This window comes from Ruminococcus sp. B05 (genome assembly GCF_003628495.1).
In the GTDB taxonomy this organism is placed as follows: Bacteria; Bacillota; Clostridia; order Lachnospirales; family Lachnospiraceae; genus Schaedlerella; species Schaedlerella hominis.
This window is the reverse complement of record NZ_RBZR01000015.1, coordinates 1-55,584: the sequence shown is the minus strand read 5'-3', so window position 1 is coordinate 55,584 and position 55,584 is coordinate 1. Positions and strand designations below refer to the sequence as shown.

The 55,584-nt window shown below is 43.6% G+C and carries 68 protein-coding genes, 1 tRNA gene, 1 rRNA gene and 1 other annotated feature (1 of these 71 only partly in view); of the genes, 14 read left to right on the top strand and 56 right to left on the bottom strand.

Going from position 1 to position 55,584, the window contains the following annotated elements; all coding sequences use genetic code 11:
* From D8Q48_RS11495 to D8Q48_RS17905, 8 genes are all read right to left on the bottom strand, one after another.
* Nucleotides 1-1,201, bottom strand: the 5' portion of a protein-coding gene (locus D8Q48_RS11495; RefSeq protein ID WP_118688771.1) for a YidC/Oxa1 family membrane protein insertase. It extends 83 nt beyond the left edge of the window; 1,201 of the gene's 1,284 nt are visible here — the first part of the coding sequence; it begins with the start codon at nt 1,199-1,201; its stop codon lies off the left edge, out of view.
* Between the two features lie 12 nt (nt 1,202-1,213).
* A complete protein-coding gene (gene yidD / locus D8Q48_RS11490; protein ID WP_022074913.1) occupies nt 1,214-1,426 on the bottom strand; it encodes a membrane protein insertion efficiency factor YidD in 213 nt (70 codons plus the stop codon).
* A gap of 54 nt (nt 1,427-1,480) precedes the next feature.
* A complete protein-coding gene (rnpA, locus tag D8Q48_RS11485; RefSeq protein ID WP_022074914.1) occupies nt 1,481-1,822 on the bottom strand; it encodes a ribonuclease P protein component in 342 nt (113 codons plus the stop codon).
* Between the two features lie 149 nt (nt 1,823-1,971).
* Nucleotides 1,972-2,106 carry a 50S ribosomal protein L34 gene (gene rpmH, locus D8Q48_RS11480; RefSeq protein ID WP_004613283.1) on the bottom strand — a complete coding sequence of 45 codons (135 nt, stop codon included), beginning with the start codon at nt 2,104-2,106 and terminating at the stop codon, nt 1,972-1,974.
* 386 nt (nt 2,107-2,492) lie between these two features.
* On the bottom strand, nt 2,493-3,545 hold the full coding sequence (locus tag D8Q48_RS11475; protein WP_121056553.1) for an IS30 family transposase: 1,053 nt from the start codon (nt 3,543-3,545) through the stop codon (nt 2,493-2,495).
* A 66-nt stretch (nt 3,546-3,611) separates the two neighbouring features.
* Nucleotides 3,612-3,776 carry a helix-turn-helix transcriptional regulator gene (locus D8Q48_RS11470; RefSeq protein WP_117684727.1) on the bottom strand — a complete coding sequence of 55 codons (165 nt, stop codon included), beginning with the start codon at nt 3,774-3,776 and terminating at the stop codon, nt 3,612-3,614.
* Between the two features lie 115 nt (nt 3,777-3,891).
* Nucleotides 3,892-4,020, bottom strand: a complete 129-nt coding sequence (locus tag D8Q48_RS17805) for a hypothetical protein (RefSeq protein WP_256299960.1) — start codon at nt 4,018-4,020, stop codon at nt 3,892-3,894.
* 123 nt (nt 4,021-4,143) lie between these two features.
* On the bottom strand, nt 4,144-4,293 hold the full coding sequence (locus D8Q48_RS17905; RefSeq protein ID WP_330514668.1) for a helix-turn-helix transcriptional regulator: 150 nt from the start codon (nt 4,291-4,293) through the stop codon (nt 4,144-4,146).
* A gap of 226 nt (nt 4,294-4,519) precedes the next feature.
* Here D8Q48_RS17905 and D8Q48_RS11455 point away from each other — a divergent pair, with 226 nt between their 5' ends.
* The gene (locus D8Q48_RS11455) at nt 4,520-5,023 is read left to right on the top strand and encodes an SHOCT domain-containing protein (protein ID WP_121056549.1); all 504 of its coding nucleotides are present in this window, start codon (nt 4,520-4,522) and stop codon (nt 5,021-5,023) included.
* Nucleotides 5,024-5,084: 61 nt separating this feature from the next.
* Here D8Q48_RS11455 and D8Q48_RS11450 read toward each other — a convergent pair whose 3' ends face one another.
* The 48 genes from D8Q48_RS11450 to D8Q48_RS11225 all read right to left on the bottom strand — a co-directional run bounded on the left by D8Q48_RS11450 (nt 5,085) and on the right by D8Q48_RS11225 (nt 40,624).
* Nucleotides 5,085-6,848, bottom strand: a complete 1,764-nt coding sequence (locus D8Q48_RS11450) for a hypothetical protein (protein ID WP_121056547.1) — start codon at nt 6,846-6,848, stop codon at nt 5,085-5,087.
* Nucleotides 6,849-6,899: 51 nt separating this feature from the next.
* Nucleotides 6,900-7,115, bottom strand: coding sequence for a hypothetical protein (locus D8Q48_RS11445; RefSeq protein ID WP_118064067.1), 216 nt, complete (start codon nt 7,113-7,115; stop codon nt 6,900-6,902).
* Complete coding sequence (locus tag D8Q48_RS11440; RefSeq protein ID WP_317248094.1) at nt 7,102-7,539, bottom strand: phage holin family protein; 438 nt, start codon at nt 7,537-7,539, stop codon at nt 7,102-7,104. Before D8Q48_RS11440 ends, D8Q48_RS11445 begins: the two co-directional genes overlap by 14 nt.
* A 190-nt stretch (nt 7,540-7,729) precedes the next feature.
* Complete coding sequence (locus D8Q48_RS11435) at nt 7,730-7,936, bottom strand: hypothetical protein (protein ID WP_117684529.1); 207 nt, start codon at nt 7,934-7,936, stop codon at nt 7,730-7,732.
* Entirely contained in the window at nt 7,929-8,285 is a 357-nt protein-coding gene (locus tag D8Q48_RS11430) for a hypothetical protein (protein WP_117684531.1), read from the bottom strand. Before D8Q48_RS11430 ends, D8Q48_RS11435 begins: the two co-directional genes overlap by 8 nt.
* Complete coding sequence (locus D8Q48_RS11425; protein WP_121056545.1) at nt 8,233-9,459, bottom strand: reverse transcriptase domain-containing protein; 1,227 nt, start codon at nt 9,457-9,459, stop codon at nt 8,233-8,235. Before D8Q48_RS11425 ends, D8Q48_RS11430 begins: the two co-directional genes overlap by 53 nt.
* Nucleotides 9,460-9,847: 388 nt before the next feature.
* A complete protein-coding gene (locus D8Q48_RS11420) occupies nt 9,848-12,157 on the bottom strand; it encodes a hypothetical protein (RefSeq protein ID WP_121056543.1) in 2,310 nt (769 codons plus the stop codon).
* Nucleotides 12,158-12,159: 2 nt separating this feature from the next.
* Nucleotides 12,160-12,318, bottom strand: coding sequence for a hypothetical protein (locus tag D8Q48_RS17215; RefSeq protein ID WP_158553871.1), 159 nt, complete (start codon nt 12,316-12,318; stop codon nt 12,160-12,162).
* Entirely contained in the window at nt 12,302-12,658 is a 357-nt protein-coding gene (locus D8Q48_RS11415) for a hypothetical protein (RefSeq protein ID WP_117684535.1), read from the bottom strand. The genes D8Q48_RS17215 and D8Q48_RS11415 overlap by 17 nt, the downstream gene beginning before the upstream one ends.
* Before the next feature lie 10 nt (nt 12,659-12,668).
* Nucleotides 12,669-15,779: a phage tail protein gene (locus D8Q48_RS11410; RefSeq protein WP_121056541.1), complete on the bottom strand. Its 3,111-nt coding sequence runs from the start codon at nt 15,777-15,779 to the stop codon at nt 12,669-12,671.
* Complete coding sequence (locus D8Q48_RS11405) at nt 15,780-16,529, bottom strand: phage tail family protein (protein WP_121056539.1); 750 nt, start codon at nt 16,527-16,529, stop codon at nt 15,780-15,782.
* Nucleotides 16,529-19,975, bottom strand: coding sequence for a phage tail tape measure protein (locus D8Q48_RS11400; protein ID WP_121056537.1), 3,447 nt, complete (start codon nt 19,973-19,975; stop codon nt 16,529-16,531). The genes D8Q48_RS11405 and D8Q48_RS11400 overlap by 1 nt, the downstream gene beginning before the upstream one ends.
* Nucleotides 19,976-20,150: 175 nt before the next feature.
* Nucleotides 20,151-20,540, bottom strand: a complete 390-nt coding sequence (locus D8Q48_RS11395; RefSeq protein WP_121056535.1) for a hypothetical protein — start codon at nt 20,538-20,540, stop codon at nt 20,151-20,153.
* Nucleotides 20,541-20,552: 12 nt separating this feature from the next.
* Nucleotides 20,553-21,167: a major tail protein gene (locus tag D8Q48_RS11390; protein WP_121056533.1), complete on the bottom strand. Its 615-nt coding sequence runs from the start codon at nt 21,165-21,167 to the stop codon at nt 20,553-20,555.
* Between the two features lie 3 nt (nt 21,168-21,170).
* Nucleotides 21,171-21,497 carry a hypothetical protein gene (locus D8Q48_RS11385; protein ID WP_117684548.1) on the bottom strand — a complete coding sequence of 109 codons (327 nt, stop codon included), beginning with the start codon at nt 21,495-21,497 and terminating at the stop codon, nt 21,171-21,173.
* Complete coding sequence (locus D8Q48_RS11380) at nt 21,494-21,865, bottom strand: HK97 gp10 family phage protein (protein ID WP_117684549.1); 372 nt, start codon at nt 21,863-21,865, stop codon at nt 21,494-21,496. Before D8Q48_RS11380 ends, D8Q48_RS11385 begins: the two co-directional genes overlap by 4 nt.
* Nucleotides 21,855-22,283: a hypothetical protein gene (locus tag D8Q48_RS11375; protein WP_117684551.1), complete on the bottom strand. Its 429-nt coding sequence runs from the start codon at nt 22,281-22,283 to the stop codon at nt 21,855-21,857. The genes D8Q48_RS11380 and D8Q48_RS11375 overlap by 11 nt, the downstream gene beginning before the upstream one ends.
* A complete protein-coding gene (locus D8Q48_RS11370; RefSeq protein WP_117684553.1) occupies nt 22,264-22,566 on the bottom strand; it encodes a hypothetical protein in 303 nt (100 codons plus the stop codon). Before D8Q48_RS11370 ends, D8Q48_RS11375 begins: the two co-directional genes overlap by 20 nt.
* Before the next feature lie 7 nt (nt 22,567-22,573).
* Nucleotides 22,574-24,034: a phage major capsid protein gene (locus D8Q48_RS11365; RefSeq protein ID WP_121056531.1), complete on the bottom strand. Its 1,461-nt coding sequence runs from the start codon at nt 24,032-24,034 to the stop codon at nt 22,574-22,576.
* A gap of 12 nt (nt 24,035-24,046) precedes the next feature.
* Nucleotides 24,047-24,835 carry a head maturation protease, ClpP-related gene (locus tag D8Q48_RS11360; protein WP_059085966.1) on the bottom strand — a complete coding sequence of 263 codons (789 nt, stop codon included), beginning with the start codon at nt 24,833-24,835 and terminating at the stop codon, nt 24,047-24,049.
* Nucleotides 24,819-26,018: a phage portal protein gene (locus D8Q48_RS11355; RefSeq protein ID WP_117684558.1), complete on the bottom strand. Its 1,200-nt coding sequence runs from the start codon at nt 26,016-26,018 to the stop codon at nt 24,819-24,821. Before D8Q48_RS11355 ends, D8Q48_RS11360 begins: the two co-directional genes overlap by 17 nt.
* Nucleotides 26,019-26,039: 21 nt before the next feature.
* Complete coding sequence (locus D8Q48_RS11350; protein WP_243116286.1) at nt 26,040-27,737, bottom strand: terminase TerL endonuclease subunit; 1,698 nt, start codon at nt 27,735-27,737, stop codon at nt 26,040-26,042.
* A complete protein-coding gene (locus D8Q48_RS11345) occupies nt 27,715-28,032 on the bottom strand; it encodes a P27 family phage terminase small subunit (protein ID WP_059085968.1) in 318 nt (105 codons plus the stop codon). Before D8Q48_RS11345 ends, D8Q48_RS11350 begins: the two co-directional genes overlap by 23 nt.
* Before the next feature lie 94 nt (nt 28,033-28,126).
* Nucleotides 28,127-28,339, bottom strand: a complete 213-nt coding sequence (locus tag D8Q48_RS11340; RefSeq protein WP_121056529.1) for a hypothetical protein — start codon at nt 28,337-28,339, stop codon at nt 28,127-28,129.
* 1 nt (nt 28,340) lies between these two features.
* Nucleotides 28,341-28,631 carry a hypothetical protein gene (locus D8Q48_RS11335; protein WP_121056527.1) on the bottom strand — a complete coding sequence of 97 codons (291 nt, stop codon included), beginning with the start codon at nt 28,629-28,631 and terminating at the stop codon, nt 28,341-28,343.
* 1 nt (nt 28,632) lies between these two features.
* Nucleotides 28,633-28,974, bottom strand: a complete 342-nt coding sequence (locus D8Q48_RS11330) for an HNH endonuclease (protein WP_117684566.1) — start codon at nt 28,972-28,974, stop codon at nt 28,633-28,635.
* A gap of 128 nt (nt 28,975-29,102) precedes the next feature.
* Nucleotides 29,103-29,516, bottom strand: a complete 414-nt coding sequence (locus tag D8Q48_RS11325; protein ID WP_121056525.1) for a hypothetical protein — start codon at nt 29,514-29,516, stop codon at nt 29,103-29,105.
* A gap of 12 nt (nt 29,517-29,528) precedes the next feature.
* The gene (locus tag D8Q48_RS11320) at nt 29,529-29,873 is read right to left on the bottom strand and encodes a hypothetical protein (protein WP_121056523.1); all 345 of its coding nucleotides are present in this window, start codon (nt 29,871-29,873) and stop codon (nt 29,529-29,531) included.
* Entirely contained in the window at nt 29,831-30,229 is a 399-nt protein-coding gene (locus D8Q48_RS11315; protein ID WP_121056521.1) for a hypothetical protein, read from the bottom strand. The genes D8Q48_RS11320 and D8Q48_RS11315 overlap by 43 nt, the downstream gene beginning before the upstream one ends.
* Nucleotides 30,226-30,570: a DUF551 domain-containing protein gene (locus D8Q48_RS11310; protein WP_118064095.1), complete on the bottom strand. Its 345-nt coding sequence runs from the start codon at nt 30,568-30,570 to the stop codon at nt 30,226-30,228. Before D8Q48_RS11310 ends, D8Q48_RS11315 begins: the two co-directional genes overlap by 4 nt.
* Nucleotides 30,539-31,036 (bottom strand): hypothetical protein, encoded by a 498-nt coding sequence (locus D8Q48_RS11305; protein ID WP_173692384.1) that lies wholly within the window; start codon nt 31,034-31,036, stop codon nt 30,539-30,541. The genes D8Q48_RS11310 and D8Q48_RS11305 overlap by 32 nt, the downstream gene beginning before the upstream one ends.
* Nucleotides 31,033-31,632: a hypothetical protein gene (locus D8Q48_RS11300; protein WP_121056519.1), complete on the bottom strand. Its 600-nt coding sequence runs from the start codon at nt 31,630-31,632 to the stop codon at nt 31,033-31,035. Before D8Q48_RS11300 ends, D8Q48_RS11305 begins: the two co-directional genes overlap by 4 nt.
* Nucleotides 31,633-31,634: 2 nt before the next feature.
* The gene (locus D8Q48_RS11295) at nt 31,635-32,003 is read right to left on the bottom strand and encodes a hypothetical protein (RefSeq protein ID WP_117684571.1); all 369 of its coding nucleotides are present in this window, start codon (nt 32,001-32,003) and stop codon (nt 31,635-31,637) included.
* On the bottom strand, nt 32,000-32,338 hold the full coding sequence (locus D8Q48_RS11290; protein ID WP_117684572.1) for an ASCH domain-containing protein: 339 nt from the start codon (nt 32,336-32,338) through the stop codon (nt 32,000-32,002). The genes D8Q48_RS11295 and D8Q48_RS11290 overlap by 4 nt, the downstream gene beginning before the upstream one ends.
* A gap of 9 nt (nt 32,339-32,347) precedes the next feature.
* Nucleotides 32,348-32,761, bottom strand: coding sequence for a single-stranded DNA-binding protein (locus tag D8Q48_RS11285; RefSeq protein ID WP_117941928.1), 414 nt, complete (start codon nt 32,759-32,761; stop codon nt 32,348-32,350).
* Nucleotides 32,754-33,011, bottom strand: a complete 258-nt coding sequence (locus D8Q48_RS11280; protein WP_117684575.1) for a winged helix-turn-helix transcriptional regulator — start codon at nt 33,009-33,011, stop codon at nt 32,754-32,756. Before D8Q48_RS11280 ends, D8Q48_RS11285 begins: the two co-directional genes overlap by 8 nt.
* A gap of 12 nt (nt 33,012-33,023) precedes the next feature.
* The gene (locus tag D8Q48_RS11275) at nt 33,024-33,269 is read right to left on the bottom strand and encodes a hypothetical protein (RefSeq protein ID WP_118064101.1); all 246 of its coding nucleotides are present in this window, start codon (nt 33,267-33,269) and stop codon (nt 33,024-33,026) included.
* A complete protein-coding gene (locus tag D8Q48_RS11270; RefSeq protein ID WP_121056517.1) occupies nt 33,248-33,595 on the bottom strand; it encodes a hypothetical protein in 348 nt (115 codons plus the stop codon). The genes D8Q48_RS11275 and D8Q48_RS11270 overlap by 22 nt, the downstream gene beginning before the upstream one ends.
* Nucleotides 33,564-33,947 carry a hypothetical protein gene (locus D8Q48_RS11265; RefSeq protein WP_121056515.1) on the bottom strand — a complete coding sequence of 128 codons (384 nt, stop codon included), beginning with the start codon at nt 33,945-33,947 and terminating at the stop codon, nt 33,564-33,566. Before D8Q48_RS11265 ends, D8Q48_RS11270 begins: the two co-directional genes overlap by 32 nt.
* A complete protein-coding gene (locus tag D8Q48_RS11260) occupies nt 33,944-35,296 on the bottom strand; it encodes a hypothetical protein (protein WP_121056513.1) in 1,353 nt (450 codons plus the stop codon). Before D8Q48_RS11260 ends, D8Q48_RS11265 begins: the two co-directional genes overlap by 4 nt.
* A gap of 10 nt (nt 35,297-35,306) precedes the next feature.
* Nucleotides 35,307-37,436 carry a PcfJ domain-containing protein gene (locus tag D8Q48_RS11255; protein ID WP_121056511.1) on the bottom strand — a complete coding sequence of 710 codons (2,130 nt, stop codon included), beginning with the start codon at nt 37,434-37,436 and terminating at the stop codon, nt 35,307-35,309.
* A 9-nt stretch (nt 37,437-37,445) separates the two neighbouring features.
* A complete protein-coding gene (locus D8Q48_RS11250) occupies nt 37,446-37,931 on the bottom strand; it encodes a hypothetical protein (protein WP_117941922.1) in 486 nt (161 codons plus the stop codon).
* Nucleotides 37,932-37,933: 2 nt separating this feature from the next.
* On the bottom strand, nt 37,934-38,224 hold the full coding sequence (locus D8Q48_RS11245) for a hypothetical protein (RefSeq protein WP_130647835.1): 291 nt from the start codon (nt 38,222-38,224) through the stop codon (nt 37,934-37,936).
* A complete protein-coding gene (locus D8Q48_RS11240; protein ID WP_117941920.1) occupies nt 38,169-38,654 on the bottom strand; it encodes an RNase H family protein in 486 nt (161 codons plus the stop codon). Before D8Q48_RS11240 ends, D8Q48_RS11245 begins: the two co-directional genes overlap by 56 nt.
* Nucleotide 38,655: 1 nt before the next feature.
* Nucleotides 38,656-39,417, bottom strand: a complete 762-nt coding sequence (locus D8Q48_RS11235) for a hypothetical protein (RefSeq protein ID WP_121056507.1) — start codon at nt 39,415-39,417, stop codon at nt 38,656-38,658.
* A 162-nt stretch (nt 39,418-39,579) separates the two neighbouring features.
* Nucleotides 39,580-39,759, bottom strand: coding sequence for a hypothetical protein (locus D8Q48_RS17040; protein ID WP_130647834.1), 180 nt, complete (start codon nt 39,757-39,759; stop codon nt 39,580-39,582).
* A gap of 368 nt (nt 39,760-40,127) precedes the next feature.
* Nucleotides 40,128-40,403 carry a hypothetical protein gene (locus tag D8Q48_RS11230; RefSeq protein WP_121056505.1) on the bottom strand — a complete coding sequence of 92 codons (276 nt, stop codon included), beginning with the start codon at nt 40,401-40,403 and terminating at the stop codon, nt 40,128-40,130.
* Nucleotides 40,404-40,429: 26 nt separating this feature from the next.
* A complete protein-coding gene (locus D8Q48_RS11225; RefSeq protein WP_117684733.1) occupies nt 40,430-40,624 on the bottom strand; it encodes a helix-turn-helix domain-containing protein in 195 nt (64 codons plus the stop codon).
* A 551-nt stretch (nt 40,625-41,175) separates the two neighbouring features.
* On the opposite strand from D8Q48_RS11225, the gene dnaA reads away from it, so the two are divergent.
* The 13 genes from dnaA to D8Q48_RS11155 all read left to right on the top strand — a co-directional run.
* Nucleotides 41,176-42,546: a chromosomal replication initiator protein DnaA gene (gene dnaA / locus D8Q48_RS11220; protein ID WP_117990341.1), complete on the top strand. Its 1,371-nt coding sequence runs from the start codon at nt 41,176-41,178 to the stop codon at nt 42,544-42,546.
* A gap of 275 nt (nt 42,547-42,821) precedes the next feature.
* The gene (dnaN, locus tag D8Q48_RS11215; RefSeq protein ID WP_117990342.1) at nt 42,822-43,931 is read left to right on the top strand and encodes a DNA polymerase III subunit beta; all 1,110 of its coding nucleotides are present in this window, start codon (nt 42,822-42,824) and stop codon (nt 43,929-43,931) included.
* A gap of 117 nt (nt 43,932-44,048) precedes the next feature.
* Nucleotides 44,049-44,264 carry an RNA-binding S4 domain-containing protein gene (locus D8Q48_RS11210; protein WP_022074917.1) on the top strand — a complete coding sequence of 72 codons (216 nt, stop codon included), beginning with the start codon at nt 44,049-44,051 and terminating at the stop codon, nt 44,262-44,264.
* 57 nt (nt 44,265-44,321) lie between these two features.
* A complete protein-coding gene (recF, locus tag D8Q48_RS11205; protein ID WP_022074918.1) occupies nt 44,322-45,407 on the top strand; it encodes a DNA replication/repair protein RecF in 1,086 nt (361 codons plus the stop codon).
* Nucleotides 45,408-45,418: 11 nt separating this feature from the next.
* Nucleotides 45,419-47,356 carry a DNA topoisomerase (ATP-hydrolyzing) subunit B gene (gene gyrB, locus D8Q48_RS11200; RefSeq protein WP_117990343.1) on the top strand — a complete coding sequence of 646 codons (1,938 nt, stop codon included), beginning with the start codon at nt 45,419-45,421 and terminating at the stop codon, nt 47,354-47,356.
* A gap of 16 nt (nt 47,357-47,372) precedes the next feature.
* Nucleotides 47,373-49,880: a DNA gyrase subunit A gene (gyrA, locus tag D8Q48_RS11195; protein ID WP_121056503.1), complete on the top strand. Its 2,508-nt coding sequence runs from the start codon at nt 47,373-47,375 to the stop codon at nt 49,878-49,880.
* A 48-nt stretch (nt 49,881-49,928) separates the two neighbouring features.
* Nucleotides 49,929-50,180: a binding site (T-box leader), on the top strand.
* Between the two features lie 100 nt (nt 50,181-50,280).
* Complete coding sequence (locus D8Q48_RS11185) at nt 50,281-51,306, top strand: ABC transporter substrate-binding protein (protein WP_121056502.1); 1,026 nt, start codon at nt 50,281-50,283, stop codon at nt 51,304-51,306.
* Between the two features lie 76 nt (nt 51,307-51,382).
* The gene (locus tag D8Q48_RS11180; protein ID WP_117990346.1) at nt 51,383-52,264 is read left to right on the top strand and encodes an ABC transporter permease; all 882 of its coding nucleotides are present in this window, start codon (nt 51,383-51,385) and stop codon (nt 52,262-52,264) included.
* Complete coding sequence (locus tag D8Q48_RS11175) at nt 52,257-53,030, top strand: ATP-binding cassette domain-containing protein (RefSeq protein WP_022074923.1); 774 nt, start codon at nt 52,257-52,259, stop codon at nt 53,028-53,030. The genes D8Q48_RS11180 and D8Q48_RS11175 overlap by 8 nt, the downstream gene beginning before the upstream one ends.
* Before the next feature lie 117 nt (nt 53,031-53,147).
* Nucleotides 53,148-53,990 (top strand): fumarate hydratase, encoded by an 843-nt coding sequence (locus tag D8Q48_RS11170; protein WP_347562302.1) that lies wholly within the window; start codon nt 53,148-53,150, stop codon nt 53,988-53,990.
* Nucleotides 53,991-54,022: 32 nt separating this feature from the next.
* On the top strand, nt 54,023-54,577 hold the full coding sequence (locus D8Q48_RS11165) for a Fe-S-containing hydro-lyase (protein ID WP_022074925.1): 555 nt from the start codon (nt 54,023-54,025) through the stop codon (nt 54,575-54,577).
* A gap of 142 nt (nt 54,578-54,719) precedes the next feature.
* A tRNA-Ser gene (locus D8Q48_RS11160) sits at nt 54,720-54,807 on the top strand.
* A 356-nt stretch (nt 54,808-55,163) separates the two neighbouring features.
* A 16S ribosomal RNA gene (locus D8Q48_RS11155) occupies nt 55,164-55,584 on the top strand; the annotation flags it as partial.

Here is a 55,584-nt window from a genome sequence, read left to right as displayed (position 1 = left end):
TCGCATTTTTATTATAGCTGGCAGCCTTCTCCAATTTTTCCTGTCTTTCTTTTTCTGACATAGTAGAAGTTTTCTTATGCTCTACATTCTTTGTACTTGTAGTTGCCATCTTATTTAATTCTTTAGCAGATGTACCCTTTTTCTCACGTTTTTTTGCAGCTTTTTCCTGATTTTCTTTGATCATATCATCCAAAGATTTTGTCTGTAAATATTTGTTGATTGCTACCTGCTGTACACATCTTACAACTGCACTGACTGCCCAGTACAAACCAAGACCTGCAGGAAGTGTAAATCCAAGAACTACTGAGATCAATGGCATTGTATAAGTCATTGTCTTCATAGATGCTGCCATCTGATTATTCTCATCCATTGCTGGCTGTGGCTGGAGTTTAACACTGATAAACTGTGCAAGACCTGCCATGATTGGAATGATTACAGCAAGAATAATTCCAACAATTGAAAATGGATGTAATGAATTTGTAAGCATTGTCATTGGTGTCTCACCAATATTAATTCCAAGGAAATTGTTCAAATGTCCCATTGTCTTTGTAGTAGCATCTACTACAGTTTCAATAGAAGGCATCTTATCTACCAATAAATTCCATGTAGAATCCTGGAATTTATACAATACCTGAACCAATGTGTCGGCTTTTGAATAATCATATGCAGTTGCACTCATTAATACCGGTTTTGCAGCTCCGATTGTCTCCATAATTTTCTGGAATCCATCTACCTGCATAATCTGGTCTACAACCGGCATATATGCTGCTTTTACACCATCAACATACTTTGGAATATTCTGAATGACAGGATACAACGCAAATAAAATTGGCATCTGGATCAACATCGGAAGACATCCACCTGTTGGGGATACGCCATATTTTTCATAAACAATCTGTAATTCTTCCTGTTGTTTCAACATGGAAGCCTGATCTTTTTTATTTGCATACTTTTTCTGAATTTTCTGGATTTCAGGGTTCATTACCGCCGACATCTTTGACCACTTCTGCTGTTTTACAGTAAGTGGAATCATCAGCGTATAGATAATAATTGTAAATATAATAATACAAACACCGATATTCTGTACTCCGAATACGCCATCCATAATATTATAGATTCCATTCATCAATTTTCCAAGCAACCATGCTATCTGATGAATGATTGGCCAGTCACCATAACCGGCAGCCAATACTCCGTACATATTTTTTCCTCCTTAAGGTACTGGATCATATCCACCTTTTGCAAATGGATTGCAACGCAAAATTCTCCATGCAGTTAGCAGTCCACCTTTTAATACACCATACTTCTCAATGGCCTCAATTCCATATTGAGAACACGTAGGAGTATAAATGCAATGATATCTCATCTTCATAGGTGAAAGATATTTTTGATAGAATCGAATCATACTGATACAAATCTTCTTCATCTGCGTCACATTCCTCTTATTTTTTCTACTGTTTAACTACAATTTTTTAGTATTCTAAACAGTCTTATATATTTTATGAAGCTTTCCCAAATGGATGAGTGCACTTTCCATTTCTTTATACGTGACATCTTTTGCACTCTGTCTTGCTATTACCACTAAATCATATCCTCTTTGGAAACATTCTTCTTGAAGTCGATAGCTCTCTCTTATCAATCTTGTAAGGTGATGTCTTACAACACTGTTCCCTACTTTTTTACTTACAGAAATTCCAATTCTGTTTTTCTCTGTCTGATTTTCCATAATATATAGAACCAGATACTTATTTGCATAAGATTTTCCCTGTCGATAAACAGTCTGAAAATCTTTATTCTTTTTCAAAGATTCGGAAAATTTCATAATTATTTCCTTTTCGAATTAAAATCCTCATACGTTTCCACGTATCTCTTCTAAAAATTCAAGTCGAACTATTACTCACCACCTGAAGAGGTGGAAGTCTTCTCGACTGAGATAAATCTGTATAGAAGAAAAGGCCACAAAATTGCGGCCTAAGCTGATAACTGTTTTCTTCCTTTTGCTCTTCTGGCAGCTAATACTTTTCTTCCGCCTGCTGTGCTCATTCTTGCTCTGAATCCATGAACCTTAGATCTAGATCTTTTCTTTGGCTGAAATGTCATTTTCATTCTGAATACACCTCCCTTTGTGTGATATAGTTCTTCAGGAATTTCTTAAGTATTCCTGACAATATCAAGTTCATCACTATAATATAGTATATAGTTTCTACAGTTTCAGTTCTTTCTTATATATAAATCCAGAAAGACACTGCTCTTAATTATATTCAAAAAACAGCTCTAAGTCAAGCAAATCCTGCCATATTTCTCGCTTTTAAAAATTTCAACCTTTTTTTCGACAAAAATTCAATATCGTTATTTTGCACAAAACAGGTGCGTGTTCTTTGTAGAATTTGTTTCTTTTCTATTTCCTATCATATCCTCTTTCTTTTGTGATAGCATTCTAATAAGGCCGCCAGGTTCATGCCGGCCGTCTGAGATTCTGTAGCTGAAATATATTAGCTAATTATCTGCAATTCCTCCTCAAACATTTCCGCTGCAGATTTATACCCATGGATACGCCGTGGGTATTGATTTATCCAGTTTTCAACCTCCTGGATGTCCTCAGCCGTTCGATCATCAAAATTCGTTCCTTTAGGGACTTTTCTCCGCACCATTTTGTTTGTGACTTCGTTTGTCCCTCTTTCCCAGCTGCTATATGGATGACAGTAATACATCTTTGTTCTCTTTCCTGCTCCTATTGCGGATCTCTCCAGTTCTTCACAATAGGCAAATTCTGTCCCATTGTCTACAGTTATGCTTTTGAATACCGTTTTGAATAATTCTCCCCAGCGTTTTTCCAACCGGTCCACTGCTGCCACCACTTCCTCAGCACTATGGTTATTCAATTTGAATATGATTTCCGCTCTTGTTTTTCTTTCTGTAAGTGTTAATAATGTATTTTTAGATTTTCCTCGGCGCCCCAGAACGCTATCCATTTCCCAGTGGCCAAACTCCTCTCTGCTGTTTATGATCTCCGGTCTATTTTCTATGCTTTCGCCCGTCTCTGCTCTCTTCTGCTTCTTTACCTTATTATATTTTCTTTTCCTATTCTTTTTTACAGGCAGATTTTTATTGGTTACTCTCAGAAAAATTCCTTTATCTATATAACTGTATACAGTGGTTGTACATATTTGGGTCTGGAACTCGCTCCATCGGCCTGATGCTGTCAATTCTCCTATGATTGCATCCGGACTGTAATCCTCATTTATTATTTTATCCTCAATATAATTTGCCAGCTTGATATCATTTCCTATTTTCAGCTGTGTTCCCCTTACTTTCAGGTTTTCATCACATTTTCGTTGTGCCAGATCTGAACTATATCGCATTTCGGTGGTATAGTCGCTGTTTAAGTGTTCATATTGGCCTCGTTTAAGTTCATTGTAGATTGTACTGCGGTGTACGTGCAAAATCTCAGCAATTTCCACAACTTTATGGCCAGCATTATATAAAGCCTCCAGTCTGATTCTATCGCTGTGTTTTAATTGTCTACTTCCTTTTTGATTTGCCATACTCCCGCCTCTTTCGTAAAACAACCCGCAGGCATCGGTGTCCTGCGGGTTGTTATGTGCTTCTTATCATTTGCCTTGTATTATTTTATCTACTATCAGCTTTTCAATGTAATGCGGACAGCTCCGCACTCCAGTCTCCCAGTTCGACAGTGTTCTATATGGTATTTCTAACCACTCTGACACCTCACGCCTACTCATTCCCTTTTGTTTGCGTGCTTCTTCAATCGTCATTTTATCACGCCCCTTGATTTTCTGCTTTGTTCCTGCTATATTTACATTATAGCACTTGGGGCGGTTAGCAGGATTGTTTAGGTATCCGCCCCTCGTGTGTTCCCTTTATTCTATTTTACTTTCTTACCTCTTCAAGGATTTTTTCAATATGTTCTACTGTATGTGTTTCTCCGTTTGTTCTCGCTACTTCTCTTATTGATACTAACATTGCTATCAGATCTGCTTTACTCATTTCGTTCTCCATTTTTAACTCCTTTCCTGCTGTTCCCTTGCTACAATTATATAATACACCCATTGAGTGCATTTGTCAATCTTTTTCTACTCATTGGGTGTATTTTTTTACAAGAAAAAACACCGCAACATACTGTTACAGTGTCCCACTTTCATCAGTCAGCCATTCCATGCTCACGCCCAGTGCTTTAGAAAATATTTTCAATTCATAATCTGTTACGATTCTTGTGCCTCTTTCTATGCGACTTATTGAATCTCGTTCTATCGCAACTCCGGCCACCTGCATACGCGCCGCTAAATCACTTTGTGTAATTCTGTTTTTTTGCTCTCGCCAACCTTATGCGTTCCCCGCACAAGTTATCTTTTCCCTTGTATGCGTATATCTTCATCCGGTACGCCCCTATCATGTGTTAATAATCAGAATTTTTCTTGACTTTACCACATTTCAAAAGCATAATTGTGTTAAAGGTCAGCATGACTATAATTTTTACATTTATCTAGGAGGATGCACTATGGATTTATTCACAAAAGCTGATAAGCAAAAAGAGTTCCCTGATAGTAATACCGTTCTTATACATTTGAAAAGCAACGGAAAATTCAATGTAACTATTCACGATAACTTTCTTACGGTAGAGCCGCGTGGTTTCACTAATGCTGTTAATAAGGGACTGATCGGGCAAAAGACCTATGATCTCAATAATGTTTCCGGTGTACAATACAAAAAACCCGGATTTACCACTGGATATTTGCAGATTGTTCTCATCGGCGGCAGAGACGCACGAAACGGTGTCTCCGGAGCTGTAAAAGATGAAAATTCCATCACTTTTTCTAAAAAAGAGGATCATCTGATCCTTGAAATAAAAGAATATATTGAAAATTATATCCATGAGCGCTCCTCTGGTTCCGCTACAGCCTCTAATCTTGATGAAATACGAAAACTTAAAGAGTTGCTTGATATTGGAGCAATCACAGATGAGGAATTTGAAGCCAAAAAGGCCCAGTTGCTTAACATTTAAAGAAATCACAGAAAGGCCCCGGCATTTTGCCGGGGCCTTTCTGTTTGTCACATGTCTGATATTATTTCACATATACATTTCCATCATAGTATGCTGCAATCCATCCAGACGGTACCAGAATCCAGATATCACTGCCTACGTTCTTGATGGCCTGACACGTAACCTGAGTACCTGCATCCAGACAACCATCATGGTCCTTGTCATGTCTCTGTCCGTCCAGTGTCAGCTGGCTGTAGCTCTTGGTTGGGCATCCTGTTCCTGCTCCTGTTCTCACTTTCAGTTCAACCTGCAGAGTGTACACCGTTCCCACTTTATAGGTCAGTACCTCGCTGGAGCTGTTTCCGGAATTTGATCCAGCCTGTCTGATATACGATGAATCTACAAAACCATAAACCTTTTTAGCAATCAGGATATAATACCAATCATGGCCGCTGTTGTCCTTGATCGTATCGCAAATATCCACCAGGTTTCCTGTTCCCAGTACCGGCCAGGACTTGATGCTTGTGGAGCTGCCTGCCCAGGTCTTAACCGGAACGTTGTCTTGTGTGATTTCTCCCACCCACTTCGGAGTCTTATTGATTCCTCCGGATGCTGATCCGCTGGAAGTCGTTCCGGAGTTCGTTCCAGAATTAGAACTGTTTCCTTTACCGGTTGCTTTGGATGCATAGTCAGGTATTCCGTATCCACGGATATATCTGCCGTTAATTTTGATCTTTCTTGTTCCGACCAATCCGCCGCCCATGTTGCACTCTCCTATTAGAATCTCTCTGGTGTTCTTATTGACCTCCAGAACAATTCCAACATGATCCGGCCAGCTTGTGCAATCCGTTGTTGCATAATTCGTTCCATCTTTCCAATAATAGAACACGAAATCTCCAGTATCTGGGATATATGCATCATTTTCAACCCACCGGCCCATTTTCTGGAACAGCTGAATCATATATCCACAGCTGCACTCTCTTGGAATAATGTCCGTGAGTCCGGCCTTGATTCCCGCTGCGGATGCTCCTGTTGCACAGTAGTCATCTGTTGCCGTTACCCTGTACCCTCTGGCCAATGGCAGGCAGCTATTGTATAAGTTGATAATGACCATGTGTGATCTATCTGACCGTTTCAGTCCGATCCATCCTCTCATGTTGTTTGCTACCATCTGTCTCAATTCATTCTCTGTCATTCCTGCACTCTCCTTTTCTTCTCCTACATACTGCTTGATCCATTTCACACAGCACTGATGTCTTGGCTGATACATCTCGTCTCCAACCTGATTGTTGTTTGATGTATCCTGCTGATCCAGGATCAGTGATGCATAGATGCTGTCCGGAGTGTATGGTTTTGCCGCACGTCCGAAAATTCTTTTTGTCGGTTTCAAGCCTCCCAGGTGTTCAATCTCGCACCACATCATCTGAGCTGGTACAGTATTGACTCCGTATGCCACGGCCTGTTTGATGTATGTCTCCATCAGCTGTTCAAACAGCTCATCCTGGCATTTCTTTCCGCTCGGTGTCGTTATGATTGCGATCAGCGCCGCTTTCTCTGTTGCAGATGGATTCCAGCCGATCGCCTCCCAGTCCTGGCTCAGTCTGGACTCAATTCCTGCAGTGTCAGCTCCGCGAAATGCTCCCGGATCCTCTTTCAGAATCATCTGGCAGAGTTTTCTGGCCTCATTGCCGTAATTCTGTGCCCAGCCCAACGTGCATGTTTTTTCATTCTCTGAGTTTGCTCTCTTTCCGGCGTATGCTTCGTATCTACGTTGTCCATATACCTGACCGCCAGACTCCACTCCTCCGATAATGTTCGTCAATATTTCAAGTTGCTTTTTGTCCATGATCTTCCTCCAATCAAAGAAAAAGGGACGGTTTCCCGTCCCCTATTCCTGTTATTTCTCTGTCTCATCTTCGATGCACGCTGCATCTGTCAGACCCTCTCCGATGATGTACGCCACCACGGATGCTCCGGCCATAATCAGTGCTGTGACCTGTGTTGCTGTGTTCTCAGCTCCACCAGTGGCCACAATCATCATGCTCACGAATGATGCAACTGCAGTCCATAACTTTCTACTTGTCAGTTTTCTTACCCAGTTAATTTTCTTCATTTCTATGTTCCTCCTCTGATTTCTTTGTTAAAATCTCTATTGCCTTTGTTATCTGTGGCGGCATCGGAATCCCCATCAGACCCGCATTCTCCACAATGCTGATAGCCTCATTGGATATAAATCCGATAATCACGGCGTCACGTATGTAGTTCACATGAATCAGCATATCGAACCGGTACGCCATCAGCACGATCAGCAAAATCACGGCTTTTCTGCAGAGTCCTTTGAATCCCGCCTTGCTTTCCAGTGCTCCGTTTTTCGTCTTTGTAGACTTGTGGAACACTCCGGCCACAATCAAGCCAGTCAGGTAGTCTATGCCGATCAGAATCATCAGCGTCTGCAATCCTGTATCCCAACCACCCAAAAGCGCTGCTATGAATCCGCCGACCATTCCAACCGTGGTGCATAACTGCTCTTTCATCATCTTTCTACACCTCCCCTCTGCCCTCATACATCATCCACATCGTCCACATCAGCGTATGGCCTGCAGTAGTATTCCGTTATATCCAGCTCGTCCTCAATCTGTTCCAGCCTCTTGCTGCTCTGTCCTCTGATATACAACCGCAAGTCCGTGATGTGCGACCATAGCCTTGATATAATTCTCAGCTTAGTCATCATTCCTCTGTGATCTCTCCCATTCCGGATCTAACCAGAATATCTTTCACTTTTGTCTTTAAGAGACGTGGAACCCTTTCATACATTTTCTTTGCGTCCTCTACTGTCTCCTGGTTCATAATTTCCTGTGCCCATAACATTGCCATCATTGCAATACCATCCTTTCCTGTACATAATAAAAATAAATTGATTAGCAACTTACGCATAAACCGCCTCCGACATTTCCAGCAGGCATGATTTCAGCATCCTGATTGTTTCCTCCTGCTCCTGAACCTTTTGTTCCAGTGTCTTTTCTTTCTGTGGCTCATATTCCAGATATTTCTCCGGATTCTTCTCCACAGCTTCACGGTTTACGTTTTCCGCTTTTTCCCGGAACTGGTGGAAATCATATTCCCAGAATGTATCTGTCACAGTGATATACTGTTCTTTTTCTACCATCTGCTGATTTTCTTCTGTAACTTCCTGCCCATTGAGGCAGATTGTCACGTCCACCATTCCGTTATCAAGCGGCTGCCAGCTGACCGCCGGCTGTTCTGTTGTGAATCTTGCTTTCAATGCTTACCCTCCTTTTCGCGTATTTCATCAGTTGCTCTATTCCATACTTCTTTTTGAAGTGATTGGAATCTGAATTTTTGAACCACCCATAATATGAAATGCAGCGGTACGCCAGATCTAGTGCTATCTCCATACGCCGCTGCACCTGTTTCCTCAATCTCAGATATGCCCGTCTTGCCCGGAGGAATATGCTCCGGCGGACTTCTGTGCGGTCCCTATAAATTTTGTAGCCCATCATATCAATGCAATCTCCGTGATGCTTTCCATCTTTTCCGATATAGTCAACCTGGAATAGTTTCCAGTTCGGTTTTATCTCCAGGCCCAGCTCCTCTCTGAAAAATCGGATCAGCATGAGCATGGCCTTTTTGACGTCTACCTTTCGTGGTCCCAGGATCAGGATATCGTCCATATAAAAGATTATTTTATAGAACAGTCTTGTCCGTTTCTCCTGGCCACGTCTTTTCTGCACCTTAAAGAGCTTTTGCTGTGCATAGTGGTAGGCAAAACTGAGGTAGTAATTGCATAGCCACTGGCTCAAATATGAACCGATGGATAGCCCCTGCTTGTACGATGCAATCAATGTCTCCACTAAATAAAGCAGGTCATCATTTTTGACCTGCTTTCTCAGAAATCTCATGAGCTTTCTTGTGTTAATAGATGGATAACAGTGCCGCACATCTGCCTTGGCTCCTGCCCTCGTTTTGTCCGGATTCTTCCGAATCCATCTCTCTATTGCATTCTTTCCGTATACCTGGCCACGGCCCGGCACACTGGCGCATTGATATTTTCCTATCTTTCTTTCAAATAATTCTTTCAGAGCATTGACAGCTACATAATTGTATATCTGCTGTTTTATGCTCTCCACTCCTATCTCCCTGAGCTTTCCGGAGTTTCCGTCATACCTCATGGAGTAGTGTATTTCCGGGAAATGAACATCACGCTCCTTGATTTCCCTTGCCAGATCTTCCGCTGCTCTTTCCAGCAACGGGTCCACATTGCTCCTTTTCTCCTGGATCAGTCTGCTCACAGCCCTGACGGACAGTGGTTGACCGGTTTGGTATCCGGCCAGGAACCCTGCCACATCACGCCGTTTCCATTTATCTGAAAAACATTCCAGCATACAGGCCATAATCCAGTCTTTATCCAGTTGTATATTTTTACAGTATCGTTTCAACTGTGAGTCCTCGTTTCTTGATACAGGAGTTTCCGGTTTTTCTACTCACTCCGCATCATGGCCTACTGCGCCATGTGCCCGTCCAGTCAGGCTCCTCGGCTCCCAGCTGGGCGGTGTGGCTTCAATCATATTTTGGGGATATGCCCCACGCACCTGCTTTCCGGTGGCTCCGTTCCTACAGAGCGAAATGTAACGCTGAAATTCAAATAAATTTCAAGAAAATCCAGAGACGATATTCCAGTTCGTGTTCGACCAGCCATTGTTCGCATTCAGGATCCAGAGGCCAGCATTCGCGCCATTGTTCAAATTGCCCAGCGCAAGCCACAGAGGAAACCGCCCGTTTAGCGTTACAAGTCCGTTATTTATTTATAAGGGGAAAGCCCCTCTGTCAGGCTGTTGCCTGCCATTCACCCCTGGTGCCGTTTGGAGAAACGCCAGAGACGATATACCAGCCCGCGGTCGACCAGCCACCGCCCGCAGTCAGGAACCAGAGGCCAGCATTCGCGCCATCGTCCAAACTGCCCAGCGCAAGCCACTCTCTCTGTCCAGATGCTCCTGTATCTGTATACAGTCCATCAGCAAATCCAGTGGTTGAGCCTCCGCCTACTTTCGTAGGAATCATGATTCCCAGGTTTGGATCTGTTGTTTCTTCCGTGATATATTTCCAGGATGCTGCCGTATAGGCCACCTGTGCGATAGCCTTTTTATAATTTGCCCGTACCGTTGCAATGTTACTGGACAGTGTGCTGGCATCCTCGCATACATAAACATCTCTGGCCGGATTCCCGTCCGGACCGGTAACAATATCCATGACCACATTCCCCAAAACCTCATAGGCTCCGATACAGGTCTCAATGCCCTGGATCTTGTACGGATCTTTCCCATTGGTGTTGCTGTTCGGAGATCCGTCTGAGCCAGCCACCTCATCAGTTGCTCCACTGCGCCATGGCATTGTTGTGATCCATGTGGTCAATGTCGTATCGAATGCCTCCGGAGCATCCACATATACTGCTGCATTGCTGTCATCCACGTCCTCAATCTTTGTAACTTTAACGCTGTATGCTTTGTTGTGCATATAGGAATAATACCGGTCTTTGTTTGTGTTTGAACCAACGTCTCCGATGGAAACATATGAGCCGATCACATAACCAGCCGCCTGTGCCTTTGTTAGTACCACTCTCATCACTCCGGTTTCTTCTACCAGGTTCTGGTTCTGATTACTGTATGAGGTACATCCGGCCATGATGCTCTGGCTGTGTGTGGTTGCATATTTAATAATCATCATGAGCTGTCTATAGAACAGATCCCAGCTTGTCGTGCCGCAATAGTGACCGCCCAGCTTGTGCATATAGGTTATCATTCCGGTGTAGCTGACTGGATTTCTCGCCTGTGTTGCCTGGCAGCCATTGGCCGGTGCCAGGCCTTTTGATGAATATGGCACTCCATCAATGTCTCCCGCCGCATACTTGGCATGGATCATGAATGGGCTGATTGTTCCGTCCGGATTGATAGATTCTTTCATCGGATATGGTGTCAGCTCTGTCTGGCTGTCAGAATAATGATATAGGACTGCCTCGGTAGTGTCCTCAATACCGAACCAGGCGCTCATTGTAACCTCTCCGACCTGCACCTTGCCGTACTTGGTAAATCCAATCTGGCCCTCCAGGGCATCTACATGGTTGAAACCATTCTCGTCTACAGAAAAATTGCAGGTAAAATGATGAAATAGGCCATACTGAGCATAATCATCTCTGCCCTCTGTTCTTCCCACAGATGGCTCCGCAACCATATTCTCATTGGCATTCATTTTCACGCCCACAGGGCTTGTGGAGGTCTCCCATTTATAAATCTTTGTTGTGAATACCTTTCCGTTTCTCCTGAGTGCAAAATAATTGGAGAGTGCATTTTCAACGCCCCCTCCGTTCTGCTTAATCAGATCAATCTGTGTCTGGCCAGCTGTTTCAATTTTCGTGACGCTGGCTGCTGTATTCTGCTTCAGATCTTTTGACGCCTGCTGTGCATTGTTCAGGTCAGTCTCCAGTCCTGTTTTGATCTGGTCAGCATTCTGGACCAGATTCTGCATGGTTGTGATGTTTTCTCCAGATGTTTTGATACTTGCGTCCAGTTTTGTTTTGGCTTCTCCGGCCGCTGTCACATCTGCCTCCAGACTTCTTTCTGCCTGTCCTGCTGCCGTGATATCTTCCTCAAGGCTCTGCTTTGCTTTTCCTGCAGCTGTGGTATCCGCCTCTAAAGTCTGAGCTGCCTTGTTGGCCGCTGTCACATCTGCCTCCAGACTTCTTTCTGCCTGTCCTGCTGCCGTGATGTCTGCCTCTAATGTCTGCACCGTCTTTGTGGCTGCTGTATTTTTTTCTCCCAGGCTCTTGTCCAGGGAGGTTGCTGTTGTGTTCTTCTTTTCCAGGTTTTCCGCCAGTGTAGTCCCTTTGTTCATTTTAGCCGTCAGGTCTTTCTGGACTTCCTTGGCCTCCTGCAAATTACTGTTAAATGCCTGCTGTATCTGCTGGTTTTTTGTCACGTCTGCATTGATTGACTTTTGTGCCGCCTGGATGTCCGCCTTTGTCTGATTGTATGTATTATTCTCATCAGACACCTCATTGATTGCAGAAACAATCGCAGCTCTGACGTCCTTTCCTTTCTTGGCGCTGGCAATCTGTTCCGTGTACTTCCTTACGTTTGCCATGTTTAACCTCCTAACTTCATCGTATGGGCTGTATCTTCCAGAGCTACCGTTTCCAGATCCTCCGGATGTCCTGGTCTCGCAAGCCTTTTTTCTTCCGGTGTCTCTTGCCAGATATCATATCCTTGGACGCAATACAGCGCCAACTCATACGGTCTTATCATTGTTGCTCTGTTGTTTTTCTTCGCTGAGAATGTCTGCATTTTTGTCTCCTCCCTTTATTCCAACTTTTTTCTTGAAATCTTCGATATCATCCACCTCTGTTCCTGATTTTGGTTGCTGTTCTTCTGTGCCGGTCTGCTCTGTATTGGCTACCGCCAGATCAATCTGTGTTTTCATCAATTCCTGGGCGTATTCTTCTGACTTCATCTGCCTCATGTGTGACTGGATTCTATCCAGCACCTTATCCATGAGACTCGGTGGAATTGCGTACTCCTGCATATATGCCAGCACCTGTGCGTCCAGTTCTCCTGCTACATTATCCAAAATTGCTCCTACGTTCATGATTCTCCTCCTATCCCATCAATAATCCATTTCTATAGGTTTCATCTGTCCACGACCATTCTATAGCTCCGTTTCCGATGTCTCTTATATTCGTGATTTTTCTGCGCGTTCCGGTGTAAGTCGTGTATACTGTTCCAGCGTTCCAGCTGGTAGCTGTACACAGCTTTCCTTTGATATCCACGCAAGTGTTTCCCATGATTCTCAACGTGTGTTCGTTGGTGTTGTTGTAAGCTCCGTTGAAATCAATGTATCCATAGGTCGAACCGCTGTATCCTCCAGTGATTTCTCCATAGCTCATTTTTATCCACCAGTCTCCATTTTTCGCCTCGAAACTTCCCTGACAACTTGCACCTTTCATGGTTACATATCCAGATGCCGTGAGCGTAAAGTTTGTGGAACTGATGCTGATTCTGTTCGACTTAATTGAAATAGAGCCAGACTCTGCACTGATCTCTGAGGAAATTTTTCCTTTTGACACTCTCAGCTTGATAGCATCCGCATTGACCTGGATACTGCCTTTCAGTGTATCCTCTGCTTTTTTCGCTCTTGTGACTTCCGCCGTGATATCGTTGGCTGTCAGTTTCAACTGAGACTCAGTATAGGCCGCCGCATATCCCATGATTTCCACGTCTGTGATGTATACCGTTGTATTGGCCACGTTATTGTAGAAATATGTATAAAAATATGGCGGTGTTGCATCATTCTCAAATTCAAATGTTTTCCAGGATGTGCTCAAGTCTCCTGCATTTGTATAGTGTGACGTTCCATCTATTGTCACTCTGATTATGGCTGTTTTCTCCTGCCCTGATGCACAGGCCGCTTTGAACCTTACTCTGACTTTTCCCTTTTTGTCGAACGGTTTCTGATACCATCGTAGATAATAGGTGCTTGTCGTATTCGTGATCTGAGCACATGATTTTCCGGAAAACGTGTTCTGTGTAACCTGTGTATTGTTAGACCGGTACCAGCCAGTGAACTTATCTTCGCTATCTGAAAAAGATCCGTTTGTACAGTAGTTATGACTGTTGCTCTCATACATCTCAGATACCTGCTGAGTGATCTTTCCGGCCTCTACCGTGATTCTTGCGTCCACATCGTCAATCAGTTCTTTCACGTTTCTTAACACCCGGATATCCGTCAGATAGATTTGCTGTCCGGATGATCCAGTAATAGAAAGATAAAAGGATCTTGTGCCGGCGCTTGTGTAGGTAACAGTTCTTTTCAATGTATACCATTTATCACAGTTTACCGTTGACAAGTACTGTGAGATTGTATTTCCGGAAAAGCCAAAATAACAATAGCTCGGTTTCTTTCCAGTAGGCGTGTGCACCTTAACCTCTATCTCATAGGTGCCTGCCGGCAATGTTCCCAGGCTCTGCTGGATTGATGCTGTGTTTCCGTCTGTTTTGGTCATCAGGATGGCGTTCATATTCCCGGCTGTGCTCTTTGCCGCTGTGGCATTGGCCGATGCCGTGAACTTTGAAACGTCCAGACTCTGGTTGTCTCCGCCTTTGATATAATCATACCGGTTCGTGATGCTTTTCTGATCCGTAACCGCCAGCTGTATCTTGTCCTCTATCGACTTGATGCTAGTTGTGATAATTTCTTTCACAGCGGTTTCCCGCTTGTCTGTATAATCATTGGCATTCTTTGTGGCCTGTGAGAATTTCCCCTCCAGTTCGGATTTATACTCAACCGTTAGCTTTTCTGAGCTGACAGAGTTGGCCGTGATCCGTTCGCCTATAATCTGGCCGTCCAGTGTCATTCCCACTGTGTACGGTCCTGCATATCCGTTGTGACTGCCTCCGATGCCCTCCTTGTTTATCTGCAGAATCTTTGTGGCCTTTTCTTTGCTCGGAGCGTCCATGTATAGCTCTCTGAGCCAGAGTCCATTTTCGTCAAATTCTTCCAGATGATATCCTCCGGCCGTTCCTGTCATTTTTGCTGTCAGGTTATCAATGGCCGCCCGGACTTCCTGATTCTGAATTTTCCGGCGTTCCTCGGCTGTTGCTGTGACTCCGGAATAGATTCTGCTCTGCTGTTCTGTATAGGTCAGCTTTCTGTTCTCTCCCAGTGTCAGTGTTGCTCCATCCGGTTTCTGCAAAGGAATCTGCATCTCCATGACCGGAAAAACTCTGTTCATTCCGTATGGCTTCGCTCTGCACTGAATCCTGTCTCCACACTCAAAAGCATCGTAGTCACTATCCATCATGGACAGATCTACCGCCGTCAGTTCCAGTGTTAGATTCTCAAACTGGTTATCCTCCAGCCACTCTTTTCCTTTTCTGAGCAGGTTTGATGGCTCTGTTACGTCCTGCCAGGTGTTAGTTATCCACACCCACCCAAAGTTTTCCACCGCGCTCTGGTTATAAATGTAATTTGATCCACCGTTTACGCTGGTAATGTCCACATACTTCTCCAGAGCGTCAATCTCTGACTCTCCCTCCAGACGTGCGCCCAGCGGAATCAACGCTGTGGCAATATTTTCCGCCGTTCTGCTCAGTGAGTAGTCCAGCATATTCAGTCCGAACTCAATCGGCTGGCTGCAATACTTTCCGTATTCTTCCAGCGTGATCCAGTCCAGATACAGCTTGTCATTCTCATGCCGGAGTTTCAGATATCCTCCCAGTTTCTCCACCAGTTTCTCTCTGATCGCTTTCAGCGTGTTCTCAAAGTTTGTATACCTGTATAGAGAATCATTGGCGTCTGTGATAGTCACTTTTCCCAGATAGATCTTTTTTCTATCCTCCACCTGGTTGTTATGAATATCCAAAAACGTCTCCAGCATCTGTCGTGGTGTCATATCGTGATACTCAGCTTGTGGCTGTATGGAGTCCGCCAGGAAACTCATTGCGCCGGCGCAATAGACATTTTTGTTTCTGTAACGGTCTACTTTCGGCTGTTTCCGGACCTCTCCATAGAACAATTCTGTTGTATCCCGGAACACACTGACCATGCTGCTCCGGTTCTTGATCTTGTCATACAGTGGGTTGTTTGGCGGTACCGAAAACTCAAAGGTTCCCGCATATCCCGTCTGCAGGTTTAGCGTTGGATTGGTCAGTACCGCCTCTTTATCTCCTGGATAGTAGAGGGTCTGACCGTCCATTTTAACTTTATACAATTACAGTGACCCCCTCCTGTACCGGATCGTGAGTGTGCCCGTTCCAGTGAAACTGAGCACCACGTCCTCTGTATTGACTGTGATATCCGCAAAACGGTTCTTTCCTTTCATCAGTGTGTAGGTTTCCCCATTTGCTGTCATTTTGAGTCCCGCTGATCCCAGAACGCTCACGTATATGGTCGGAACGAACGGCATCTGATCTGGAACGATTGTGTACGTCTTTCTCTCTCCGGCCTTGACCGTTATTTCCGTACCCTCGTCTATGATCCCAGTCTCAAAATCAAACGAATCCCACAACCAGTCCTCTGTAGAATCCGCCACATTGTACTTGTATGGGTCAGCTTTCGGAATGGCCAATGTGAATGTGCCTATCTCCCTATTTCTGTCGTATCCCTGGATAGATGCTCTGCCTGTCCAGTAGAACCCAGAGTCATTGTCGAAAATGACCTTGATTTCTCTGCCCTCTACAAGGTTTCTAAGGTCTGAAATAAAAATATCCCAGTTGTCTCTTGGTTTCTTACCGCCCAGCTCGATGCTGATCGGACGGTTTTTGAATATGCGGCGGCCTGTGATGGCTTCTGAGAAATCCAGAAAGCCATCCGCTCCAGGCACGTCCACATAATAGTTTTCCTGTTCCACATCTCCAATATAATCATTGTTTCCTATTGCCAGTCCCCAGTCATTCAGAGTGTGGAATCTTTCGCCGGTGGCCACGATCTCAATCGTGGCTCCGTTTGTAATTGCGTCCATTATAGGAATCCTCCCTCCTCTGCCAGGATACCCAGCTCTCTATCCATATCTCTTGCCAGTTTCGCTGCTACACCTCCGGTATCCCATTCGATGTTTAAGCTCTTGGCCAGGTATGGCAGATACTGAGCCAGCAATGATGTGATATTCATGATGGCGTTTGTCTGTTTTGCGTTGCTCTGATCCATCATTGCGTTTGCATTGATGGTCATGTCTTTGCTCACGCCCTCGATTGCATCAGCCACCACTGATTTACTCTTTTCGATGCCTTTAGCTAATCCCTGCATAAAGTCCGGCATCCAGGACTCATACTCTGTTAGTGGTCCCTCATCAGGCACTGAGAAATGCAGAAATGAGCGGATTGTAGATGCCACGTCTGACACGGCATCTCTGACTCTTCCAATGGCGTTCCTGATTCCGGAAACTATTCCGTCTATGAAATCTCGTCCCCACTGTACTGCCTGGCTTGGCAGTGATGTGATAAAGCTGATTGCTGACCAAAATCCGTTCCGCACAGTTGATCCCAGACTGCTCAGTGCGTTTCCGATTCCGGAAACCATGTTGTGGAACGCCTGCACCGCTGACTCTTTCAGATTTTGTGCGGTTTGAACCACACTGCTCTTTAAATTCTCCCAGCTGTCGTGTGCGTTCTGCTTCATTTCCTGCCACTTCTGGTATGCAGATTCTTTCAGGTTCTGGAGCGCCTGGATTGCAGAATCTTTCAAATTTGTTGCTGTTTGAACCACAGAATTTTTCAGATTTTCCCAGGTATTGAGCGCCGTCTGCTTTATCATGTCCCACAAACTTGACAGGGTGTCCATAAATCCTGTAACCAGAGTAACCACATGAGTGACCAATCCCTCTGCAAATGATGTGACCACCTGCTGTATTCCAGACCAGATCTGTGATGCAGCGTCCTGGATATTCTGCCAGATATTTTGTGCATCGGACGCCAACTGAGTGAAATCTCCTGTTACCAGGTCGATCAACAAAAGCACCGGTGCAAGTATCGTATTTTTCAGCAACTCCCAGGCTCCTGATGCAATCTCCGTCAGACCGGACCAGATGCCCTGCAGCGTAGTGACTGCATTCTGCCACAATTCCTGTATGGTTGTTACGATTGATGACAGCACAGGGTTTTCCATCATGGACTGCCAGATTCCTGAGAAGAAATCAGCCACCTGCTGCCAAATTCCTGACCACCATTCCGGGATGCCCTGGAACCATGAAACCACGTTCTGCCATGCCTGCGGTATTGTATCCGTAAAGAATGAACAGATTGACTGCCAGATCTGAGAAAAGAAATCTCCGACCTGTTGCCAGATTCCTGACCACCATTCCGGAATGCTTTGGAATTTTGACACCAGACTGTCCCATGCCTGCGGTATCGTTTCGGTAAAAAATGAGCAGATTGATTCCCACACTTGTGAGCATTTCTCTTTCACTTTTACCCATAAATCTCCGAACCACTCCGATATAGTGCCCCAGTTTTTCACGATGGCTATGATTGCGGTAATTGCTGCAGCTACACCGGCAATGATTCCGATAATCGGCCCCAATGTTGCCACGCCTAAAATACTTACGATATTTATCACGGCCAATATGGCAGGGGCTAGAGTGGTAAAGGCGGCAATCACAGCCCCCAGTATAACCACGAAATTCTGTACCGGTTCTGGCAGTTTTCCGAAAAACTCTCCCACCTGTTTCAATCCTGCTGCTATCGGTGGAATGATATTGTTTGCCAGGTTCATCAGTGCCTCTCCCAACGGAATCAGGCTCTGCTCCAGCTGTCTCATGCTTGCCTCAAACGTCTGGGAGTCTGTCGTGGACTGGTCGAACATATTCTCTGCTGATCCAGCCACGTCATCATATGTGTTTCCCACAGATGTGAGCGATTCTATGAACTTCGCATTGCCGTCCTCGGCCATTGTACCGAATGCCAGCGCTGCTTTGTTCAGTTTGTCCTGCTGGTTCTCTGTGTTTTGAATATCTGTCACAATGGCATCAATAACATCTTTCTGTGTAGCTCCGCCCTGCTGCCACTGTTTAAATACATCCTCAACTTCTTTGCTCCAGCCTCCGGTTCCGGCTTGTACCTCCCCGGTCTTTTCATCAATTTTGCTCAGGGAATCCGCTATTGTTCCATCAACCAGTCTGGTCGTGACTTCGTTAATGGCATCGTTTACCTTGTCCAGGTTATACGCTCCATTGTCCAGTCCGTTCTGCAATAGTTGGAAATACTCCTGAGCGGAATAACCGGCCTGAGCGAACTTTCCAGAATACTCTGAGAGGTTATCCCCCAGCTCGTTTGTCTTATCCAGGCCATTCTGTGTACCCTTTACGATATAGTCCATGGCCTGCTGTGCCGTGAGTCCGTACTGCTCCATGAGGCTGTTGACACCTCGGAGAGTCTCATTCATGTCAATTCCATACAGCTCATCCAGCGTGATTGCCTGCTCTGTCAGATGTGTCAGTGTAGTCTCATCCAGATCTTTCAGGTTCTTTTTGACCGTAATGACCGCGTTTGATACAGAGTCCATGGAATCTCCCACGCCCTCAGCATATACGTCCTTGATGACTCCGGCTGTTTCCTCAGCCGCTTTCCCGGTTTCTCCAAAATAAGTGGACGCTTTTACTGTGGCATCTTGTGTCTCCAGAAAAGCGTCCTTTGCTTTGTCTCCTAATTCTGTTATTTTATCCCCCAGTCCAGAAAGCTGATCGGCAGCCTCCATCAATGCGCCTGCTGAGAGGGTTTTCCCCATCTCGTCCAGCTGTTCTGATGTGTTGTCTGCCTGTGTTCCTGCTTCTTTTAAGTCCTGGATGAGGTTCTTGATTGCCTGTCCATCGTCTACCGTATCCAGAGCGTCTGTCATCTGTTTGATGTCAGCTTTTCCGTCTGTGGCTGATCTTCCAATCTTTTCAATGGCCAGTTTCAACTGATCTGATGATGCAGATCCGTTTTTGATTGCTGTTACCAGCTTACTGCCCAGGACGTCCGCATAATCATCCACGTCCGCTCCCAGAGCGTCAAATAATTTGCTGAGGCGTTCGGTGTTCGTAGCCAGTCTGTCCTGTTCGGTATTTAATCCGTCCAGTTCTGACTGATACCGGCTCAATGTTGCCTTGGTTGCCTCAACTTCTCGCTGGAAAGCCATGTACTCCTCCTGGCCAATCTTTCCGGCCTCCAGAGCTGCTGTCACATCTTTCTGTGCCGCCTCCAGCGTGTCCAATTTGCTTGCTGTGTCTGCTATCGCATTTTTCAGTAATTCCTGTTTTTGCGCTACCAGCACCGTATTTGATGGATCTAATTTCAGCAGAGTGTTCACGTCTTTCAGCTGTGCCTGAGTATTTTTCAGCTTGTCGTTTACACCGCTTAGGGCTTTCTGCAGGCCTGTGGTATCTCCGCCGATTTCAATCGTTATTCCTTTGATATTCCGGCCTGCCGCCATCCTGTTCCACCTCCTTAGAACTTGTCAAAATCCTCCTGTGTGGCCATTCTTGGATATTTGTATGAATCATTCTGTTGCTCAGTAAACATATCCATGACCATTCCGACCGTAACCAGATCCAGATCCCGGATAGAGATCCCGACCTGACAGCATCTCAGGAGAAATAATGGAGTGTTTAGCTCCCGGCTACTCGGTCTAAGTTTTTTTTTGCCTGACTTTTCGTCTCCTCATTCATATTCCAGAGTTCCAGAATGGCAGGCAGGATCTGATAAATGGAAAATGTGTTGAACTGTTCCAGCCAGTCCATGATATCCGGCGGTACATTCTCCGGATCCGCGTGCTGTGCCATGATATACGCGATATTTTCAAACATTTCCAGGTCCTCAATCGGAATCTCGCTTGACTCCTTATCCTCTTTTTTGCCTTTCTTTTTCACAGACTTTGTGATTTTCTGCAAATCCAAGAAAAGATCTCTGCGGAATTTCATCCGGTAGATTCTCGGCACCGCTGCTGACGCCTTGAACTCCACCTCTCTGCCATCAATTTCCACCTTTTTTCTCAGCATAATCTATCCCTCCTATTTCTTTGTTTCAGCTGCCTGTGCCACCTCGCTTGTCGTGGCAACCGGCTCATATACTTTGTTGTACCAACCTGTATATGTTCCATCTGCTGTGTCCGGTCCTGTCTGTACTTTTACCAGACCGTCTTTTCTCGGACTATTTGTGATTGTCAGTGTCTCTGTTCCAGGGTCTACTGTCTCCTCTTTTGTCTCGGATGCAATAGACGGTCTTGTGCATGTGCAGTTATATAAGCATCTGCGGATTGCTTTCACGTCTCCATCAAACTCGAACAGCAGAGCGAACGGATTTGTTGTTTTGTTTGCATTTTCCGCAAGGACGCCATTTCTGTCCTGTTCTTCATTGAGAATTTCCACGCGGAACCAGCTCGGAATGAGTGCCATTTCCAGATCTCCCTCATATCCGTTGTTTGCGCTTGTCACATAGTACGCAATTCCGTCTGCGTGGAACTTGGAAATCTCTCCCTGTGCGTCCAGGCTGATGCTGACCGCTCCAGGAATACTTTTCGGATTATCATACGTGTATGTAGTTGTTCCCTCTGTAGTCTTTTCTGTCTGCTTGGCCACATGGACGTTTTTAATGTTGTACTTGACTTTGTTCTCTGTTCCAGTCATTTTCTATACCTCCATTTCATATAGCGACTCCCACATTTTCTCCGACTCCAGCCACTCAGAGGCTGTCTGCTCCCAGGCAATGTCATGTTTGTCCAGGATTTCCTCCAACTTTTTCTCCAGCTCCCAGTCTTTGTCATCTGTGTAGAGTTCAATATCCAGTTTCGTTATCTTTTTGTATGTCTTGCCATCTGCGAAAAAATTATCTGTTCCCGGTGTCAGCCATACAACAATAGGGAGCGGGATGTCCTGCATCTCTTTCTGTGTGAAATGATGATATCTGAACGGGATTCCCATTTCTCCCAGCATCTGCTCAATCTGATCTTTTGTCATAGTCTCGTCCTCAGCTCCTTTTCTAGCTCATCTACTGCTGCCTCCTCTGCAAGTGCAATATGCACTATGGCCTTTGTTCTTCCGCCACTTCGCTTCTGGTGGCCTTTTTCCAGGAGATGTGTCAGAGCGTATTCCGGTTTTTCCGCATGGACAACCATTGTATGCTTTGTCCGTTTGGTTTCTCCTGTCCCGTAAGTCCATGACGCTGCATAGTCTCCTGTCAGCTTTGGAGATGTTTTATTCAGCATTTTGGCCGTATCCTCGGCAACTTCCTTGGATACTTTTTCAACCTCCAGGCCAACCGCAACGCCATAATCGTCCAGCTCTTTCATGACAGCCTTGGCCAGATCTCCAATTTTAACCGCCACCAGAATCCCTCCCGTCTTTGAATGGGTGCACCAGTTTTTCCAGTGACAGGTACAGCGCCGGTGGTTTCGTGTCGTACTTCGGCTGTACCTGCTTAATCTGATAATGTCCGGCCCGGTCTTTCATCTCTGACTCGTCAAATGTCATGTTATCCCATAACCAGTCCGTCTCATTTTCCAGAATAATCACATCGTTGACCTCGATCTGCTCCGCATCCAGTATCTCCAGTGGAACTGCCAGGAGCTTATCCACCTGGTTTCCGGCCGTTTGCGCCTGCCAGTATCTGGTCACGCCTACCGTCCTGTTTCCAAAACGTATATGCTCCAGTTTTGTTCTAGTCAGACTCCGTTCGTCTGCTTCACAGATCGTCAGCAGACCATCTCCAAAATTTTCAAAATGCTTACTGCTGATCCGCGGCATATCCGTCCACCTTTCTGTCTATCTGCAGAGAAATGATCTCATCTCTGTAATTCTGCCAGAATTGAGGTATCTCCCCAGCTCTGGCATACATGACATAATCAAAAAGGAGCGCTTTTTCCTGAGTTTCCTCATAGAAATTGCACTCCCCTATTTTTCCGCTTATGGCAGCCATTCCTCTTTTGACCATGCCCCTCATCTTCTCATCTCCCAGGGAATCATCCCAGGTTATCTCCAGATAATTTTTGATCTCGTTTAGGAGCTTGTTGTCTTTATCGTCTGCCATAATTCATTTACTCCTTTGTCACTGTTACTTTGTAGCTCTTTGTCTGTGCTCCGTCAGTCACTTTTACAGTCACAGTATTGGAACCCTCGGACCAGTTTGCTGCTGCTCCATTTGTCACTTTCACATCTCCCACCGTGATCTCAATTTCCGCTGTGGAACTTGTCGGTACCGCTGTGATTGTGTTGGACGCATTCTGTGTGGTTGCTGTGTATTCTGTGGTTCCTGCTGCAAATGTCGGAGACAGTTTCAGTGCACCAACTTTCAAATCTGCCAGTGTTGCATCATCTGTCTTTGCTTTTTCTGTCTCGCTTACAACCTTGAAACGTAACGGCTGGAGATCCTTAATATCCAGAACCTGGAAAGCATTGTTATCCAGTGCGAAACCATGAGCATACAGCTTGATGAGATATACTCTCTCATCTTCCAGGAATCTGTATTCGTCAGAATATTCAATTTTTCCATTTTTAGCCATTCCAACGCCCAGGAAATACTTGGTTGCCATTCCATATACTGCCTTTCCCTCCGGAACAGCTGCACTCTGAATGATTTCAGCGTCCACCGGGAGCACAGATGCATAGATTCCATCCGGCGTCAGCATCCTTGTGGCCGGGAGCACTCTGCGGAAATAATCCACCGGATTAACCAACAAAATGAGGCTTGTGACAGTTCTTGCCTGTCCTTTGTCGTTTCTGGCCATGATTGCTGTAACATTTCCCATCTGTGTCATGTCCAGTGCAGTCATTTTGATAGCGTTTTTGTCCGGATATTTTCCGCCTGTCACAACAACGCCCTCTCCGACCTGTTTCATCATACCGATTGGCTCATCTTTTCCAGTTCCCTGTACAATACCGTACTCCAGCCCGTTTGCCAGTGCCTCATAGAGCACCTGACGCACGTATGTATCCAGCCATGTCGGTCCTAAATCCAGCATAGCCTTGGAAACCGGCAGGAATGCGCTCAGTTTTTCCTGTGTTACATCTACCTCTTTGAACCCAGATGTCAGCTCCTCGATGATCTTGGCTGTCAGCTTGCCCCATGCTGCTTTCTGCTCGCCGTTTGTATTCATCATCATTCTTGTCAGACCTGTCACTGTGGTTGCATTCAGCTTGGACAGGAGCGGGTGGTTTGTCTGGAGTTCATCAAAGACAGAATCAATGATTGTTTCCGGCATAACCACCTCAACTTCATTGAGAGCCTGTTTCGGATCTGTGGATCTCATAGCCTCAATGATTTTCTCGTAATACTGTTTTTCCTTGGATGTCAGCTGGCGTACACCTCTCTGTGCCAGAATTGTTGCATCCTGCTCCACCAGCATCTCTTTGGCCTGCTCCAGAACATTGTCCTCAATCTTCTGGCACAGCTCAGTGAACGCCTCACTGAATGCTTTTGCATCGTCATCTTTGATGGCCTGATTCATTTTTTCAACGATCTTGGCCTTTTCCATTGCTAATACGTCTTTATTCTTCATATCAGTTCTCCTTTACATATTTTGGAATAATTTTGCTAACTGGTTTGTGAGTTTCTTTTCTTCCGGCTCTGGTTTTGGAGTCGGTACCGGAGGTTTTGGTTCTCCTCCCTGCTGCCGCATAGACTCCAACTGTTCCCGAAATGATTTCTGCTGTGCAATCACACCGGACAGCTGCTGCACGCGGCTCATCAGTCTCTGCTGTACATCCTTATCATCAGCCTGGTAGCTGTCTACCCGGTCAATGAGGCCGTATTCCAGAGCTTTCTCCGGTGTTAGGAATGTTTCTGCCTCCATCATGTCAATGAGCTGCTGTTCTTCCAGGTTTGATTTTTCCAGAAAAATCTGTCTGTTTGACTCCATGAGCGTATCCAGATCATCTGCTGCTTTTCTGAGTTCTTTGGCATTTCCATCCACACTCATCCACATATTGTGAATCAATGCAGATGTTCCCAGTCCCATAACGCGCTCATCACACGCCTGCAGGATCAGGAACGCTACGCTGTAGGCAACTCCATCCACATATCCAACCTTTTTGCAGTTCTTCTGTTTCAGCTGGCTATAGATCGCCACGCCCTCTTTGACAGATCCTCCGTTTGAGTTGATATGCAGCTCAATGGTTGCTGTATCAGGAATTGCTGCAAGCTGCTCCTGGAAATACTTTGCAGATGTCTCCGATTCCTCATAGCTCCATGTGCTCCAGTTAAATGTGCCGTATGCTGTCACATCGTCATAGATGTATAATTTGTGAGTATCGTCCTCTGCTTTCTGAAAACATACAAATACTTTATCCTGTCTTGGCATTCTTCCCACCTCCTTTCTGCTGTTCTTCCAGGATTTCCTGGATAGTTGAGTAGTTTTTCGTGATGAAATGCTGGTCTGCCCAATCCTCATCTATCGGAATCTCTCCCAGTGCTCTCAGAATCATATTCACTGTATAGATTCCGGAGCTGATGAGCTTGTCTGCTGATGTTGCAATGTCGAACATGTCAATATGTTTGACTCTCATGGTGTCGATCTGTAGCTTTGTTCCTTTCTGTATCCCGTTTTTTCCAATCCTCTTGCGGTTGATTTCCTGCATGAACATCTGTGCAAGCGGGTCCAGGCAAAACGTCAACATCTCGTCCACTGCTTTCTCGGTGTCCTGCACGTCTCCCTTGGCCAGTGTAGGCGGCATGGAGAATCCTCTGGCTGTAAAGTCAAAGATGTCATCATACTGACTCTTGATATCACGACTGGTTCCCTCACTGTAAGTCTTTGAGCCAATGTCTGTGTATGAATACCCCTCAAACAGTGGCAGGACAGCGTTTGGGCTTTCAAAGAATGACTTGAAATACTCATTCATGAGCTTTTCCAGTTTCTCATTGAACAATTTGTCACTCTGAGCCATTGCCGAAATGTTCAGGGTTCCCCTGCTGCCTCTGCTTTTGAGATACGATTTTGCAGAATAATCAATCAGCTTGCTGTATGAGTCATACAGGTGCTGCATGATCCGGTTTACATTCTTGTTGTTGAGTGTCCAGTGAAGCACGTCTGAACTTCGGAATGACCGCGAAAATGTGTAATCATCCACCTGCACATTGGTATAAGTGTCTCCATACAGTGCATTTTTCGTCACGGAAAAATCATCAGCCACCAGGAGCTGTCCGTCATAGCTCTCTACAATCAAAAGCTCATTGTTCCGGAACAACTGCTCCATAGCCTTTGATAAAAATTCTGCTTTGTTCTGGTTGCGGTTCGGTTCGTAGTTCCATAGATAATATTCATCTTTGAACAATTCCTCTCCCTCGTAAAACGTGCGAAATTCACATTTTGTCAGAGCGTTGGCAATCTTCCCTACACAAGTCCAGAACGCCAGCTCTCTCAGACATATTTCTGTTACTGCATCACGAACCTGTTGATCTGCAATTTCCACAGATGATACTCTTTGCACATCTTCTTCCGGTTTTTCTCTTGCCTTGAATAGCTTTCTGAGACTCAATCCCATGTCTGTTTCCTCCTTTCTGCGCTAATATGTGAATACGCCCAGATCCGGTGCGCTTACGCTCTGAGCATACGGCAGGTCATCCTCTACCGTCATAGATGCAGCCAATGCCATGAAAGGGTCTGTCTTTCTTGACTTTGCCTCAATCTTTGCATATACAAAGTTTCCAATATCGGCATCATCTTCCTTTCCCGGTTTCCGGCCGTATCTAACCATCTTTGTGTTATTTGTTGCCCAGCGCAACACTGGGTTATCTCCCCACACGAAATAGTCATTTGCAAAACAGCTGTCTATAACCGGCGCAACTTTCATGATGTCTGACGGTCTTACCAGTTTTAGGTTTTTGTACACTTTTGCATCAAAACCAATGTTCTGCAGATACTTGGCCACCAGAGCATAGCGGAAATCATCTATTGCCATTTTCTTGATCGAATAGTATTCCATCTGCGTTGCAATATAGTCCACGATCAGCTCCGGGTGGATTTCCACATCATCAACCAGTGTGATATGTCCCTGATCCGCCCATTCTTTCCATGGTGCCTTTATTCTTGGCAAGTCTTTTGACTGCAGGCAGAGCCAGGAATGGTTTAGATCATACCTGGTATCCACGTCTCTGAAATGGAGATTGACAGAAATCATATCAGTGACTTTTGAGAAGTCGATGCCACAGGTGCACATTCTTCCCACCAGATCATCTACCGGTATAGGTCTGTTAGTGGCTTTGATTCTTTCATAAGCACACACTTTGATCTCGCTGGAACCGTCTGGGAGGTTCATTCTCTTGGTCATGAATGCCGTGAACTTCTCAGGCCGTTTCAACCAGTCTCTGTATTCTTTCCGGATCTCCTCCATGAGATCCGGTAGGTATCTCAACGATGGGTTTGCCTTTTCCCAGTTCTTCTCATCGTGTACCTCTGCCTTGCTGTCCAGCCGGCAGATAAACGGCAGTAGTCCGTTGTCCGGTTCTCCTCCGAATAGGATTCCCTCTGCTGTCTCCAGCAGATCATCCAGCGGTCCCTCCCTGACATCTCCCTGGGTAGTGTAATATGACCGGCGTGGGTGTTTCTTCTTTCCCAGGCCGGTCGTAAATACATTGATATTCTTATAGTCTTGATACTGATGAATCTCATTGAGCACTACCATTCCGGAGCGGAGACCATCTTTTCCGCCCGGATTGTTTGTATGTCCCTTTATCGTTGACCTTGTGCTCTTGCAGACCACTTTCTCCCTTGTCCACTTAAAAAATCGCTGGAGCTTTTTGAGCCACTTAGGCTGCTCGAATGCTCCAACGATATCCTGTACCGGCCGGAGAGCCTGGTCCTCATTGTTCGCACAGATATCAACGTCATATTCTCTGATTCCGTTGTATTCGGATGCCAGTGCCGTTGATTCCAGCGCTATTGTTCCGTCTTTTCCCGCACCTCGTCCAATCAGGCAGAACAGATCCGGCCACCTTGGCCGTCCATTCTCCCGCCAGTACGTGCAGTCATGCAGTCCAATCACGAACTGCTGCCACGGAAAAACCTCATCATACGGGAAATATCGTGCCAGTCCCAGGTAGTCCGTCAGCTGCTGCTGGTCCACATAGATGTCCTCCGTCTCAAAACACTTTCTGACATGTTTCATCAGTGCCTTGACATCTTTGGACGCCTCCACTTTTCCTGTCTCCACTGCCTCCATGTAGGCTTCTATTCGTGGATCACAGTTTGTCATCATCGTCATCCCTTATGGTTTTCTCCGTGGTCAGACCCAGCTTGTCCAATATCATAAGCATTTGCTTATTTACGGCCACCAGATCTTTGACGGATTGATTTTGTTTTATGATGGTGGCCTTGCCGGATGCAGATTGTGCCTCATAGGATACTCCTCTCTTTTTTATGTCTGTTTTTAGCTTTTTCTTGATATCGTAGAGGGCCATATAGTCATCTATGAGGTCCAAAAAACATGAAATATCAGCCTGTTTTTTCTCAAGCTGAGAAATTAAACTTTCTAATATATCCGATTTTTTTTGCGCCATATTCCCACCCCCTATTTTTTATTTTTTTATCATGTGCGAACTTTCTCGGCGTTGTCGAGGCCACCCACCGGTCTCCGTGGTCGAAATTAAAACGCTAATTTTTTCGACCGGGGGTATACGCTTTTTTCTGTGCTTTCTGTCCAATTTCCAGAGCAAAATCCGGATTCGTTGTGTGATTGCACAGCCCGTCTATTGCATTTATATTATGCATACAGAACTCTTTGTCACATTGCGTATTCTTTTCCGGATCACAGTTGAATACCTTTATCTTTTGTCCTCCGCATTTGATGATCCGTTCCTGCTTCATGTTATCCCTCTTTTATTTTCCCTATCTTCTGAATGATTCCGTCCACAGTGTCATTGACTGTTGCCACATCATCAATCAATCTGTCTAACTGGTCACGTTCCACATCTACCTGCACCGTGATTCTGCTCGTTGGTCTCTCCTGTAGTATTGCGTATCCCATCGGCATCAATGGCCCTCCTGAACAATCCGCACACACTCGACCATCTGAATACTCTCTCGGTATCACATTCAGCATTCCGCACGCCTGGCATTGTGTGACCATATAATCTGCTGTATCGCTTGTCCTTGCCATATCAATCCCACCTTTCCTCTGTCAGAGTTTCTTTCTTCTCTGGTTTCCTGTATCCATGCACTGCCTCATGGCAGTCGTGGCACAGACTGACCAGGTTCCTTTTTCGTACACCATGCCACTCATACCATATCTCCAGAGCCATGTCCGGATGTTTCTTGACATAGTTCACATGATGCACTGTCGTAGCTTTCGTGTATATCTTCTTTGCCTTGCATCTCTGGCACTCTCCATGATCCATCTGCAGAACCTCTCTGCGTACTTTCTTCCACGGTCCCCACACGTAGAATCTGTGAATGTCCTCTCTGATGCACTTTTTCACATAATCAATCTGTTCTTGTGTCATGTCTCCTCCAACGAAAAAAGCTCCGGGTTTTCCGGAGCTTTTGTGAGGGATAACGTCTGAGAATCTTGGTTCTCATCTTTTGGACCTTATCAATATAACATAAAAGTTGTCCTGTGAGTACCGCACTTTCAGATTCGGTGCGCCATGAGGTAATAGAAATATCTTCTGACCTCATAGAAATATGTCCTCTCACACGGTATCCCTTTCTGCTTCATCCAGTGAAACGTTGCTCCCTCCGTTGTCACATATTCCAGCAGATACTCATAGAGGCTCTTATTGTCCCCTACCGCATCCCTGACTGTATCCTCAACTTTATGCATCTTCTCACGCAACTCTACTCTGCGCTCTGCCAGGTTGGCTGTTGCATCACTGCCGTTGTGCGCCCCTGGCATTCCGGTTATCTGAGGACTCTTGACGGTTGATGTCCTGCTGCCCAGCTCCTCTCTCCATTCCGGATATTGCAGACAATATGAGTACGCCGTTCCGAATGCGTGTTTGCTTATCCCATATTTCTTTTTGTTCAGTGGTCGCACGTTTGGCATCTTTATTCCTCCCTACTCGTTACAATCTCCCGCAAAGTCCTCAGTATCCAGAAATTTTATATATCCCGGAGATACCTGTCCCACGGTTCCGTCCATAAATTCCACAATTCCCAATGTGTACGCTATCTGGCCTCCTGGGTGTCCTCCGATCATCGGAGACGCATCTATAACCTGTTTGATTTCATCCCATTTATGAAACAGTGCCTTTCTCTGTACTTTTCTCGTCCTGCCCTTTGGATTCTTTTCAGAGCAAGTGACCAGACACTTTCTGTATCTGTTTTTCTTTGATACCTGATGAAACTCCTTCAGTCTTTTCAGATTCTCCTCATGAACCTGTCCATGATATGATCCTGCCATGTTCTTTCCTCCTTATCCTGCTGACATTGATACTCCGCAAATTCTTCCAGAGCCTTTCCCCACTCCTCTACAGTGTGCTTTTCTCCGATGCTCGTGGAAAAATGTCTTTGCTGCTCTTTCATCAAATTCCTGACCATTTTTGCCCTGTTCTTCTCCAGGTAATTCTCCCATTCCTGTTCCATCTGTTCCATGAGCTTTTTCTGTCTGTAATGTCGGACAGGAGCTGCGATAATGTCATGAATCACTGCTCCTATATCGCACATTCCGTCTTTTATACAATCGAATCCGACTACAATCACAAACACGGCCACTATCACAACGGCCAGTATCGCAATCATTTCCTGTGTCTCTATCAATGTGTTCCTCCTCTCCTGTATGGTTTCGGCAACGGCATCCATGCATTTACCGTCATATCCATCTCGTAATATGGCATATTTCCGATATAGCTATCCCATGGATGAAATGCCTCTTTTCCGTCATCGTAAATGATTCTCTGGCCAACTTCCGTATGGTCGCATTCTTCAAACGATAACAGCACCAATGTTTCCGGCTCTGGTAAATCATCCGCAATGTCTATCCATCCGTGTTTTTCCGGTATATCCCACCTGCATATATCCCAGTATTCACACCAGAGACAGCAATGGCGGCATTTCTTCTTTCTGGCCTCAATCAGCCAGTGTCTCAGTCTTTTTATCATGTCTTTTCTCCTCGCAACGCTCACATTGATTCTCTGATGCACCAAAACATCCGATACAGTCCGGTTCCAGGAACATGAACCCGTCTTTTGTGTCCTTTTTTGGTTCTTCCTGTTTTTCTTCGTCCAGATAGTTCCTGCCGATCAGACTCATGAACTCTGCTCTGCTGTGCGTTCTCTCATATGCTCTCTGTCCGTCTCTGTGCAGTATCCGCATATTCTTGTGATTGTTATGTACTGCCTCCGGCCCCATGATATGATGGTCTAAGCATAAATACACCTTTAAGCCCTCCGCCTCAGAGTTCTGGCGGTTAGGGCCATCATAGATGTGATGTTCATGGACTACCGGATATCTCCGATAGTCCCCTTTTAATTTCATGCAGAGATAGCAGGTGCCGTCCTTGCAGTGTAGGATACTGGCTTTGTGTTTTTTCCTCTTTTTCTTTCGTTGTGGTTTTGGGTACATCATTCTTCTGGTACCTCCGGTGTGATATCTACTCCTTTCAGGTTTTCCAAAACTTTTATGTTTTTGTCATCCGTCCGGAAGTGTGCCCGCAATTTGCACACATTGTTTTTCCAGAGGATTCCTCTGTAAGAATTAAAAAACGGTTTTGTGACCTCGTACTCGCCTCCGTCCTTGTCTACCATTGCATTGTTGATGATTGAAATAAATACGTTATTGATCGGATAGATCTGGCCGGTCAGCTCGTCCTGCAGGAGCCTCTGAGCGGTTCCCTGTGTTCCAATCAGGATCACGTCAGTGATGGTCAGAGTATCCGTTCCGAATCCATCCTCGTTTATTGCCATCGGCATCTCAATCTCAATCTGATTTCCCTCTTTCGTTGCCTTGAACCGTTCTCCCGGTCTTGGCAGCTCTCCGATCAGTGTGATGATGTCTCCCAGTGTTTTTTTTGGAATGAAATCCTTGTTGACACTTACCTCCCAGTATGATCCGGCCAGATACAGCCAATCATTTCCTTGTGCATCTTGCGTCCTGGCTACCACCAGGCCGGTCTTGTATGCCTTTTTCATCAAATTGTTTAATACGCTCGTTGATAAAAACATTGTTATGCCTCCTTTTTCTCCTCAATCGAAAATACAGCCATCAGTAGTGCCAGAATGATGTATGTGAGTTTTCCGTGTATCTCAAATCCCGGAACAAAATGCACTGCTGCCATCAGCTGTATTATTCCGGATGCTAATGCCATGATAATCGTTATCAGCATGGCTATTCCTATTCCCACCCCGTTTCCTGGCAGTGCCGCCAGAATCAAGACTCCCATCATTATCACTGTCAGAACGATTGACGCTATCAGGAGCGTTGCCACTACCAGAACCATTGTCCTTGTATCCTGTATCTTTACATACTCCGGGAACATCCATGCTGCTCCCCAGATGATTGCAATTTTGATTATCATGTTGATTATGTTTCTCATAGCTTCATGCCTCCTATGTTCTCAATCGTTAAAATATAATATTTCTTTCCTGGTTCTGCTCCCCATTCTTCCCGGCCATATCCGGCCGACAGTGAGCACTCTGTCCATATTGTCGGTACATCTTTCCCGTATCCGTTCCGGAATGCCACCAGTTGCACTCTGTTTTTCTGCAGTTCCGGCATTGGAGCGCGGATCAGTTCATCTCCCACCCAGATCATTCCGAATGCATCCATGAGCCTTGTGTCATAATATGGCTTGATATCTCTGTACTCCTCTTTTTTCTCTCCGGAGAGGATCATATCAAACCATTTTCGTTTTATTGGTAATATCAGCATCTTGTCCTCCTAGTTGAATGGAATATTGTCCTCAATGCCGTCCGGAATGTTCATGAATCCATCTCCGGCATCTGCAGGTTGTGGAACCGGTGCATTTCCGTCTCTTTTGCTTTCTGCGAACTCCTGCTCCTCCAGGACTACCTCAGTGGTATAGATCTTTCTGCCCTCTCTGTTGGTGTAGCTCCCTGTCTGGATTCTTCCAGAAATTGCCACCTGCATTCCCTGGCGAAACCATTTCTCTGCAAACTCCGCCGCCTTACCGAACGCCACACACGGAACAAAATCCGCTGTCGGTTCATTATCTCTCTTGAATCTCCTATTGACTGCCAGTGTGTACCTGGCAACCGCTGTGGAATTGTCTCCTGCTGAGTATCGCACCTCTGGATCTCGTGTGAGACGTCCCATCAAAATGACCTTATTCACTCTTTTTTCTCCTTTTCACTACCTGTGTGTTTCTGATCCGGATTGCTCTCTGTGTTCCTGGTTCTGCATCAGTCTCCAGAATGCCCTCATCAATCATGTCAATGAGGTGTCTGTGCACTGTTGTTCCGGATATTCCTACAGCCTCTGCTATCTCTTTGTTACTTGGCGCGTATACGTGTTTTGTTATGTATGCGCCGATAAATCTATAGATTTCTTCCCGGATTGCTTTGTATTCCTTTGCACTTCTCATACTGCTGCCCTCCTACATCCAGACGCCCACCAGAGACGGCACATCTGCCGTCCCTCTTGGAATGAATGTCATGGCCGTGTGCTCTTTGATATCCATTTCTATTTCTTCCAGTGTTTCTTTGACCATGATTGTATCTGTCGCTCTGTCCAGTTCGTAGATTCTGGCCACGTATTTGTCCGGGAAATCGTCCGGATGACCGTATACCGCTACAAATGGGACTTTCAGACCAGAGAAATCTACCTCTCTGATACTCTCCACCCTTTTCTCCTGCACTTCTTTCTCCTTTCTGACAGGGTTCTGGCCACTACCACCGGCGGCTCCTCTGTCTCTATAACTGGTCTGCTGTATTTCTTTCCCATATCTTCAAACACTCTGGCCATGCTCTCCGCAACTCTTTGGAGCGTTTTGAACATCTCTGCAAATGCGTCTCTCAGGCCGTTTCCGATTCTTTCAATATCCTCCGGTGTGAGATTGTATGCTTTCATTGCCTCCATTTCTTCCGGTGTATACTTCGTTACCGCTGTTTTTGGGGGATTGTGACCGTGGATCTTTTTATACTGTTTCTTTGCCTGTCGTTTGTTCATTTTGTTCTCGGAATCTTTTGCAGGCTCTCGCTCGTCCGTTTCTCACTTCCGATGGTCTGAGTATCCTGCATATTCCTTTCTTCCCTCCTCTCGACCCTTTTCTGATCTCTTTATAGTTTTCACATTCTTCACAATGTCGTTTCTTCTCGTCTATATCCTGCCTTGTTAGCCTCGCATACTCATTCATGATTTTCTGCAATGTACAATTCTCACACTCTTTTTCACATCCGTTCTCACATGGCATATCTACATAGTCAACTTCCTCAGTTCCTCCACTCGTTACCGGATTTGTAAACGTGCAATACTCTCTTGGCACATACATATCTCCGTAAACTCTTGTCATCTTTATCATCTTGCGTCCTCCATCGGTTTTCCAAACCGGTCAACCTTTTCACTGAGCCATTTGCACAAATTCCATGTATTTGCCAGATCTGTCACTAGCAACCGGTGGCTCTTGTATTCATCAGCCATATATTCCGCCATTCCCTGCTCTGACAGCCTGTCCATGTACTCTTTTCTGGTACCATATACCGCCTCTATGACTTCTGTTTCTTCTGTCTGCTCTCTCTCGGCCGTTTCCGGTTCAGATTCTGCTGTTTGATTTTCTGCGTCTGAGCTTTCATTTTCTCCGGTTTCATCATCCTCAACCTCCTCTTTTTCTAGTGTTTCCGTGGATTTTTGCGCGGGCGCAATTTCCTCTCTCTGGCTCTGCGCTCCTGTCTGTTCATCGGTCCTCTCTGCAGGTTCTTCACAATCTGCTTGGCCGCTTTCTTCTCCATCGGTGTCATCTTCCTCTTGTCCTGTTCCTGCTTCATCAGCTGCTCCATGATCTTCCATGCCTCCTTTCTCAATCTCCTGGACATCATCAGCGCCAGTTTCTCCAACTGCTCCACCGTCATCCTCTGGCTTAGGAGCTTTTGTTGCATTTTCTTCTCTTCCTGGCTCATTGGCCGTATCCTGTACTGTGCTTTCTTCATCATCCGCTCCTCCAAAATGGTTCTGCCAGGTCTTAGCCCCTGCTGCCGTATCATCGAAAATCTCCCTTGTCAGCTGATAGAACTCCCACCAGGTCATATCCTTTGGCGTATCTCCGAATTTCTTAAATGTGACACGGTTTTCATACATCATCATGAAATACAGTCCTTTTTTGTACGAACGGTTTCCGGCCGGATTTACTATTTCAATGAATCTGTTGATTGTCTGCTCATCAAACTCCTCCCCATATACTGCATTGAGTATGAGTTCATTGTCCTGATAGAACCTTTCGACCAGCTGACTGATATCATCAGCCACGCCTGCTGCCGGTTCGGTTTTGTTAAACCTTTTCAGCTCTCTGATATCCTCTCTGGACGTTTCCGGTTGAATCATCTGTCTGTCAGCGTCTGGCAGTTTCAGCATCTCCTCCAACTGGCTCCTGCCCAGTTCTGCATATTCCGGCCGGAGCTGTTCGGAATATCCGTCAATAGAATACTCCCGGTTGATGCTCATAAACCTGCTTGTGATAGACGGTCCCAGGCCATACTCGGCCTGAGCAAATTCCGCTATGCTTTTGTATCCGTCCTGTTCGTAGAGCTTCTGATCGTCAATCTGTCTCAGAGCGTATCCGATCCGGACAAAACTCTGTTTCACTCCCAGGAGTTCCTGTTTCAATTTCTGTTTCATCTGTACCCAGTCATCCAGGGTCATCTGCACATATTCCATGTTTACCTCCTTACGTTATTGCCGCCGTCTGGATTGTTTCTGTCAGCGTTCCTGTTTTCAGTTTCATCAGCCAGGTGTTCAGCCATAACTGCATATTCTTTTCATCTGGTTTTTTGTCCTTGTCCCCGTACCACTGCAATATCCTTGGATTTTTTGCATCTATCTCAACCGTGATGTACGGAACGTCAGGCTCTTCTTTGAATCTCAGCATCAGTATGTACGTCTTTCCAGTGTTGTGCTTGGCCAGATATGTGTTTCCTCCCACGCAATGATGGAGCAAACGCCCCTCCATGACAATTTCCTCTGCCGATCTGGCCGGTCTGATGATATATTTATCATCTTCGTAGAGATATTTATTTCTGAGTCCTCTGTAAACGTGCCGAATCTCCGGATAACGCTCTGCCACCTCTTTGAGGTGTTTGTCCATTTCTTCTTTGTTGGTTTCCATGACCATTTTGTTATGTTCCGCCTCTAAGTCCTGCGGCTGTTGATATACCGTGTTGTTGAGGTCGTATCCCAGGTTTATTCTCATGCTCAGATAGTCTGCATAGGTTGTGGCCGTGTGTCTGATCCGGGCTGAGGCACTGCTGCACTCTGTCCCATACTCACAACCGGAGTATTTCTCTATGCGATTGAGTAATTTTTGCAAGGTCATGTACTTGGTTGCCATTTCCACCTGTGTTCCGCTCAGATTTGTTTCTGCTAGGTGCTCCACCTGTTCATCCGTCCAGTTCTGTCCCTGGCGTTTCTCCATCTGCATGACTCCCAGTAGGTGTGTGTCTCCTTTCTTTCTGATAAGCTGCTTTACTCTTTCCTTTCGGATTCCCAGGAACTGATCCGGCCGTCTTGCATTCTCATCAGCAACAATGCCGTAGTAGCATTTGACCAGTTTTTCTACCACATCGGTCAGTCCCATTTTTACCAGAACCTCAATCTGTGGCGTCTGACTGTAACGCTCCAGGTAGTCAATCGGATTGACCTCTCTCACGCTCTTTGCGTATTCCTGTAATGCACTGTACTGGAATATTGTCCCTTTCATTTCTTCGTATGTCTCTGACATGATCAGACCGGCACCGATGGGGATATTTGCCATTCCATACAAATTGCAGTCATCCCAGAAATCTTTCCCCATGTACGGATCATGCTTGTGATAGTCTATCTGGACTTTTTTCCCTGGCTCAAAATATGCTCTCGCAATCTCCACTCCGGAGAGTTCTTCACTTGCGTTGTACATCTCCGGACCTTTATCCCCACAAATGAATCCTAGTGTCCACTTTTTCCCAACTTCCACATAACGCATGACCATTCCGTTTTCTTTGTACTTCTGACCCAGGAATAGATGGATATATTTGTCACAAGTGCCTTTCACTTTTCCCTGGCACTTGTACTCTCCACGCGCTCCGCACATTGGGCAGGTGCCATAGTGCCCCTCTCTCGGTTCTTCCGTCCATCTCTGGAACTGGCTTTCGTAGGAAATTCCGCTTTTCCATCTCGCATCTGTAACTCCTCCGCACTTGCTGCAGGCTATATGTGCCCAGCAACCATGCTTTTTGTAATACAGATAATGCTGATTGTGAAAATACAATCTGTCAGCTCTGTCCAGGATCTCTTTCTCCGGCAGTTCTTTGGTGTGCGCCATTCTATCTGCCAGTGCCTCCTGGCGGCGCATATACGCCTTGTGTTCTCTGTTCCGTCTTGCCGTTGTTACAATGTCATCCTGCAGGTTGTATATGTATTCCCACCATCTGTTCTCATTCCATACATTTCCCTTACAGAATTTTTTTAACCTTTCCAGATCTTCCGCGCTCTGCAGGAGACTCTCTTTTTCTATTTGCTGCCATCCGGATGCATCTCCATTCTGCTGCCAGATGAGTCTGCCCCATCCTCCCTCTGCTTCTATCTTTTCTCTGGTCCATGTGTCTTTTTCTGGATAATATGTTCCGAAATCTTTCTTTGTGGTCACGATCCGCACTACTGGAGTGTCTTTCAATTTCTTTTTGTTCCTGTATACCTCCAGGAAAAGATGCTTTTCGTGTCCAACAATCTTGACCGCCGTGACACCAATGTATTTGACATCTTTCTTTCTGCTGGTTTTCTTTAACCCGAAATACGGTATTTTTTCAATCGCTTTCTTTTTCATCCGTCCCACCTACTTTCCCATGTAGTAGTCCGTGATGATCTGCTTTGCTCTGGCCATGCCCGGGATCCCCAGCGTGACCTTTCCTGCAGATACGCCTGCTGCCTTGATGATATCCTTGTCCACGGTCTGCTGATTCTTGAACGACCACATCAAAAGCGCTGCTATGCAGCCTTTCAGTGACTTTCCTTTCTTCCGGACATTGAATGCCAGCAACTCATTTTCCATGCACTGGCCTCTCAGGTACTCCACCCAGTCCTCCATGATTTCTTTCGGTTTCAGTTCTGCCACCTCAACATCAATCTTTCCCAGTGCCGCTGTCAGCTGATCGCACAGTACCGGAATTTCTCCCTGCAGATACATATCCACGAAATCACTCTGGATTCCGTTCTCCTTTGCCATGGCTCTCAGTGACTCTGTGTCTCCCTCATTGAACAGATTCTCCGCAAGCTCATTGATTTCTCCAAAAGAATTGAGTTCTCCAAACTTCTCAAACATTGCTATTCCTCCTCTTTGTCTTTAAATTTCATGCCCAGCTTTTTCCCATCTTCCAGGATTCTCTGCATCTCCGCCTCACACTCTCCAGGACGCTGCACCGGCGCAAACGTCATTTTGGTGCCGTTCTTTGTCGGTTTTCCCATTTTCTGTAGCACTGCGCCTTTTGTCTGGAGTTCGTCCAGTCTGATGCAGATGGCTGCGATCTGGTATATTCTCTCTTTCTCATCGAACAGCTTTTTAGTCATTCTTGGAAACATCAGCTGATATTTCATGATTGTGATCTTGTGTTCCATCATCATCCCTCTTTCGCTTTTCTATTTCTCCCTGCAGCCAGCCGGTGTATTCATGCTTTCCCGGCTCTGTCAGTATGAGATGCCTGTTTGACAGTCTCCATATCTCCATCCACTCCTGCTGATTGGCCACTGGTTTCCGCTTACTGGTCAGAAACTCATTCCCAGCCCATACGGCCAGGTTGCGCTCCAGCATATTGAGAACGAAATCATCCTCTGTGCAGATGCAGACCTCACAGGACTGGTTAAACCTGTCCAGGGCTTTTGCCAGTGCTGTCAGTACGGTCTGATGATATGTCCCTGTTATCTTTCCAAAACCCTCACGGGTTACTGCCTGGCCGGAGACCATCACCTCCAGCACATATCCATAATGTTTTTCTGTGGCTTTCGGAGAGGAACTGTCTGTCTCTATGTAGATTTTTACCTGCTGCATTTTATTCCCGCCTCCTTTTCAACCGGATCATGGTATATCTCCGGTACTTGTATCCTGTTACCGGATTGATACCCTCATGGATCTTGGCAATGTAATATCCTTTTTTGGGTTTTGGTTCTTCTTTCCATCTTCGGAGCTTGTCAACCTTTGGCTCCGGCAATGGCATATTGCGACTTGTGTTATAATTTGCCTCGCTGAGTCTCGGTTTTCCCGGTTTCCCGTCTTTCTTCTCCTCAGTGGTATGCTCATCCTTGGTCATGTAGTTGGCTAGCTTTGTGAAATCCTCGTCATAGTATTTGCTATTCTTGATTTCAATGGACCAGGTTCCTCCCTTTGTCCATGCCTTTGTGATGATACTGGCTGTGTCTCCAATCTCATTGATGACCAGATGAATGTGCCAGGCTCCCTTTGTGCCTCTCTCTATGTTTCTTATCCAGAAAACCTCATATCCTCGCTTTTTGAACTCACGTCTCACGTATCTCATGGCTTTCTGAAAATCTTTCAATGCCGCCTGCATATCTGGTGGCCTGTTTCTCACTTCATAGGTCCATGTCGCAAAGATGTCTCCCTCACGGAAATACTCCAGCATTCTCTGTCTGCACCTCTTGGCTTTGTTCTGAGCATTGACCGCCCTCATCTGTTCCTCTGTCGGTTTGGCTCTCTTTGCCCTCCCTGTTCCAGGACCTCCATACCTACCATCATGGAACTCCTCTACATCAATGACATCTCCCTGTCTGAACCTGTATCTCTTTCTCTTAACCATAGTCTCTGTGTCCTATCTTTAATATCTTTATCAAGTCCGAACGGGGTCAGCTCATGCCCCGTTTTTCTTGACTTTTTCGGCCCACAATGGTACTATGATTCTAGGTTATTCACGTTTATTGTGAACCGGCTGGCGTCTCCGAAACGTCAGCTTTTTTATTGCTCAAATTACTGCCTCCACGGTTACTCCGAACTCTTTCGCTACCTGTTCGGCATATTCCCGGCATTCTTCCAGACTTCCGGATCTGCAGATCATATATCCAACCTCTCCGGATGGAAATGTCACAGGTCCGCTCCATCTGATAATCTTCACAGGATTCTCTCCCATTACATGTCTACTCATTGATTTATCCTTTCGGCGGCGCTCTTATCATGTTGACCGCTCTCCTTTGTTCGGCTCTTGTATACCGTGTTTGCCTTTTCACATTAAAAAGGACGAAAACCTGTTGAACATCCACACTCTCTCTGGTTTGGAGTGACCACCGCCATTTTTTCACGGTACCTATGCGCCAGCTGTTGGCTTGCTGTGCATATTCGCGGATGCCTTTCCGCGGATTGCGCTCTGCCGGAATCGGACCGGCCTATGGACTGCCCATGCAGAGAGCGCTCTTTCTTTTCCTCATTATTTCCGTTTTGCCATTACCAGTGCGATCACTACCACTGTTAGTGCACCCAGAAAAGCTCCTGCTGCCATTCCACTCAGGAAAATCCCTACTCCTCCCATGGCTCATCCTCCTCATCTTCGTCATCATATAAATCCATCTCATCGAAAGCTCCGTTTGCGGCCATGAACATTATCAGCCACCCCCCGCCGATCACAACCATGCAGATCTGCACCGGATACCAGTCCGGTCCCCATTCTGGCATCTCTGTGATCCCGACTCCGCACAATACCAAGTATGCCGCCATGATTGCCATGGCCGTCAAAATCCATCCTCGGATTTTTCCCGCGATTCTCCGCATCTTTCGTCTCTGTTTTCTGTTCATCTTTTCTCCTTTTTGCGCCCGCGCAATTAGATTTCTCTCTGTGCTTTTTCTGCACTATACGTTTCTTTAGTGGCTCCGCATCGTGTAAATTCTTTATAGATCGTATCTCTATGAACGCCGATCTCATTGGCTATATCAGCCACTTTTTTTCCAGCCTTGCTCATTCTCTCAATAATTACTCTGTCCTCATACCGGAGTCTCTTTGTTTTTTTTCTTGCCACTATGTTCACATCCTTTCCGAAAATAAAATAAGCGTGCAAGAGCTTGTTTTTCACTCTTGCACGCTTTCTTTTTCTCGCCGTAAATAAAAAAGAAATCCGGCAAGAGATTTTTCTATCTCTTGTCGAATTTCATTCTACAATTTATCCATATTTCTCGCTTTCTTCTAAATATTTTTCATTTTTTTCGTTATTCACATTTGTGGAAAACTCATTTTTTACATAGTTCTGCTACTTCAAGTGAATACTCGCCCCTATATCTTGTGTTTTAGAACCAGTTATCCACGATTTTTCACAAAGTTATCCACATGGGGTGAATAACTTTGTGAATTTCTGTGAAAAACCTGTGTATAACTGCAAAATAACTTGTTGAAAAATATTTTTTTCACAAAAAAAGTCTTATTTTTCAACTTTTTTCACGTGTTGAAAGTGTTCATAAGAGTTATTCACATCTTTTTTCATTGCTTATGTGGATATTTTGATGTACACTATAAAAGTAAAAGTCTCTCTAACGAACAGATTTGGAGATATTATATGGATTAGGAGTACGATTGATGAACACCGTAGAAAAAAATTGGGAGCAAATCCTAAATAAGATGAAATTAGAATACTGTTCATCGAATATTTCATACAATACGTGGATTGCACCACTTACTGTTTATGAAGTTACCGATGATACGGTATACATTCTTGTGAAATTAAAAGCAAGTCTGGAACACATTGAAGATAAATATCTTCTTCCTTTTAAGGTATGTATTGCAGAAGTGACCGGTACGGAATATGAGGTCTCTTTTGTAACTGAAGACAGTGTTATTATTAAGAAAAAGAAAGAAACAACAACAAAAAAACAACAGTCGAACGCTATTTTCGAGAATGCTAATCTAAATCCTCGCTATACTTTCGATACATTTGTTGTAGGAAGCAACAATAATTTTGCACATGCAGCTTCCCTTGCAGTAGCGGAATCACCTGGAGAAATCTATAACCCTCTCTTCTTATATGGAGGTGTTGGACTTGGAAAAACCCATTTGATGCACTCTATTGCACATTTTATATTAGAAAATGATCCATCAAAAAAGGTTCTTTACGTAACAAGTGAAACTTTTACGAACGAACTGATCGATGCTTTGAAAGTCGGTAAAAACGGAAATGAACTGGCAATGACCACATTTCGCGAAAAATATAGGAATAATGACGTACTTTTAATCGATGATATCCAGTTTATTATAGGAAAGGAAAGTACGCAGGAAGAATTTTTCCACACATTTAACCATCTGCATGTAGCAGGAAAACAGATTATTATCTCCAGTGATAAGCCACCAAAAGACATTGAAACTTTGGAGGCTCGTTTGCGTACCCGTTTTGAATGGGGACTAATCGCAGATATTTCGTCTCCTGATTACGAAACCAGAATGGCGATTCTTCGCAAGAAAGAGGAATTGGACGGATTAGAGCGCTACCATATTCCGGATGATGTTATGCAATATATTGCCAATAACGTAAAATCCAATATTCGAGAACTGGAAGGTTCTTTGAATAAACTGATTGCTCTTGCTAATCTTGAGAAAAAAGAAATCGATATTCCTCTTGCAGCTGAAGCTCTTAAAGATATCGTATCTCCTGATAATAATAGAGAAATCACACCTGAATTGATCATTGATGTTGTTTCCGAGCACTTTAATGTACCGGTAACAGAAATCAAAGGTAAAAAACGAAACGCTGAAATTGTACTTCCACGTCAGATTGTCATGTACCTCTGCCGTTGTATGACAGATACGCCATTGAAAGCAATCGGCGCTATCCTTGGAGGGAAAGATCATGCTTCTATCAGCCATGGAGTTAAAAAAATAGAACACGATATTACTACCGATGAAGCGTTAAATAATACTATCAATATTATAAAAAAGAAGATAAATCCCGTATAAATGTGAATAACTATGTTAAAACTCTGTGGATAAGCAGTGGAAAGCTTCATTTCTGTGGATAACGCAAAATTTTTATCCCCATTTACTTTCCACCTTATCCCATGGAATTCAACATAGTTATCAAAGTGGCTCAGCCCTTGTGTTTCAAGGCTTGCGGGTAGTTATCCACTTTTCCACAGCCCCTACGACGATTACGGCGGAAAAGTTTTCTTTTTAAATACATAAATGCACACGCTGAAAGTTTTATCCACACTTTCACGAAAGGAGATCTCGACATGAAAATTATATGCAGTAAATCAAATCTCGTTAAAGGAGTTGGTATTGTATCTAAGGCAGTTCCTTCAAAAACAACAATGCCTATTCTTGAATGTATTCTGATTGATGCATCCATGAATGTTATTAAATTAACAGCTAATGATATGGAACTTGGAATCGAAACACGTATTGAAGGTGAGATTCTTGAACATGGAATCATAGCTTTAAATGCTAAGATTTTTTCAGAAATTGTTCGAAAACTTCCAGACAACGATGTAGTGATTGAAGTTGGTAACGATAATCAGACATTGATCACTTGTGAAAAAGCAAAGTTTACGATTGCAGCTCAATCAGGTGAAGATTTTTCTTATTTACCGGCAATTGAAAAAGAGGATTCCATCACAATTTCTGAATTTACACTGAAAGAAGTAATCCGTCAGACCATTTTTTCTATCGCTGACAATGATACAAACAAGATGATGAGTGGTGAACTTTTTGAAATCCATGATAATTTATTAAAAGTTGTATCACTTGATGGCCATAGAATTTCAATTCGCAATATCGAATTGAAAAATTCTTATGGTTCTCGAAAAGTAATTGTTCCTGGAAAGACTCTTCAGGAAATAAGCAAAATTATTGGGGGCGAATCCGAGGCTGAAGTTGAAATTTCATTTACTCAAAATCATGTCGTCTTTGAATTTGGCAATACTTTGGTTGTATCGAGACTGATCGAAGGAGAATATTTCAGAATTGATCAGATGTTATCCAGTGATTATGAAACAAAAGTGACTGTAAATAAACGTGAACTTTTAGATTGTATCGACCGTGCCACTTTGTTGATAAAAGAAGGTGATAAAAAACCAATTATTATCAACATTGCGGATGGTTCAATGGAACTAAAAATCAAATCGCAGATTGGATCAATGGATGAAGAAATCATTATTTCGAAAGAAGGAAGAGATCTTTTGATCGGATTTAATCCTAAATTTTTAATCGATGCACTTCGTGTTATTGAGGATGAACAGGTTGATTTATATTTCATGAATGCAAAAGCGCCTTGCTTTATCAAGGATGAACAGCAATCATATATTTATTTAATCTTACCGGTTAACTTTAACGCTGTCGCATAAAAAAACAAAATGCATAAATATACACAATATACAGAATATAAATTGTCAGATAATTTCAAAACGGCAAAATGTGTTTGAACGGCAAACTATTAACAGAATTGCATGAAAGGAATAGAGATGGAACATATAAAAATCAGACAAAATGAAGAATTTATTAAATTGGGTCAGGCATTAAAGGCTGTTGGAGCAGTTGAGTCCGGCGTAGAAGCCAAAGAAGTGATCCAAGAGGGGCTTGTTTTAGTGAATGGTGAGATTGATACCAGAAGAGGACGCAAGTTATACGAGGGAGATTTAGTTGAATTTGATGGTATTCAAATAAAAATTGAAAAATAATGCAAAAGCGTGTAGAATGATTACGTACCTATACGCTTGGAACGTTAGGAAAAAATTATGATAATTAAGTCGTTAAAGCTTAAAAATTATAGAAACTACGAATTGTTGAATATGGCGTTTGATTCCAGAACCAATATTTTGTATGGGGATAATGCCCAGGGAAAGACCAATATCCTGGAGGCATTGTATTTATCCGGAACAACAAAGTCTCATCGTGGGACAAAAGACCGGGATATGATCCGGTTTGGTGAGGAAGAATCTCACATTGAGACTATTGTTGAAAAAAATGGAGTGGATTTTCAAATCGACATGCATTTGAAAAAAAACAGTCCAAAGGGAATTGCAGTCAATAAAATACCAATCCGAAAAGCCAGTGAATTATTTGGCTTGATTCATTTTGTCTTTTTTTCACCGGAAGATTTGAATATTATCAAAGAGGGACCTGCTGGAAGAAGACGTTTTGTTGACTTGGAATTATCTCAGTTGGACAGGGTATACCTGAACAATCTGGCGAATTATAACCGGGCGGTTAATCAACGGAATTCCCTGCTTAAGGAAATTGCTTATCAGGAGCATCTGATCGATACATTGGATATATGGGATATGCAATTGGTTGAATACGGAACGAAAGTAATCGAAGCAAGGAAAAGATTTATAGAACAGGTGAATGATATTATTTCTGACATTCACTACAAGTTGACGGGTGGAAAAGAAACGCTTGTTTTGTCCTATGAATCTTCTATCGGGGACATGTCTTTTGAGGAGGCTGTAAAGAAAAACCGAAATCGGGACATTAAGTTTAAAAGCACTTCTGCGGGACCACATCGTGATGATGTATGTTTTCGTACAGATGGGATTGATATTCGCAAATTTGGTTCTCAAGGTCAGCAGAGAACAGCAGCATTATCTTTGAAATTGTCAGAGATTGAGCTGGTGCGTATGCTGATAAAAGATACGCCGATTTTATTATTGGATGATGTGTTGTCTGAACTTGACAAACATAGGCAAAACTATTTATTGGATAGTATCCACGATATACAGACTGTCATTACCTGTACAGGGCTGGATGAGTTTGTAAATCACAGGTTTTCTATAAACAAAATATTCCATGTAGAGCATGGAACTGTAGCAAAAGAAAATTAGGAGGTTTTTAGATGGGTGCAACAGGTACAGAATTTGACGCTGAATATGGAGCGGATCAAATCCAGATTTTGGAAGGATTAGAAGCGGTTCGAAAAAGACCGGGTATGTACATCGGCAGCACCTCGGGGAGAGGACTTCATCATCTGGTATATGAGATTGTCGACAACTCTGTTGACGAGGCACTGGCAGGATATTGTGATACAATCACAGTTACAATCAACAAAGAAAACTCTATTACGGTTGTTGATAATGGTCGAGGTATTCCGGTTGGAATCAACCATAAGACAGGGCTTCCGGCAGTAGAAGTTGTATTTACAGTCCTTCATGCCGGCGGTAAGTTCGGTGGCGGAGGATACAAGGTATCCGGAGGTCTGCATGGAGTAGGTGCATCTGTTGTAAATGCACTTTCAGAATGGCTTGAAGTAGAAATTTATCACGAAGGAAAGATTTATAAACAGAGATATGAGCGTGGTAAAGTTATTTATAAATTAAAAGTGAGCGGAGAATGTGATCCGAAATTATCAGGAACAAAAGTTACATTTTTGCCTGATAAAGAGATATTCGAGGAGACAATATTTGACTATGACACATTAAAACAGCGTTTCCGCGAGATGGCATTTTTGACAAAAGGACTGAAGATCATTCTTCGAGATGAACGTGAAGAGGAATTGGTTGAACGTATATTCCACTACGAAGGCGGTATCAAGGAATTTGTTACCTACCTGAACAAAAGTAAGACACCGTTGTATGAACAGATCATTTATTGCGAAGGCATGAAAGATAATGTGTATGTAGAAGTTGCAATGCAGCACAATGATTCGTACAGCGATAATACGTATGGATTTGTTAATAATATTACAACACCGGAAGGTGGAACCCATGTGGTTGGATTCCGTAATGCATTGACAAAGACATTCAATGACTATGCGAGAAAGAATAAGCTGCTCAAAGACAGCGAACCGAATCTGACAGGCGAGGATATCCGAGAGGGCCTTACAGCCATTATCAGTGTTAAGATTGAGGACCCTCAGTTTGAAGGACAGACAAAACAGAAATTAGGAAATAGTGAGGCAAGGGGTGCGGTAGATAATATCGTTAGTACTCAGCTTGGTATTTTCCTTGAGCAGAATCCGGCTGTCGGTAAAATGACAGTTGAAAAGTCTGTAATGGCACAGCGTGCAAGAGAAGCTGCCAGAAAGGCCAGAGATCTGACAAGAAGAAAATCAGCGTTGGAAGGTATGTCACTTCCTGGAAAGCTGGCTGACTGTTCGGATAAAGATCCGGTTAATTGTGAAATTTACATCGTCGAGGGAGATTCCGCCGGCGGTTCTGCAAAGACAGCAAGAGATCGTGCAACGCAGGCTATTTTGCCACTGCGAGGCAAGATTTTGAATGTAGAGAAAGCACGTCTGGATAAAATTTATGCAAATGCAGAGATCAAAGCTATGATCACAGCATTTGGAACAGGTATCCATGATGATTTTGATATTAGCAAACTGCGTTATCACAAAATTATTATCATGACCGATGCCGATGTGGATGGTGCCCATATTAGTACACTGCTGTTGACATTCCTGTATCGTTTTATGCCGGAACTGATCAAACAGGGATATGTATATCTGGCACAGCCACCGTTGTATAAGCTGGAAAAAAATAAAAAAGTCTGGTATGCATACAGTGATGAAGAATTGAATGATATTTTGGCTGAAGTAGGGCGAGATGGAAATAATAAGATCCAGCGCTATAAAGGTCTTGGAGAGATGGATGCAGAGCAGCTGTGGGATACAACTATGGATCCTGAGCATCGTGTACTGCTTAGAGTTACAATGGATGATGAGACATCATCAGAACTTGATTTGACGTTTACAACCCTGATGGGTGATAAGGTTGAACCGAGACGTGAGTTCATTGAAGAAAATGCAAAATTCGTCAAAAACTTAGATATCTAACAGAAGGAGATAAACGATGGAAGATAATATTTTTGATAAAGTTCATGAAGTCGATTTGAAAAAGACGATGGAAACATCTTATATCGACTATGCCATGAGCGTTATTGCCGCACGTGCGCTTCCAGATGTAAGAGATGGATTAAAACCGGTACAGAGAAGAATTCTGTATTCTATGATTGAGTTGAATAATGGTCCGGATAAGCCGCATCGTAAATGTGCACGTATCGTCGGAGATACGATGGGAAAATATCACCCACATGGTGATAGTTCAATTTATGGTGCCTTGGTAAACCTTGCTCAGGAATGGTCTACCAGATATCCTCTGGTAGATGGTCACGGAAACTTTGGTTCAGTAGATGGTGATGGTGCCGCTGCCATGCGATACACAGAAGCTCGTTTGAGCAAGATTTCCATGGAGATGACAGCTGATATCAACAAAGATACGGTTGATTTTACACCGAACTTTGATGAGACAGAGAAAGAGCCAACTGTACTGCCATCAAGATTCCCAAATCTTTTGGTTAACGGAACATCAGGTATTGCAGTAGGTATGGCGACAAATATACCACCACACAATCTCCGTGAGGTTATCAGTGCTGTAGTAAGAATCATTGATGACCAGATTGAAGATCGTCCGGAGACAACGCTGGAAGAGCTTCTTGAGATTGTAAAAGGTCCTGATTTCCCGACAGGAGCAGAAATTCTGGGAACAAAGGGAATTGAGGAATCTTATCGCACAGGACGTGGAAAGATTCGTGTACGTGCAATTTCTAATATTGAGCCAATGCAGAATGGAAAGAATCGTATTGTTGTAACAGAACTTCCATTCATGGTAAATAAAGCAAGATTGATTGAGAAAATCGCAGAGCTGGTAAGAGAGAAAAAAATTGATGGAATTACAGATTTGAGTGATCAGTCAAGCAGAGAAGGTATGAGAATCTGTATTGAACTGCGTCGTGATGTAAATCCGAACATTATTTTGAATCAGTTATATAAACATACCCAGCTACAGGATACATTTGGTGTAATTATGCTTGCGCTGGTCAATAATCAGCCAAAAGTAATGAATCTGCTTGAGATGCTTAATTATTATCTGCAACATCAAGAAGAGGTTGTTACAAGAAGAACCAAATATGATCTGAATAAAGCAGAAGAACGTGCGCATATTTTAGAGGGGTTATTGATTGCATTAGATAACATCGATGAAGTGATCCGTATTATTCGTGCATCTAAAAATGTGCAGGAAGCAAAAGCTGAATTAATAGAAAAATTTGAACTGACAGAAGTACAGGCACAGGCTATCGTAGATATGCGTCTGAGAGCTCTGACAGGTCTGGAACGCGAGAAAATTGAAAATGAATACGCAGAATTGATGAAAAAGATTGAGGAATACAGAGCTATTTTGGCAGACCGTAAACTTCTTCTTGGCGTTATCAAAAAAGAGATTCTTGTGATTTCCGAAAAATATGGTGATGATCGAAGAACACAAATTGGCTATGATGAATATGATATCTCGATGGAAGATATGATTCCAAGACAGGATGTCGTTATTACAATGACAAAATTGGGATACATCAAACGTATGACAATCGATACATTCAAGAGTCAGAATCGTGGAGGAAAAGGAATCAAAGGTATGCAGAAGCTGGATGATGATTATATCCAGGAATTATTCATGACCTCTACACACGATTATATAATGTTCTTCACAAATACAGGACGTGTATATCGTCTGAAAGGATATGAAATCCCGGAAGCTTCCAGAACATCAAGAGGTACAGCAATCATTAATATGCTGCAGCTGATGCCGGAAGAAAAGATTACAGCAATGATCCCAATTAAAGCATATGATGATAATCTGTGCTTATTTATGGCAACAGAGCAAGGGCTTGTTAAGAAGACACCACTTAGAGAATATGTCAATGTGCGCAAGAAAGGTCTTGCTGCAATCACGTTGCGTGATGACGATCAGTTGATCGAAGTAAAAATTACAGACAATGAAAAAGATATTATTCTTGTAACCAAATATGGCCAGTGTATCCGCTTTGACGAGAAAGATGTCCGTACTACAGGAAGAACTTCTATGGGTGTACGCGGTATTAATCTCAGTGATGGTGATGTAGTGATTGGTATGCAGGTAGACACACAGGGAGATTGTCTGTTGATCGTATCTGAAAAAGGTATGGGTAAACGTACAGCTATGGGTGAATTTACTGCACAAAACCGTGGTGGTAAAGGTGTAAAATGTTACAAGATCACAGAAAAAACAGGTAATGTAGTTGGTATGAAGGCCGTAAATGAAGACGATGAAATTATGATGATCAACAGCGATGGAATTATCATCCGTATGGCTTGTGATACAATTTCTAAGTATGGCAGAATTACATCCGGTGTGAAACTTATTAACCTGAAAGAAAATGAGACTGTAGTAAGTATTGCGAAAGTACGCAGAACATCTGCGGAAATTGATGGTGAAGAAGTGGAGATTTCTGAAGAAGAATCACAACAGGAAGAAGAAAATTAAAAAATGTATTGACAAATCAAAAGATTTGTACTAAATTGTGTGTATATTCATAAACCGTTGAGAAAGAGGAGTAAGCTTTTCATCAACATTTCAGAGAGCAGCAGGTGGTGGGATTGCTGTATGAAGAGAATTGCTGAATGGACTTTCGAGGGCAGCCTGAAATGTAATCTACAGAGTAGGCGTTGTCGGGAACCAAACCCGTTATCAATGAGGAGCGTATGACAGTACGTGGAAAGTGGACGATTCGTCAATTTGAGTGGTACCGCGATAATAATACATGATATTATTAGCGTCTCAAGCATAAGGCTTGGGGCGCTTTTCTTTATTTCATGAAGAATGAACCCTCAATCTTTCCTAAAATGTCAAGATTAAAAATCAAATCAAAAGGAGAGAACAAATTATGAAAAAGAAAGTATTAGCAGTTGTATTGGGAATGAGCATGGTAGTAGCAATGATGACAGGATGTGGAGCATCAAAAGAAACTTCTGATAGTGCAAACAGTGCTGAAAAGACATATACAATCGGAATCAGCCAGTTTGCTGAACATGGTTCGTTAGATAACTGTCGTGAAGGCTTTATTGAGGGATTAAAGGAAGAGGGACTTGAAGAAGGAAAAAATTTAAAAATTGTAACAAATAACGCAGATGCAGATACAGGAACAGCAGCCCAGATCGCAGATCAGTTCGTAGCTGATAAAGTTGATATGATTTGTGCAATCGCAACACCAAGTGCACAGGCAGCATACAACGCAGCAATGGAAACGGATATCCCGGTTGTATACACAGCAGTTACAAATCCGGTTGCAGCAGAACTTGCAAATGATGATAAATCTCCAGTTGGAAATGTAACAGGAACAAGTGATGAACTGCCGGTCGAAGCACAGCTTAGGATGATTAGAGAAATCTTGCCGGATGCAAAAACAATCGGTATTCTCTACACAACAAGCGAAGCCAACTCTGTATACAGTATTGAACAATATGAGAAACTAGCTGATAAATATGGATTCAAAATTGAAAAAACAGGTATTACAAATACATCAGAAATCCAGCTTGCAGCATCTGATCTGCTCGGAAAAGTAGATTGTCTTACAAACCTGACAGATAACACAGTTGTAAGTGCACTTCCTACAGTTCTGGGATTGGCAAACGAAAAGGGAATCCCTGTATTTGGAAGTGAAATCGAACAGGTTAAGCTTGGATGCCTGGCCGCAGAAGGAATCGAGTATACACAGCTTGGAAAAGATACAGGAAAAATGGCAGCAAAAATCTTAAAAGGCGAAGCCAGTGCATCTGAAATGGATTATGAATTGATTACAGAGAGCAGCCTTTATGTAAATGAAAAAGTAGCAGAAAATCTTGGAATCACAGTACCGGATACAATGAAAGAGCGTGCTGTAGAATCATTCACAGAGATTACAGAAAATTAAAAAGGAAAGAAGTTCCTGCTCAAAAAATGTGAGCAGGAACGATTTTTAAAGTTGTAAGGTAGAGAGGTTGACAGATATGGATTTTTTAATCAGTGTATTAGAACAAGGAATGATTTATGGAATCATGGCACTTGGAGTATATATCACATATAAAATTCTGGATTTTCCAGATTTAGGAGTAGACGGAACATTTCCAATGGGCGCGGCTGTTACGGCAGCATTATTGAAAGTTGGTGTCAATCCATATCTGACATTGATTATCGCATTTGCAGCAGGAATCGTTGCCGGAATATGTACAGGATTGATTCATGTGAAGTTTAAGGTAAGAGATTTGTTATCAGGTATCATTATGATGACAGGATTATATACAATTAATTTGTATATTGCAGGAACAAACAATGTGCCATTATTTTCCTGCAATACGATTTTCAGAAATGAAATGACAAAAAAACTGTTCGGAAACCAGGTTCCGGCATGGATGGATATTGTAATTATTTTGGTTCTTGTATTAATCTGTAAAATATTAATGGACTTGTACATGAAAACACAGTCAGGATATTTGCTTCGTGCGGTTGGCGATAATGATGTAATTGTAACATCTCTTGCCAAAGATAAGGGAAATGTAAAGATTCTTGGGCTTGCAATCTCAAATGGACTTGTTGCTTTGAGTGGATGTGTATTTGCACAGCAATCAAAAGTTTTTGATATTTCAATGGGAACAGGTGCACTTGTCATAGGTCTTGCAAGTGTTATCATCGGAATGAGTTTCTTTAAGAAAATGTCATTTGTAAAAGCAACAACAGCAGTTATCATAGGTTCTATATTTTATAAATTATGTGTTGCACTTGCTCTCAAATTTGCAGGATCAACAGCAACAAAATTAGTTACAGCAATTCTGTTCCTTGTGATTTTAGTTGTTAGTGTAGACAGAAAGAAGAAGGTGAAAGTCAATGCTTGAGTTAAAAAATATTCATAAATTTTATAATCATGGAACAATCAATGAAATGTGTTTGTTTGAAAATTTCAACTTAACAATTGATGATGGCCAATTTGTTTCTGTGGTGGGAAGTAATGGCTCCGGAAAAACATCTATGCTGAATTTAATTTGTGGAAGCATTCCTCTTGATTCAGGAAGTATTATCATTGACGGAAAAGATATTGCAAAAGAGAAGGAATTTAAGAGAAATCAATATATTGGCCGAGTATTTCAGAATACAGCAATGGGAACATGTCCAAGTATGACCATTGCAGAGAATATGGCACTTGCAGATAATAAGGGTAAGATATATGGTCTTCGTATGGGAAAAAATAAAGCAAGACTGGATTTTTATCGCGAGCAGCTTAGTCAGTTAGGTCTTGGTCTTGAAGACAAGATGGATGTTAAAGTAGGTGTATTGTCGGGCGGACAGCGTCAGGCAATGGCACTTTTAATGGCAACCCTCACACCAATCCGTTTTTTGATCTTAGATGAGCACACTGCGGCATTAGATCCTAAAACAGCAGATTTGATTATGGAATTGACTGATAAGGTTGTGAAAGAGAAGCATTTGACAACAATTATGGTAACACACAATCTTCGATATGCAGTAGAGTATGGCGACAGACTGTTGATGTTACATCAGGGAAAAGCAGTTATGGATTACTCCGGAGAAGAAAAAAAGAAAATACAAATAGAGGATATTCTTGGAAAATTCAATGAAATCAGTATTGAATGTGGAAATTAAGAATAACAAGGGTGAGGATACGGGTGTGTACTCATCCTTTTTTCTTGCGAAGTGTATCAATGTGGTAGTATGATAGTAAAAGAAAAATACAAAGGCAAAGTGATTGGAGGAGCTATGGTGCGTACAATAAATGTAAATGAAATCACGAAAAATATAAAGGAAATGTGTATTGAAGCAAATCATTATCTGTCACCGGATATGGATAAAGCAATGAAACAGGCGGAGCAAACAGAAAAATCTCCACTTGGAAAACAAATCTTAGGGCAGTTACAGGAAAACCTAAAAATAGCAGCAGAGGACATGATTCCGATTTGTCAGGATACAGGAATGGCAGTTATATTTTTAGAAATTGGTCAGGATGTACATTTTGAAGGAGGTTTGCTTGAAGATGCAGTCAATGAAGGTGTACGACAGGGATATGTAGATGGATATTTGAGAAAATCTGTTGTGAAAGATCCATTGATCCGTGAAAATACAAAAGACAATACACCGGCAATTCTGCATACAAAAATCGTTGCCGGTGATAAGGTAAAAATTAAAGTCGCACCAAAAGGATTTGGAAGTGAGAATATGAGCCGAGTGTTCATGCTGAAACCGGCAGAGGGAATTGAAGGAGTGAAAGAGGCAATTCTTACAGCTGTGAAAGATGCTGGACCAAATGCGTGCCCGCCAATGGTAGTTGGTGTTGGTATCGGTGGCACATTTGAAAAATGTGCATTGATGGCAAAAGAAGCACTGACTCGTGAAGTAGGAACACATTCAGATATTCCATATGTTAAAGAAATGGAAGAAGAAGTATTGGAGAAAATCAATGGCCTGGGAATCGGACCAGGAGGACTTGGCGGTACAACGACAGCATTGGCTGTTAATATCAATACATATCCGACTCATATAGCAGGACTTCCGGTCGGGGTAAATATTTGTTGTCACGTAAACAGACATGCAATCCGGGAAATTTAATATTTTCATAGATAAAGAGAAAGGATATAAAAATGGATAAACATATAACAGCTCCGATTACAAAAGAAGTAGCAAGAACATTAAAAGCAGGAGATTATGTATACATAACAGGAACAATCTATACTGCACGTGATGCTGCACATAAAAGAATGTATGAAATCCTTGAAAAGGGTGAAGACTTACCAATAGATATTAAAGAACAGATAATCTATTATATGGGACCGTCTCCAGCAAGAGAAGGCAGACCAATTGGTTCAGCGGGTCCGACAACAGCAAGCCGTATGGACAAGTATGCACCGCAGCTATTAGATCTTGGACAAGGTGCAATGATAGGAAAAGGAAAACGTTCACAAGCTGTAATTGATGCAATTGTGAGAAATGATGCAGTATACTTTGCAGCAGTTGGAGGAGCAGGAGCATTATTATCAAAATGTATTACGAGTTCAGAAGTTGTTGCGTATGAAGATCTTGGAACAGAGGCTATTCGTAAATTAACAGTAGAAAATTTCCCTGTTATAGTAGTAATTGACAGCGAGGGTAATAATCTTTATGAAACAGCTATTAAACAGTATTGTGTTGAAAAATAGACAAAAATAAAATTAATGCAAAAATGAAGTAAAAAAATTTGAAAAAGACGTTGACAAGTGCAGGATTCTCTTATATAATAAATTCTGCGCTGTTGCGTTGAACTAAATAATCCTATTGGTATATAGGTGTTATTCAGTACTAGGAGAAATACTCAAGAGGCTGAAGAGGCGCCCCTGCTAAGGGTGTAGGTCGGGTGACCGGCGCGAGGGTTCAAATCCCTCTTTCTCCGTTTGATGCAAGACAATGCATCGAAAGAATATCAGACTTGAAAACATCAAAAAAGTTGTTGACAAGAGAGAAAAAACATGGTATTCTATCTTAGCTGTCGCAAACGAGACATCGAGAGAGTGACTTGAAGCGACAAAGAAAAATAAAAAAGTTGTTGACAAACGACAAAAGATGTGATAATCTATTAAAGCTGTCGCTTGAGACGACAACAAAACAAAGAACATTGATAACTAAACAATAGACAACAGATCCTTGAAAATTTCTTTAAGAGAAACATTTTTAAGAATGGTTTATAACAAACCAAACAACAGTAAAAGGATAGATTAGCTAGAGTTAATCTTGACTAGAACAAACACTTTTAACGAGAGTTTGATCCTGGCTCAGGATGAACGCTGGCGGCGTGCTTAACACATGCAAGTCGAGCGAAGCACTTTACTTGGATTTCTTCGGAATGACGAGTATTGTGACTGAGCGGCGGACGGGTGAGTAACGCGTGGGTAACCTGCCTCATACAGGGGGATAACAGTTAGAAATGACTGCTAATACCGCATAAGACCACAGCACCGCATGGTGCAGGGGTAAAAACTCCGGTGGTATGAGATGGACCCGCGTCTGATTAGCTGGTTGGTGGGGTAACGGCCTACCAAGGCAACGATCAGTAGCCGGCCTGAGAGGGCGACCGGCCACATTGGGACTGAGACACGGCCCAAACTCCTACGGGAGGCAGCAGTGGGGAATATTGCACAATGGGGGAAACCCTGATGCAGCGACGCCGCGT

What these genes read in the sequence shown, in the direction of transcription:
- D8Q48_RS11235 (WP_121056507.1), bottom strand. Translation starts at nt 39,417, where the DNA reads ATGGTTAAGAGAAAGAGATACAGGTTCAGACAGGGAGATGTCATTGAT.
- D8Q48_RS11335 (WP_121056527.1), bottom strand. Translation starts at nt 28,631, where the DNA reads ATGGCAAGGACAAGCGATACAGCAGATTATATGGTCACACAATGCCAG.
- D8Q48_RS11340 (WP_121056529.1), bottom strand. Translation starts at nt 28,339, where the DNA reads ATGAAGCAGGAACGGATCATCAAATGCGGAGGACAAAAGATAAAGGTA.
- D8Q48_RS11175 (WP_022074923.1), top strand. Translation starts at nt 52,257, where the DNA reads ATGCTTGAGTTAAAAAATATTCATAAATTTTATAATCATGGAACAATC.
- D8Q48_RS11435 (WP_117684529.1), bottom strand. Translation starts at nt 7,936, where the DNA reads ATGCGTAAGTTGCTAATCAATTTATTTTTATTATGTACAGGAAAGGAT.
- D8Q48_RS11345 (WP_059085968.1), bottom strand. Translation starts at nt 28,032, where the DNA reads ATGGCGCAAAAAAAATCGGATATATTAGAAAGTTTAATTTCTCAGCTT.
- D8Q48_RS11385 (WP_117684548.1), bottom strand. Translation starts at nt 21,497, where the DNA reads ATGACAAAAGATCAGATTGAGCAGATGCTGGGAGAAATGGGAATCCCG.
- D8Q48_RS11330 (WP_117684566.1), bottom strand. Translation starts at nt 28,974, where the DNA reads ATGACACAAGAACAGATTGATTATGTGAAAAAGTGCATCAGAGAGGAC.
- D8Q48_RS11255 (WP_121056511.1), bottom strand. Translation starts at nt 37,436, where the DNA reads ATGAAAAAGAAAGCGATTGAAAAAATACCGTATTTCGGGTTAAAGAAA.
- D8Q48_RS11165 (WP_022074925.1), top strand. Translation starts at nt 54,023, where the DNA reads ATGGATAAACATATAACAGCTCCGATTACAAAAGAAGTAGCAAGAACA.
- D8Q48_RS11450 (WP_121056547.1), bottom strand. Translation starts at nt 6,848, where the DNA reads ATGGACAAAAAGCAACTTGAAATATTGACGAACATTATCGGAGGAGTG.
- D8Q48_RS11245 (WP_130647835.1), bottom strand. Translation starts at nt 38,224, where the DNA reads ATGGAACACAAGATCACAATCATGAAATATCAGCTGATGTTTCCAAGA.
- D8Q48_RS17905 (WP_330514668.1), bottom strand. Translation starts at nt 4,293, where the DNA reads ATGCAGGTGGCCGGAGTTGCGATAGAACGAGATTCAATAAGTCGCATA.
- D8Q48_RS11420 (WP_121056543.1), bottom strand. Translation starts at nt 12,157, where the DNA reads ATGGCAAACGTAAGGAAGTACACGGAACAGATTGCCAGCGCCAAGAAA.
- rnpA (WP_022074914.1), bottom strand. Translation starts at nt 1,822, where the DNA reads ATGAAATTTTCCGAATCTTTGAAAAAGAATAAAGATTTTCAGACTGTT.
- D8Q48_RS11180 (WP_117990346.1), top strand. Translation starts at nt 51,383, where the DNA reads ATGGATTTTTTAATCAGTGTATTAGAACAAGGAATGATTTATGGAATC.
- D8Q48_RS11270 (WP_121056517.1), bottom strand. Translation starts at nt 33,595, where the DNA reads ATGAACAAACGACAGGCAAAGAAACAGTATAAAAAGATCCACGGTCAC.
- D8Q48_RS11470 (WP_117684727.1), bottom strand. Translation starts at nt 3,776, where the DNA reads ATGACGATTGAAGAAGCACGCAAACAAAAGGGAATGAGTAGGCGTGAG.
- D8Q48_RS11240 (WP_117941920.1), bottom strand. Translation starts at nt 38,654, where the DNA reads ATGCAGCAGGTAAAAATCTACATAGAGACAGACAGTTCCTCTCCGAAA.
- D8Q48_RS11280 (WP_117684575.1), bottom strand. Translation starts at nt 33,011, where the DNA reads ATGAGAAGTGCAAAGGAATACAAAGCAATCCGGGAAGAAATCTATAGA.
- D8Q48_RS11230 (WP_121056505.1), bottom strand. Translation starts at nt 40,403, where the DNA reads ATGAACAGAAAACAGAGACGAAAGATGCGGAGAATCGCGGGAAAAATC.
- D8Q48_RS11305 (WP_173692384.1), bottom strand. Translation starts at nt 31,036, where the DNA reads ATGATGTACCCAAAACCACAACGAAAGAAAAAGAGGAAAAAACACAAA.
- yidD (WP_022074913.1), bottom strand. Translation starts at nt 1,426, where the DNA reads ATGAAGAAGATTTGTATCAGTATGATTCGATTCTATCAAAAATATCTT.
- D8Q48_RS11405 (WP_121056539.1), bottom strand. Translation starts at nt 16,529, where the DNA reads ATGGACGCAATTACAAACGGAGCCACGATTGAGATCGTGGCCACCGGC.
- dnaN (WP_117990342.1), top strand. Translation starts at nt 42,822, where the DNA reads ATGAAAATTATATGCAGTAAATCAAATCTCGTTAAAGGAGTTGGTATT.
- D8Q48_RS11210 (WP_022074917.1), top strand. Translation starts at nt 44,049, where the DNA reads ATGGAACATATAAAAATCAGACAAAATGAAGAATTTATTAAATTGGGT.
- gyrB (WP_117990343.1), top strand. Translation starts at nt 45,419, where the DNA reads ATGGGTGCAACAGGTACAGAATTTGACGCTGAATATGGAGCGGATCAA.
- rpmH (WP_004613283.1), bottom strand. Translation starts at nt 2,106, where the DNA reads ATGAAAATGACATTTCAGCCAAAGAAAAGATCTAGATCTAAGGTTCAT.
- D8Q48_RS11185 (WP_121056502.1), top strand. Translation starts at nt 50,281, where the DNA reads ATGAAAAAGAAAGTATTAGCAGTTGTATTGGGAATGAGCATGGTAGTA.
- D8Q48_RS11310 (WP_118064095.1), bottom strand. Translation starts at nt 30,570, where the DNA reads ATGATAAAAAGACTGAGACACTGGCTGATTGAGGCCAGAAAGAAGAAA.
- D8Q48_RS17215 (WP_158553871.1), bottom strand. Translation starts at nt 12,318, where the DNA reads ATGATAAGACCGTATGAGTTGGCGCTGTATTGCGTCCAAGGATATGAT.
- dnaA (WP_117990341.1), top strand. Translation starts at nt 41,176, where the DNA reads ATGAACACCGTAGAAAAAAATTGGGAGCAAATCCTAAATAAGATGAAA.
- D8Q48_RS11415 (WP_117684535.1), bottom strand. Translation starts at nt 12,658, where the DNA reads ATGAACGTAGGAGCAATTTTGGATAATGTAGCAGGAGAACTGGACGCA.
- D8Q48_RS11250 (WP_117941922.1), bottom strand. Translation starts at nt 37,931, where the DNA reads ATGTTTGAGAAGTTTGGAGAACTCAATTCTTTTGGAGAAATCAATGAG.
- D8Q48_RS11290 (WP_117684572.1), bottom strand. Translation starts at nt 32,338, where the DNA reads ATGCTGATATTACCAATAAAACGAAAATGGTTTGATATGATCCTCTCC.
- D8Q48_RS11400 (WP_121056537.1), bottom strand. Translation starts at nt 19,975, where the DNA reads ATGGCGGCAGGCCGGAATATCAAAGGAATAACGATTGAAATCGGCGGA.
- gyrA (WP_121056503.1), top strand. Translation starts at nt 47,373, where the DNA reads ATGGAAGATAATATTTTTGATAAAGTTCATGAAGTCGATTTGAAAAAG.
- D8Q48_RS11265 (WP_121056515.1), bottom strand. Translation starts at nt 33,947, where the DNA reads ATGATAAAGATGACAAGAGTTTACGGAGATATGTATGTGCCAAGAGAG.
- D8Q48_RS11445 (WP_118064067.1), bottom strand. Translation starts at nt 7,115, where the DNA reads ATGAAGAAAATTAACTGGGTAAGAAAACTGACAAGTAGAAAGTTATGG.
- D8Q48_RS11295 (WP_117684571.1), bottom strand. Translation starts at nt 32,003, where the DNA reads ATGAGAAACATAATCAACATGATAATCAAAATTGCAATCATCTGGGGA.
- D8Q48_RS17805 (WP_256299960.1), bottom strand. Translation starts at nt 4,020, where the DNA reads ATGGAGAACGAAATGAGTAAAGCAGATCTGATAGCAATGTTAGTATCA.
- D8Q48_RS11350 (WP_243116286.1), bottom strand. Translation starts at nt 27,737, where the DNA reads ATGACGATGATGACAAACTGTGATCCACGAATAGAAGCCTACATGGAG.
- D8Q48_RS11355 (WP_117684558.1), bottom strand. Translation starts at nt 26,018, where the DNA reads ATGGGATTGAGTCTCAGAAAGCTATTCAAGGCAAGAGAAAAACCGGAA.
- D8Q48_RS11260 (WP_121056513.1), bottom strand. Translation starts at nt 35,296, where the DNA reads ATGGAATATGTGCAGATGACCCTGGATGACTGGGTACAGATGAAACAG.
- D8Q48_RS11440 (WP_317248094.1), bottom strand. Translation starts at nt 7,539, where the DNA reads ATGATGAAAGAGCAGTTATGCACCACGGTTGGAATGGTCGGCGGATTC.
- D8Q48_RS11390 (WP_121056533.1), bottom strand. Translation starts at nt 21,167, where the DNA reads ATGACTGGAACAGAGAACAAAGTCAAGTACAACATTAAAAACGTCCAT.
- recF (WP_022074918.1), top strand. Translation starts at nt 44,322, where the DNA reads ATGATAATTAAGTCGTTAAAGCTTAAAAATTATAGAAACTACGAATTG.
- D8Q48_RS17040 (WP_130647834.1), bottom strand. Translation starts at nt 39,759, where the DNA reads ATGAGTAGACATGTAATGGGAGAGAATCCTGTGAAGATTATCAGATGG.
- D8Q48_RS11375 (WP_117684551.1), bottom strand. Translation starts at nt 22,283, where the DNA reads ATGCCGCGGATCAGCAGTAAGCATTTTGAAAATTTTGGAGATGGTCTG.
- D8Q48_RS11370 (WP_117684553.1), bottom strand. Translation starts at nt 22,566, where the DNA reads ATGGCAGACGATAAAGACAACAAGCTCCTAAACGAGATCAAAAATTAT.
- D8Q48_RS11300 (WP_121056519.1), bottom strand. Translation starts at nt 31,632, where the DNA reads ATGTTTTTATCAACGAGCGTATTAAACAATTTGATGAAAAAGGCATAC.
- D8Q48_RS11395 (WP_121056535.1), bottom strand. Translation starts at nt 20,540, where the DNA reads ATGCTGAGAAAAAAGGTGGAAATTGATGGCAGAGAGGTGGAGTTCAAG.
- D8Q48_RS11325 (WP_121056525.1), bottom strand. Translation starts at nt 29,516, where the DNA reads ATGCCAAACGTGCGACCACTGAACAAAAAGAAATATGGGATAAGCAAA.
- D8Q48_RS11320 (WP_121056523.1), bottom strand. Translation starts at nt 29,873, where the DNA reads ATGGCAGGATCATATCATGGACAGGTTCATGAGGAGAATCTGAAAAGA.
- D8Q48_RS11455 (WP_121056549.1), top strand. Translation starts at nt 4,520, where the DNA reads ATGGATTTATTCACAAAAGCTGATAAGCAAAAAGAGTTCCCTGATAGT.
- D8Q48_RS11365 (WP_121056531.1), bottom strand. Translation starts at nt 24,034, where the DNA reads ATGAAGAATAAAGACGTATTAGCAATGGAAAAGGCCAAGATCGTTGAA.
- D8Q48_RS11360 (WP_059085966.1), bottom strand. Translation starts at nt 24,835, where the DNA reads ATGCCAAGACAGGATAAAGTATTTGTATGTTTTCAGAAAGCAGAGGAC.
- D8Q48_RS11475 (WP_121056553.1), bottom strand. Translation starts at nt 3,545, where the DNA reads ATGGCAAATCAAAAAGGAAGTAGACAATTAAAACACAGCGATAGAATC.